The following is a 55,791-nucleotide window of genomic DNA, read 5'->3' on the forward strand; positions in this document are numbered from 1 at the left end:
AGGATGACGGTCGGCTGACCCTTGTGGTTCGTGGCCGATTGGAACGCCGCGAAGATCTTGTGCGGATCATGGCCGCCGCGGTTCAGCGCCCAGATGTCGTCGTCGGACCAGTCGGCCACCATGGCCTTGAGTTCCGGCGTGTTGAAGAAGAACTCGCGCACATAGGCGCCGCTCTTCGACTTGAAGGTCTGATACTCGCCGTCGACGCATTCCATCATGCGGCTCATCAGCAGGCCCTTGGTGTCGCGGGCGAGCAGTTGATCCCAGCGGCTACCCCAGATGACCTTGATGACGTTCCAGCCGGCGCCGCGGAATTCGCTTTCCAGCTCTTGAATGATCTTGCCGTTGCCGCGCACCGGACCGTCCAGGCGTTGCAAGTTGCAGTTGATCACGAAGACGAGGTTGTCCAGCTTTTCACGGCCGGCCATGCCGATCGCGCCCAGCGATTCCGGCTCGTCGGTTTCACCGTCGCCCAGGAAGGCCCAGACCTTGCGGTTTTCCCAGTTCTGGATCAGGCCGCGGCTGGCCAGGTACTTGGTGAAGCGCGCCTGGTAGATCGCCATGATCGGGCCCAGGCCCATCGATACCGTCGGGAATTGCCAGAAATCCGGCATCAGCCACGGGTGCGGATACGACGAGATGCCCTGGCCGTCCACCTCCTGGCGGAAGCTGTCGAGCTGGTTTTCGGTCAGGCGGCCCAGCAGGAACGCGCGCGAATACACGCCCGGCGCCGAGTGGCCCTGCACGAAGACCATATCGCCGCCGTGCTTGTCCGACGGGGCGTGCCAGAAGTGGTTGTAGCCAACGTCATACAGCGTGGCTGCGGACGCGAACGACGAGATATGGCCACCGACGTTGGTGTCCTTGTTCGCACGCAGCACCATCGCCATGGCGTTCCAGCGCGTGTACGAACGGATGCGGTGCTCGATTTCCTGGTTGCCGGGAATGCGGTCCTGGTTCTCAACCGGAATCGTGTTGATGTAGGGGGTTTCTGCGTGCAGCGGCGAGGTCACGCCGTTGATGCGCGCGTACTCGATCTGCTTATCGAGGAGGAACGCCGCGCGTTGCGGGCCTTCCGCGCCGATGACGCCTTGTAGCGCCTCCAGCCATTCCTTGGTTTCCTGGGGATCGACGTCGCTGGCGCTCGTGGCGCCCAGGACTTGTTCTGGTACGGCCGACATGGCGGTCTCCTTGGTAGCAGTAACGGTAGTTGCGTCTCGTTGGATTGGGGGTACCCCAACTTTTGCGCTGATTCTATGGGCACCCGCAAATGCAGCACAAGTGGAATTTTCAAATTGCGATATGGTTTTTTATAATGCGGAATATTGCGGCGATGCAAAACAAATCACTTTTGACGCTGCAGCGCAGCATTTCCCTGCTGGCGAAATGTGCGTCACCAAGCGGTTTCCCCAAGCGACCCGCAGGTTAATTGCCGTTACACTTGGTTTTGCGCAGTTGCACAGATGTCCACACCTTTACCTCCGCAGAATTCCGGCGTTCGTCCGCCCATCATGCTTTCCCCCCGCCACGCCCAGCAGGACCCGGCCCGGTCGTCTGACCCCTCCGAATTGTCCGAGCCGCCGATGCCTGCCGCGCCCTCGTCTATACATACAGCGGTGTCCGCACCCGAGCTGCCACCCGATGAGGGCGTGCGCGCTAACATGCCGCGCCGCTTGTGGATGATGCGCCTGGGTCGGTTGTGGACGACCAACTGGTTCATGTTCATTCCGCTGGTGGCAATCGTTTTGTTTGCCGGCGCGATGATCTTCATCCTGTATCAGCTGCACGCCACCGAGGTGCAGCAGCAGCGTGACGCTCTCTACCGCGATGCCGCCTGGGCCGAGCAGAAGGTGCGTCTGTCCTTGCAGAGCAATCAGGATCAGGTGGCTGCGCTGGCCCGCGACATTGGCGCCGCGCAGCTCGACCCGAGTGCCTATCGTGATGCCGCGCGCCAACTGCTGCGCGAGAACCCCGAGCTGGTCTTCATCAACTGGCTGGATGCCACCCGCCGCCCGCGCTGGGCCTTCCCGGCCAGCTCTGAATTTGTCACCCGCGTGCGCGAAACACGTGAGCACCCGCTCGAGGCTGAGATCCAGTCAGCCTATGACGCCGCACGTGAAACGCAGCGCGCCGTCTATTCCCGCCCGATCCAGAACGAGCGCGGCGAGAGCTTCATGCTCATGGAAGTGCCGATCGTGCGCGACAACGAGTTCCTGGGCACGGTGGGCGCCATGTACTCGGTCACCGGCATCCTCACGCAACTGCTGCCGGGCGAACTGACTGACCGCTACCGCTTCTCGCTGGTCGACAAAAACAATGTGATCCGGGCCAGCACGTCGCTGCGGCCGGTGCCCAAGGCGGCGGCGTCGTACGAGGTGCTGCTGGACCCGCCGGGGCATTCGCTATCATTGCGGGCCGAGGCGTATCCGGCGCCGTCCAATCTGCCCAACAACATGTTGATGTGGCTGGTGGCTGGCCTGTCGTGCTTCGTGATCTGGAGCTTGTGGAGCGTCTGGCGCCACACCAGCCGACGCTCTGAAGCGCAACGCGCGCTACTGGCGGAAACGTCATTCCGCCGCGCCATGGAAAACTCCATGGTGATCGGCATGCGCGCGCTCGATCTCAACGGCCGCATCACCTACGTCAATCCCGCGTTCTGCCGCATGATCGGCTGGACAGAGGCAGAACTGGTTGGCCGCATGCCGCCCTTCCCGTACTGGCCGCCCAATGAAATCGGCGAGATGCAGAAGCACATCGAGCTGACCCTGCGCGGCAAGGCCCCTGCCAACGGCATGGAGCTGCGCATGATGCGCCGTGACGGCACGAGCTTCTATGCGCGGATGTACGTCTCGCCGCTGATCGACGCGCGCGGCCGGCACACAGGCTGGATGAGTTCGATCACCGACATCACCGAACCCAAGCGCGCGCGCGAAGACCTGGCTGCGGCACATGACCGCTTCACGACGGTGCTGGAAAGCTTGGACGCAGCCGTGTCCGTGCTCTCCACCGACAAGGCCGAGCTGCTGTTCGCCAACCGCTACTACCGCCAGCTCTTCGGCTGGGAAGCGTTCGGCCACCTGCAACTGTCCGGCCAGGATGTCAACACGGAAGACGTGTCCAGCGATGCGCTCGACATGGTGGATGGCTATGCTGGCCTGCCCGCCTCCGAACTGACACCGCACGCCGCCGACGCACGCGAGATCTACGTGCCTGCGATGCAGAAATGGTTCGAAGTGCGCCGCCGCTACATCCAATGGGTGGACGGTCACCTCGCGCAGATGCAGATCGCCACGGACATCACCGTGCGCAAGGCCGCCGAAGAAATGACGCGCCAGCACGAAGAGCGCCTGCAGTTCACCAGCCGCCTGACGACCATGGGCGAGATGGCTTCGTCCCTGGCGCACGAGTTGAACCAGCCGCTGGCGGCCATCAACAACTACTGCATGGGCGCGGTCGGCCGCCTGAAGAGCGGTCGCAGCACCGCGGAAGAGCTGATTCCCGTGCTGGAGAAAACCTCCGCCCAAGCAGTACGCGCCGGCACCATCATTCAGCGCATCCGGGGCTTCGTGAAACGCAGCCAGCCGCAGCGGCGGGAATCCGACCTGCGGGACATCGTGGCAGATGCCGTCGGCCTGGCCGAGCTGGAAGCCACGCGGCGCGGCATCACCATCCTCACGCGGCTGCCGGCCGAGTTGCCGCACCTGTATGTCGACCCGGTGCTGATCGAGCAGGTGCTGGTCAACCTGCTCAAGAACGCCGCCGAAGCCATGGCTGCCCACCCGCGCCTGCGCGCCGCGAGTGTCCTGCGCCTGCACGCCAACCTGATCGACGACCCGGAAAACTCCGTGCTGATCGAGGTCATCGACCAGGGCCCGGGCGTGGACGACAGCACCAAGGAGCGCCTGTTCGAGCCCTTCTTCAGCACCAAGTCCGACGGCATGGGCATGGGCCTGAACATCTGCCGCTCCATCATAGAATCCCACCTCGGCAGGCTCTGGGTAGAAAACAATGCCGATGGCATCGGCTGTACGTTTAAAATCATCCTGCCGCTGAATCCGCTGTAAATCGTTGTTAAAACAAACGTAGAACGTAGACCGAGGACTCCTCCATGAGCACAACGCCCGCAGCAGTTGCTCCGCGCAACGAAACCGTGTTCGTCGTCGACGACGATGAAGCCATGCGTGACTCATTGACGTGGCTGCTCGAAGGCAACGGCTACACCGTGCGCACCTACCGCAGCGCTGAAGAGTTCCTCGTAGACGACAAGCGCACCGAAGGCGTCGGCTGCCTGATCCTCGACGTGCGCATGCAAGGCATGAGCGGCCCCGAGCTGCAGGACCGCCTCATGGCCGAGAACAGCCGCCTGCCGATCGTCTTCGTGACCGGCCACGGCGATGTACCGATGGCGGTGTCGACCATGAAGAAAGGCGCGGTCGACTTCATCGAGAAGCCCTTTGACGAATCCGAACTGCGTGAACTGGTCGAGCGCATGCTCAGCAAGGCCCGCTCGGAAGATTCCGTCGCCCGCGAGCAGAAGGCCGCCAAGGACCTGCTCGGCCGCCTGACCACGCGCGAGCAGCAGGTGCTCGAGCGCATCGTTGCCGGCCGCCTGAACAAGCAGATCGCCGACGACCTGGGCATTTCCATCAAGACGGTGGAAGCCCACCGCGCCAACATCATGGAAAAGCTCAACGTGAACACGGTGGCGGACCTGCTGCGACTGGCGCTGTCAAAGAACGCTTGAGGCATCGGCGCGCCTGCGCCGTGTCAACTGGGCGGTTAGGAAGGAAGGCGCCGATTTATAATTGCGGTTTGCCCTCTCCCTCCTCCGCCCAGCCATGACCGCCCAACTCATCGACGGCAACGCGCTTGCCAAGCAACTCCGCGCCGAAGCCGCACAACGCGCCGCCGCTCTCACCGCGCGCGGCCACCAGCCCGGCCTGGCCGTCATCCTCGTGGGTGAAGACCCAGCCAGCCAGGTCTACGTACGCAACAAGATCAAGGCGTGCGAAGACAACGGGTTCCTCTCCGTCTTCGACCGCTACCCCGCTGACCTGACCGAAGCCGACCTGCTCGGCCGCATCGATGCCCTGAACCGCGACCCGCGCATCCACGGCATCCTGGTTCAACTCCCGCTGCCCAAGCACATCGATAGCCACAAGGTGCTCGAGGCCATCGCGCCCGAGAAGGACGTTGACGGTTTCCACGTCGCCAACGCAGGTGCGCTGATGACCGGCGCCCCGCTGTTCCGCCCCTGCACGCCGTACGGCTGTATGAAGATGCTGGAATCGGTCAACTACCCGGTGCGTGGCGCCAATGCCGTGGTGGTGGGCGCCTCGAACATCGTCGGCAAACCGATGGCGATGCTGCTGCTGCAGGCCGGCGCCACCATCACGATCTGCAACAGCAAGACGCGCGACCTGGCTGCCCACACGCGTGAAGCGGACATCATCGTGGCCGCGGTCGGCCGCCGCAACATCATCACCGCCGACATGGTCAAACCGGGCGCCGCGGTCATCGACGTGGGCATGAACCGCGACGATGCCGGCAAGCTCTGCGGCGACGTCGACTTTGCCGGCGTCAAGGAAGTCGCCGGCTACATCACCCCGGTGCCGGGCGGCGTCGGCCCGATGACGATCACCATGCTGCTGATCAACACCTTGGAAGCCGCTGAACGCGTTGCTGATGGAGCCTCGTTGGCAGCGTAAGCTTCACTTTCCACCATTGGAAACGAGAAAAGCGTCCCAACCTGTTGGATCGGACGCTTTTTTTGTCCCCGATTTTTCCTACTGAGCCCGCCATGACCGACATTTCGCTCCAAGCCAATAATCCGCTGCTCGATTTTTCCGGTCTGCCGCGCTTTGCGGATCTCCGCCCCGAGCACATCACGCCAGCCATTGACGTGCTGCTCGAGCGCGCAGCGGCGGCCGTCGCCAAGGTCAAGGACCCGGCCACACCTGTTTCCTGGAAAACCGTCGTTACCGCGCTGGAAGACGCCACCGAGCCGCTGGGCCGCGCCTGGGGCATCGTCAGCCACCTGAGCGCCGTGGCCGATACGCCGGCCTTGCGCGAGGCGCATGCCGCCAACCTGCCGCGCGTGACCGAGTTCTGGTCGGGCCTGGGCCAAGACCTCGAACTGTTCGAGAAGTACAAGGCCATCGCGCAGAGCGCCGAATACGCCACCCTGAATTCCGCCCGCAAAAAGCTGCTCGACAACGAGCTGCGCGGCTTCCGCTTGGGCGGCGCCGAATTGCCGGAAGACCAGAAGCCGCGTTTTGCTGCCATTCAAGAACAGCAGGCGCAACTGACCAAGGCCTTCAGCGACCACGTGCTGGATGCCACCAACGCCTACGCCCTGCTGATCGAAGACGAGGGCCGCCTGGCCGGTCTGCCCGACGACGCCAAGCAAGCCGCGCAGGAAGCCGCCCGCCGAGACAACCCCAACGCCACGGGCTGGAAGTTCACGCTGCACTTCCCATCGTACTTCCCGGTGCTGCAATACGCCGATGACCGCGCGCTGCGCCGCACGCTGTACGAAGCCAACGTGACGCGCGCCTCCGAGCTGGGTGCCCAATACGGCGGCGGCAAGGCAGAGTGGGACAACACGGCCAACATGGCCGAGCAGCTCACGCTGCGCACCGAAGAAGCCCACATGCTTGGCTATCGCAACTTTGGCGAGGTCTCGCTCGTGCCGAAGATGGCGAATTCGCCGGAAGAAGTCCTGCGCTTCCTGGGTGAGTTGGCCGACCGCGCCCGCCCCTTTGCAGAACAGGATTGGGCCGAGCTACAAGCCTTTGCCAAAACCTCACTCGGCATCGACAAGCTCGAACCGTGGGACATGGCCTACGCCTCGGAAAAGCTGCGTGAGGCACGCTATGCATTCTCCGAGCAGGAGGTGAAGCAATACTTCCCGGAACCCGCCGTGCTGGATGGCTTGTTCAACGTTGTGCAAACGCTGTTCTCGGTGAAGATTCGCCCGGAAGAGGCTGCGGTCTGGCACCCGGACGTGCGCTTCTTCCGCGTCGAATCGGCCCAGGGCGAGCTTCTCGCACAGTTCTACATTGATCTGTACGCCCGCGAAGGCAAACGCGGCGGCGCCTGGATGGATGACGCGCGTGGCCGTAAGGCACTAGCCGATGCCCACGTGCAAACCCCGGTGGCCTACCTGACCTGTAACTTCTCCGGCCCGGTCGGCGACAAACCCGCGCTGTTCACGCACGACGAGGTCATCACCCTCTTCCACGAGTTCGGCCATGGCCTGCACCACATGCTCACGCGCGTGGACGAACTGGGCGTGTCCGGCATCAACGGCGTGGAATGGGATGCGGTGGAGCTGCCCTCGCAGTTCATGGAGAACTTCTGCTGGGAGTGGGAAGTGCTGTCGCGCATGACCCGTCAGGTGAACTCCGGCGAGCCGCTGCCACGCAAGCTGTACGACAGCATGCTGGCTGCGAAGAACTTCCAGAACGGCATGATGACGCTGCGCCAGATCGTGTTCTCGACGTTTGACATGCACTTGCATACGGATTTCGACCCGAAGGGTTCGGCCTCGGTGCTGGAGCTGTCGCGCCAGGTCAACAACCGCTTCCACGTGGTGCCGCAGGCCGAGCTGTCGCGCTGGCCGAATACGTTCAGCCACATCTTTGCAGGCGGCTATGCGGCGGGCTACTACAGCTACAAGTGGGCCGAGGTGCTGTCGGCGGATGCCTATGCAGCGTTTGAAGAAGCCGGCAAGCTGAGCGGCTCGGTGCTCGACGCCGAAACCGGCGCGCGCTACCGCCGCGAGGTGCTGGAAGTCGGTGGCAGCCGCCCGGCCATCGAGTCGTTCACGGCCTTCCGTGGTCGCGCGCCGAGCATCGATGCGCTGCTGCGCCACGGTGGCATGGTGGCGGAAGCTGCCTGACGCTCTGCGTTGCAAGAACAACGCCGCTTCGTGCGCAGGCCGAAGCGGCGTTTTTTATTTGGCCATCATCCGGGCAAGCGGAAATCGACGTGTGTGGGCCGGCCCGGTAACGAGAGCGCCGCGTGTGGTGCAGGCGTACGTGCAACCACTTGGCCCCGTCGGATAACCAGCGTGCGTGCGGCACGCAAGCGTATCGCTTCAATCGGGTCGCGCGCATCCAGCACCACCAAGTCCGCATGGCACCCTGGCGCAATGCCGTAGCCGTCCAACCCAAGGATGCGCGCGGGTGTTTCCGTCACGGCCGCAAAGCACTGACGCATGGCCTCCTGCCCCGTCATCTGCGCGACGTGCAAGCCCATGTGCGCCACTTCCAGCATGTCGCCCGAGCCCAGGCTGTACCACGGGTCCATCACGCAGTCGTGGCCGAAAGCGACCTCGATGCCGGCTGCCAGCAGTTCAGGCACACGCGTCATGCCGCGCCGCTTCGGATACGTATCGGACCGCCCCTGCAGCGTGATGTTGATGAGCGGATTGGCAATCGCCGCCACGCCCGCCTCGCGCATCAGCGGCAGCAGCTTGCTAACGTAGTAGTTGTCCATCGAGTGCATCGACGTGAGGTGCGAGCCGGCGACGCGGCCGTGCAAACCCAGGCGATGTGTTTGCACGGCCAGTGTTTCGATATGACGCGAGAGCGGGTCGTCCGACTCATCGCAGTGCATGTCGACACGCAGCCCGCACTCGGCAGCGAATTCGCATAGCAGGCGGATGGACTCCGCGCCATCGGCCATGGTGCGCTCGAAATGCGGAATCCCGCCAACCACGTCCACGCCCATGCTGATGGCGCGCTTGAGGTTGTCGAATGCGCCTGGACTGCGCAACAGGCCATCCTGCGGGAAGGCGACGAGCTGCAAGTCCAGGTACGGCGCGACCTGACGCTTGACATGCAGCAGCGCCTCGACGGCAAGCAAGCGCGGGTCGCACACGTCTACGTGGGAACGGATCGCCAGCAGGCCGCGTGCGACAGCCCAATCGCAGTAGTGCAAGGCGCGCTCGACCAACGCGTCTTGCGTGAGCATTGGCTTGAGCTCGCTCCACAGCGCGATGCCTTCGAGCAGCGTGCCGGACCGGTTCACACGCGGCAAACCGTACGACAACGTCGCATCCATGTGGAAATGCGCATCGACGAACGGCGGACTGACCAGTGCTCCAGCCGCGTCAAGTTCCTGCGCCCCGCGTGCGGGCAGTTGCGGCTGCAAGGCAGCAATGCGGCCGGCATCGATACCAATATCGATACCGGTGCGCCCATCGGGCAAGCTGGCGTTGCGAATCACGAAATCCATGCGGGCTCCTGTTGCAACCAAGCTGCCAATCTACCGCAAGCGGATGATGGCGCGCTGCATGAAGACTCGGGCCTCGCAATCGTTGACGCACGCGTGCCCACCGTCGGCTGACGGCAGGCACATTGTTACGGTTACCGGCGGCTGGTTACTTGACGATCACCGTTGGGTCCCACGTAACGTATCCAGCCAGTACTTGGCTTTCGCTGTCGTCCGACAAGGTAAACAACGCCGCCGTAGCCCAGAAGTTCGTCGCAGTACCCTTCTGACTCACTTTGGCATCGCAAGAACTGAAGGTCTCGGTAACGAACTTGAAGGGATAGCCGTTGGGCGGTGTCGGTTGAGCTGCCTTTTGCAGCGTGATCACATCAACGTGCGAAGGGTCCAGAACAGGCTCACCACCGCTCAGTGCGATGATGAAGGCCGCTTCCTCCGAATTGCCCGACGTGCTGGTACACGAAAAATCCAATGTATCCCCAACCTGCGCATTGAGGATGATGTTGCCCGGGTCGGCGGCACTCCACCCGCGCGGGTCATCGGAGGACATGTAGATAAACGCGTGCCCAATTTGCGTAGCTTTTTGGGGCTCCTGACTCAGCTTGCCGTATTTCGCGATAATCGCCTGCACGTCCATCACAGTCATCACATTGATCGTAATGCGCTGGTTCTGACCAACACGATCACCGGCCTTCGTTCTTTCAAGATCCCTTTCCGCCATAATGCCTCCTGATTATTCTTGCCTACTCTTTTCTCGGTTTTCGGCAACCCCGATTAAAAAGGACAAAATAATTGCAATCCGAAGGAAAATAACCCGCCTGGGATAACCGATCTAAGCTGGCATGCGATGCACAACCTTCCAGTTCGTGGCACTGGATATGCAGCTAGCGTCTCTGCAGCGCTCCCTGCACAACCCCACACCCCTGCGGAGATTTAGGACTCCGCGCTTGATTGATTTTCGCTTTTCGCCAACCTTCGTGAAACCCGATTCACTTGGCATCGACGCGCAGTGCGTTATCTCACTGTGACGTGGATGCTATGTCGGCCACTACCTTGCTGCAAATTACTCATATTCATAGCAGTCATAATCAGAACGACGAGATGAGATCGATAGCAAACAAGGATTAATCCTTATATCCCATAGATAATCAGCCGATCCGACATCAAAACCATCCGTCTGGCGAAGAGCAGTGCCTTGGTGGTAGCGCCGGTGGACTGTCCGCGCCGCCTGTTACCCATCGCAGACGAACGGCATGCAGGTCGCCCATCAGACAACCATCGGCGCCGACTGCAAGCATGCGCAGCAGTGTGTTCGACTGCATCCAGCAACCCGCACGCGGCGACGGTTTGATTTGCCGAGGCCAAGCTCGGCGTGCCGCAGTCCCCCATCTACCGCTTGGCCAAGGCAGGGGAACTCGAACGCGAGCTTGTGAGGATTGGCAAGCGATCAAGCGGCGTAGCGATCGAGGGTGTCCGGACGATGATCAAGCGAAACTAGGTTGCCCGCTGATACCATGCTGGCATTCGCGCAACACGGGTATAACGCCCACCCGAGCCCTTCCAAGGGGTAGCCACGTGGGTAGCCAAGCCAGCAGTTCAGGCCAGCACCCACTGCAAACACCTGAAATCAAAAGAATTTCCGAAACGATGAGAGTCGCCACCTGGAACGTCAACTCCCTCAAAGTCCGCCTGCCGCAGGTGCTGCAATGGCTGGCTGAGCGCGAGGCCGACGCCACGCCCATCGATCTGCTCTGCCTGCAGGAACTGAAGTTGCCCGACGACCGCTACCCGCTGGCTGAACTGGACGCCGCGGGCTATGCATCGCTGTTCACCGGCCAGAAGACGTACAACGGCGTGGCCATCCTCGCGCGTAAGGCTGCCGTACCCGAAGGCCGCGACGTGGTGAAGAACATCCCCGGTTTCGCCGACGAGCAGCAGCGCATCGTGGCTGCCACGTACGACATGGCCGGCGGCCCGGTGCGCGTGATCTCCGCCTACATCCCGAACGGGCAGGCACTCGATTCCGACAAATTCGTCTATAAGCTGCGCTGGCTGGAGGCGCTACAGGAATGGCTGAAGGCCGAGATGGCCGCCAACCCGCGCCTGATGCTGCTGGGCGATTTCAATATCGCCCCGGAAGACCGCGACGTGCACGACCCGAAGAAGTGGGAGGGCCAGAACCTGGTGTCCCCAGAAGAGCGCGCGGCCTTCCGCGCGATGGAGAGCGCCGGGCTGGTCGACGCCTTCCGCATGTTCGCGCAGGAAGACAAGCAGTTCTCGTGGTGGGACTACCGCATGTTCGGCTTCAGACGCAACGCCGGCCTGCGGATTGACCACATCATGCTGTCGCCTGAACTCGCCAAGCGGTGTGAGTCATGCCATATCGACCGCGTGCCACGCACATGGGAACAGCCGTCAGACCACACGCCGGTGGTCGCTGCGCTGCGCGACGCGTAAGGCGGATCGGCATGGCTTCCACCTTCAAGCACCGCAATCTGCCGCATCTGCTGCTGCGCGCACGTGAGACCTTCATGGCGCGCTTTCGGCCGATCCTGCGCGAGCACGGCATCACTGAGCAGCAATGGCGTGTGCTGCGCACGCTCAATGACACCGGCGACATGGAGCCCAACCAGCTCGCCGATGCGTGCCTGATCCTGAGCCCGAGCCTGACGCGCATGCTGGCGGCGATGGAGCAGTCCGAGATGATCGTACGCACGAAGTCGTCGGTAGATCAGCGCCGGCAAGTGATCTCGCTCACGCCCAAGAGCCGCAGGTTCCTGGCCGACGTGGAGCCGCAAGTGGACGCGGAGTACGCACGCATCGAAGCCCAGCTCGGACGCGCGCGCCTGGATGCGCTCTATGTCGCCATCGACGAGTCCATCCGGGTGATGGAAACGCACACGCCGATGTCGCGCTTTACCGGCGACGAATAACGCCCGTCAGTAAACGCTGCCGCCTGTCTGCGGCCTGGCACCCTCTCCCTTGAACGCCTGCGCGAGCTGTTCAGCGCTACGGGCCAGCAAGGTCACATCCGTTCCGACTGCGACAAAGGTTGCCCCGAGCGACAGGTAGTGCCTGGCCTGCGCCTGATCGGCCGACAAAATGCCCGCTGCCTTGCCCGAGGCCACAATGCGGCGGATCGTATCGTCGATCGTCTTGCGGACTTCCGGATGGCCAGGCTCGCCCAAATGGCCCATGGACGCGGCCAGATCGCCCGGACCAATGAACACGCCATCCACGCCGTCCACCGCAAGAATCGCGTCGAGATGCGCCAGGCTTTCGGTGGTTTCCACCTGCACCAGCGTGCACATCTCCGCGTTGGCGCGGCGGAGATAGTCGTCAACGCGGTTCCAGCGCGATGCGCGTGCCAGTGCACTACCCACGCCACGCATGCCCTCGGGCGGATAGCGCATCGCTTCGACGGCAGCACGGGCCTCGTTTGCGCTTTGCACCATCGGCACCAACAGCGTCTGAGCGCCGATGTCCATCAGGCGCTTGATCTCTACGGCATCGTTCCAGGCCGGCCGCACAATCGGGTGCGATGGATACGGCGCGATGGCCTGCAGTTGCGCAAGCGTCGATTGCAACTGGTTCGGCGCGTGCTCGTTGTCGATCAGCAGCCAGTCGAAGCCAGCCCCTGCGACGATCTCTGCCGGATACGGATGCGTCATCGCCATCCAGAGGCCGATCTGCGGACGGCGTTCGGCCAACGCGCGCTTGAAGTGGTTCACCGGGAGCTGCATGACAGGGACATCCTTTGAGCAGAAAACGAAACGTCAGACGAAATGGCAGGCAATGCTGCCAAGCGGGCCATAGTCGCAATGGAATGTATCACCGGGGCGGGCAGGCACGGGGCGCGTGAACGAACCGCCCAGGATGATCTGTCCTGGCTCCAGCGCCACGCCATGCGGCGCCAGCTTGTTAGCCAGCCACACCACCCCGTTGGCCGGATGGTTCAGCACACCCGCCGCCACGCCAGTCTCTTCGATGACGGCATTGCGCGAGAGGATGGCACCCACCCAGCGCAGATCCACATCACGCATGCGGATCGGCCGGCCGCCCATCACCACGCCAGCGTTGGCGGCGTTGTCGGCAATCGTGTCGAACACCTTGCGTGGGCGACCGCTGTCGGGGTCGATCGACTGCGAGCGCGCATCGATGATCTCCAGGGCCGGAATCACATGATCCACCGCGTCGTACACATCAAACAGCGTCACCTCCGGCCCTTCCAGCCGCTTGCCGAGCACGAAGGCGAGTTCCACTTCCACGCGCGGCACGATGAAACGGCCGGCGGGAATCTCGCTGCCGTCGGCAAAGAACATGTCGTCGAGCAGCGCGCCGTAGTCCGGCTCATCAATCTGTGAGGACTGCTGCATCGCACGCGAGGTCAGGCCGATTTTGTGGCCCTTCAGGCGTCGCCCTTCCGCCAGCTTCATCGCCACCCAATCGCGCTGGATGGCGTAGGCATCGTCGATGGTGATGTCGGGGTGGTCGAGTGAAACTTGGCGGATCTGCTTGCGGTCGATCTCGGCCTGGTGCAGGCGGCGGGCAATGGTCTGGATGGTGGCGGTATCGAGCATGGATCAGGCTTTGCGAAAACGCGCGTGGATATTGTTGTGCTTGTAGCTGCCGCCTTCGTCGAACTCGGTCAGCTCCATCGAGAGCGCCAGGTAGCGGCGGGCAAAGGCCTCCGCGAAGTGCGCTTTGATGGCGTCGAACAGCGCGTCGCAAGCGATCTTCTTGACCTCGGGCGTTCGGCCTGCCCCGATCTTGAGCGTGACGTGAACGAAGGCGTCGTCCTCCTTGCCATCGGCGACGCGGTAGTCCGTCAACTTGACGGCACGCGAGCGGATGCCCCCGGTCGGGAACACGCCGTTCTGCGCGATCAGCGTCGCATTGATTGTCTGCAGGAGTTGCGGGATGCGGGCGTCGTCGCCCAGGTTGTCGGTGTATTCAACAATGACGTGCGGCATGGCGGTCTCCTGCTCACGTCCCGGGTTGATCACGTTCGGGCAGCGGGAAGATCGCATTGATCTGGCCGGTGCCCGAACTGGGAAAATAATCGGTGATGACTTCAATGCCCTTGTCATAGGCATCCCAACCAAGCAGGCCAAGCAGCATGGCCGTGTCATGCATGCCGCCCTCGCCTTCGCACAGCGACGCGTATTCGGGCAGCATCGCGCAGAAGGTCTTCCAATCGCCCTGCTTCCACAAGTCCACCACACGCAGGTCGACCTGTTTGAAGAACTCGCGGCTGATCTGGTGGATGGCCTCTTCGGGGCTGCCGTTGTCGTTGAAGCGGTGCGACAGCGAACCACTGGCCAGGAACGCGACGGTGCTGTCGCTGGCCGCGATGGCTTCGAGCAGCGCAGCGCCAAAGCGGCGGCTCTCGTCCAGTTTGTGCCAAGCGCACCAACCGGCAATCGACACGACCTTGAAGTGCTGGTCGCTGTTCATGTAGCGCATCGGCACCAGCGTGCCGTATTCGAGTTCGAGGCTATCGATCTCGTGCGCGCGCGTGAAAACACCACGCGCAGTTGCCGTCTCGGCAATCAGGCGGCCGAGCGCCGGATTGCCCGGATACGCATACCGCATGTCCTTGATGAAATGCGGCAACTCGTTGCTCGTGTAGATGCCCTCGAAGCGAGCATTGCAGTTGACGTGGTAGCCGGCGTTGACCAGCCAGTGCACGTCGGACACGACGATGGTGTCCACGCCCAGATCACGGCAACGCTGCCCGATGACGCGGTGTCCCTCGATGGCCGCCGCGCGGCAGCCATGATGCTTGCCGGGTAGCTCCGACAGGTACATCGACGGTACGTGGGTAATCTTCGCGGCCAAGGCCAACTTGCCCATGGTGTCTCCTTCCGCCCTTGTCTTGGTTTGTCCGGTGGCGCGTCAAACGCCCCAGCGCGGGATGTGGTGGCTGCCCATCGAAATACAGACGTTCTTGATCTCAGCAAACACCTCCAGACTGTACTCACCGCCCTCGCGCCCGGTGCCGGATGCTTTCACACCGCCAAATGGCTGACGCAGGTCGCGCACGTTCTGGCTGTTGACGAACACCATGCCCGCTTCGATACCGCGTGCCAGTCGGTGCACCTTGCCTACATCCTGCGTCCAGATATACGAAGCCAAGCCATACTCCACGTCATTGGCGAGCTTCAGGCCATCGGCCTCGTCCTTGAACGGGATCAGGCAGGCCACGGGGCCAAAGATTTCTTCCTGGGCCACGCGCATGCGGTTGTCGACATTGGCCAGCACCGTCGGCGCGACAAAGTTGCCGTTCTTCAAATGCTCCGACAGGCCTTCAGGCTTATCCGGGCCACCGGCCAGAATCCTGGCACCTTCCTGCTCGCCCAGGCGGATGTAGCCCGTGACCTTCTCCCAGTGCGCGCGCGTGATCATCGAGCCGACGTTGGTCTTCTCATCCGCCGGATCACCCACCACAAGTCGCTTGGCACGCTCGGCAAACTTACGCACGAAATCGTCATACACACTCTCCTGCACGAAGATGCGCGAGCCGGCCGTGCAGCGCTCGCCGTTGATCGAGAAGATGGTGAAGAGCGATGCGTCCAGCGCACGGTCCAAGTCGGCATCGTCAAAGATCAGCACCGGCGATTTGCCGCCCAGTTCCATCGAGAACTTCTTCAGACCGGCACGTTCCATGATGCGCTTGCCGGTCGCCGTGCCGCCGGTGAACGACACCACGCGCACGTCGGGATGGCGCACCAGTGCATCACCAGCCGTGGCGCCGTAGCCCTGCACAACGTTCAGCACACCCGGCGGAATGCCAGCCTCCAGCGCCAGTCGACCAAGCTGGTCGGCCGTCAGCGGCGACAGCTCCGACATCTTCAGCACCGCCGTATTGCCGAGTGCCAGACACGGCGCGACCTTCCAGGTCGCCGTCATGAACGGCACGTTCCACGGCGAGATCAGCGCGCACACACCCACCGGCTGATACAGCGTGTAGTTCAGCATCTGATCGTCAACCGGATACGTGCGGCCGTTGATCTGCGTGCATACCTCGGCGAAGAAATGGAAGTTCTCCGATGCGCGCGGAATGAGTTGCTTGCTCGTCTGTGCGATCGGCAGACCGGTGTCCATCGTCTCCAGTGCAGCCAGATGCGGCACGTGCTGCTCGATCAGTTCGCCCAGACGGCGCATCAGCTTGGCGCGCTGCTTGGCCGGCGTGTTGGCCCAGGCGGGGAATGCCGCCTTGGCTGCGGCCACCGCCGCGTTGATCTCTGCCTCGCCGCCCGAGGCCACCTCTGCAATCGCCTCACCCGTCGCCGGGTTGGTGGTGATGAAACGCTCAGCGCTGTCGACCTGACGGCCGTCGATCCAGTGCTTGACGGGGTCCATGCTCACGGGATGCATGCGGGCTCCTTGCTCGGTTGTTCTGCGGCGATGGTGCTGACCAATCGCCCGATACCTTCGATTTCGGTGACGACCTCGTCGCCGGGTTGTGTGTCGGCCAAACCCTCTGGCGTGCCGGTCAGGATCATGTCGCCGGCGCTCAGCGTCATGAAACTGGAGAACCATGCGATGAGCGCCGGGATGTCGAAGATCATGTCGCGCGTGCTGCCTTCTTGCGTGACACGGCCGTTGACAGTGGTGCGTAGCGCGAGATTCATCGGGTCGGGCACGTCATCACGATCCACCAGCCACGGGCCGATGGGCGTACACGTGTCGCGGCTCTTCACGCGCAGGTTTGGGCGGTAGTAGTTCTCAAGGTAATCGCGGATGGCATAGTCATTGGCCACCGTATAACCGGCGACGACCTCGTAGGCGCGTTCACGCGGCACGTTGCGCGCGGTCTTGCCAATCACCACCACCAGCTCGCACTCGTAATGCATGAAAGCCACACCGGTCGGGCGCACTGTATGAGCACGATGGCCGATCAGCGTGTTCGGCCCCTTCAGGAAGGCAAGCGGTTCTTCGGGAGCCTTGAAGGCGAGTTCCTTGGCGTGGTCGGCATAGTTCAAACCCAACGCGAAGATCGTGCGTGGCACGACCGGTGGCAGCCAGACGACTTCCGTTTCGTGCAGCACGCGGCCATCGGCCAACTGCAGGTGAGTGTCGTCGCCGGGCACGGCGGTGGCTTGATGGATCGCGCCGTCGTAGGCAATGCGTGCGCGCTTCATTGCGAGGCCTCCTGCGTGTGGCGAGCCAAGCGGGTCGTCAGTGTGCCGATGTGGGCGATGTCGACGTCGACGCGGTCGTCGGCACGCGCCAGCGGTGGGTTCTCGGGCATGCCGACAAGCAGTACGTCACCGGCTTCAAGCGTCATGAAGGCGCTCACATCGGCCAGCAGTTGCGCAACCGGGCGCACCAGCGTTGCGGTGGAAGCGCGCTGCTTGATCTCGCCGTTGATACGCACGGTAATCTCGAGTGCGCCTGCGTCGGGCACATCGCTTCGATCCACCACCCATGGGCCGATCGGACAAAAGCCGTCGCGGCACTTGTGGCGGATCGCCGGGCGGTAGTAGCTGGCATGCGGCACCGTCAGGTCATTGACGATGGTGTAGCCGGCAATGCATTCATCGGCCTGGGCGACGCTCACGCGTGTCGCGGTGCGGCCAATCACTACACCCAGGCAAGCGCCCACCCAGACCGCATCAACGTCGGCCGGCAAAGCAACATCACGGTCATGGCCGACATGCGTGTTGGCCGGCTTGATATACAGGATGGGTGCCTTGGGTGGCGCCTGGTACGGCGGTGCGGAAAGCGCATCGCCCAGCATCTCCAGCTCGCCACGGTAATTCAGCAATGCACCGACGACCGTGCCATCAACGGGCGGCAGCCAGCGCTGCGCTTCGCCAGCTTCCGCATCCCCAGGCGCCGCCGCCCAAGCGATGTCGCACGCCTGGCCATCTGGCGATACCACTCTGCCTCGCCACATCCATGTCTCCTTGGCTTTGGAGCAGCATCCATGCTGCTCTTTTAATTAACATGTTAATCATCTAGCCAGATGACGGCTCTGTCAAGTCGGGAAACACTGGAACTTCGGCAATGAAAAAGCCGGTCACACAGACCGGCTTTTTCAGAACGGTGGACGTGTGTCCACCAGGCGGGCATATCGGACGCGCCGATGCCTGCAGAGGCAATCGACCACGCTCAAGCCACGGCGACGTGCACGCGCTTGACCACGACCGGTTGCGGCAAATCAGTCAACCCTTGAGATCGCTGCACGCCGTCGGCGATGAGCACGCGCGCGGCATCCTGGATCCGATCCTGGCCGGCCTCAAAGGCCGCTTGAAGCGACAACACCTGATCACCTTCCAGGCCTTCCCACAGGGCCTCGCGTGTTGCCACGCAAGTCACCTTTTCGCCGTCGACCAACGCGTCGAACAGCAGGCCTTCGTTGTTGATGTCGTACGCCTCTTTCTTTTCGAACTTGATTTCCATCGTCAAAGCCCTCCGATTGCAATGGACAACAACGCACACGCTGTTGCGTGGAAACCGTGCGGGGGGGCCGGCACGATTCCGTCAAACAATGTGTCTGACCGCGAGATTCATTTTAACCATAGCTTGCGCTACGCGTGCGAGTGGCATCGCCAAAGCCAGAGAACCCGAACCAAGGCTCTAGCTCGCCATCCCAGGCTGCGTCAGGGCCCGCACGCCCACCGCCATAGTTATGCTTTTTTGTCAGGACCGCGAGCGCCACCCGACTAAGCAAAGCGGGAGCCACACGCAAAGCCCGTGCCGACATGCAGGCAAGGAGACCATCATGCGCATCCAACCATACCGTTTGCGACACTTTCATGTCAGCGCGACACTGACATTGCTTGCACTGACAAGCGCTTCGTTCCGCGTGCAGGCCGCCGATTGCGCGGCGCTGCACGTTCAGAGCCCGCCGCACACCGTGGCGGTTGTTGAACTCTATACATCCGAAGGTTGTAATAGTTGCCCACCGGCAGACCGCTGGTTGAGCCGCACGCCAGTCGATACGCAACACTGGATTCCGCTTGCGCTGCATGTCGACTACTGGGACAGCCTCGGCTGGAAAGACACCTTCGGCCGCGCGGCCTTCTCAGCACGGCAGCGTGCATTGGGGGATGCCGCAAATACCTCCACGATTTACACGCCGGAAGTGTTCGTCTCCGGCCACGAGCTGCGCCGCTGGGCAGATCACGCCGATTTTTCACGGGCGATTGCAGCGCGCAACGCGTTACCTGCCACAGCGGATATCGCGCTCGACGCCACCACCGCAAACGCGCCGCGCACCACGTTACAGGCCCGCGCGCGATTCACGCTGCGGCCAAATGCCGCCGGTGCCAGCCCAGCCATCGCGTGGATCGCTTTGACACAAAACAATCTGGTAAGCCACCCGAGCGGCGGCGAGAACGGCGGTGTGGAGCTACGCCACGACCATGTCGTAAGGGAATGGATCGGCCCGATCCGGTTGACTGGCGCGAGTACGCAATGGCAGGGCGAGATTCCCCTGCCCGCCAACGCGCACCCGGCCGATGTGAGTTTGGCCGCATTCGTTGAGCGGCCGCGCGACGCGGAGATCCTGCAAGCGGTCTCCGCGCCGCTATGCCATTAGGCGACTAGGCGATCAGCGCGCCGTTTCCGAAGCCGGGATGGCACCTTGCTGCGGCGTATGCAGCAGCGAACGGCGGCGCGCATAGCCGAAGTACACCAGCAGGCCGATCACCACCCAAACCGCGAAAGCGATCCAGGTGACGGCCTGCAGATGGCTCATCAGGAACAGGCACATACCGATGGCCAGCAGCGGCACCACCGGCACGCCCGGGCAGCGGAAACCGCGATGCAGATCGGGACGCGTGCGGCGCAGGACCAGCACCGCGACCGCAATCAGCGAGAACGCTGCCAGCGTGCCGATGTTGATCAGCTCGGCCAGCACGTTCAGCGGCACGAACGCGGCGATCACGGCAAACACGATGCCGACCACCCACGTGTTCAGGAACGGCGTCGCGTAGCGCGGATGGATGTGCGACAGGCGCTTGGGCAGCAGGCCGTCACGCGACATGGCGAAGATGATGCGGGTCTGGCCATACGCCATCACCAGGATCACCGTGGTCATGCCGATGATGGCGCCCAGATCCACAAACCCAGCCACCCAGCTCTCACCCGCCATCTGCAGCGCAAGCGACACGGGGTGATCAACACCGGCGAACTTCGAGAACGGCACGATGCCGGTCATGATCGCGGCCACCACCACGTAGAGGATGGTGCAGACCGCCAGCGAGCCAATGATGCCGATCGGCAGGTCGCGCTTGGGGTTGCGTACCTCTTCCGCCGCAGAGGTGACTGCGTCGAAGCCGATGAAGGCGAAGAACACGATGGCTGCGGCACCAAACACGCCCTCCATGCCAAACGGCATGAACGGCTGCCAGTTGGCCGGCTGCACGTGGCGCACGCCCACGAAGATGAACAGCAGCACCACCGTCACCTTGATCACCACCATGATGTTGTTGGCACGCGCCGATTCCCGCACGCCAAACGACAGCACCGTGGTGATGAGCAGCATGATCACCAGTGCCGGCAGGTTGAACAGCGTCTGCACGCCCGGGATTGCACCCGGCGCAGCCGTGAGTGCCACCGGCAAGTGCAGGCCGAAGCCCGACAGGAGCGATTGGAAGTAGCCGGACCAGCCCACCGACACGGCGGAAGTCGCCAGGCCATATTCGAGCATCAAGTCCCAGCCGATGATCCAGGCGACTAGCTCACCCATCGTGGCGTAGGCATAGGTATAGATCGAGCCGGATACGGGAATGGTCGAGGCGAACTCGGCGTAGCACAGTGCGGCAAATCCGCAAGCCAGCGCGGCAACGATGAACGACAACGTGAGTGCGGGGCCGGCGGTCAGCGCGCCCGTGCCCGTGAGCACGAAGATGCCGGTGCCGATGATGGCGCCGACGCCCAGGAAGGTCAGGTCCATGGGCCCGAGGACTTTCTTCAGGCCAGTATCGCTGTGGCCCGTGCGGATCATGTGATCCACGTTTTTGGTACGAAACAAACTCATTGACTGCGTCTCCTGTCTGCGTGCCTCCGTGGGTACGGATGCACTGTCGCGCACGTGTGGCGCGCGGCGGCGGATTTTTGCAAAAAGCGGGCATTTTACCCGGTGACGATGCCCGCCCTTCCACATCGCCGTAGTGCAGACAAGAAAATAGGACAATTCGCATCCGATTGTCGTGAGTCACAACACCTCACAACAATTTCGGTTCACTCGACGGTGTCGGCGTCTTCTGTGAACAGCGTCTGTTGGCGCGCGTGCGCATCGGACTCATACAAGCGCACGCCCACGCCCAGCAAGCGCACTGGAATCCGCCGCCGCTCGAAGCCCTGCGTGAGCAACTTCGAGAACACAGGCAACGACACCTTCGGGTGGATGCACTCGACCGTCGTGCCGCGAAAATCCGCGAAGCGCAGCTTGACGTAGGTCTTGTGGATCATGTCCGCAGCGCGGGCACGCTCAACGCGCGCGGCAAGCTGCTCGACAAGGAGGATCAGCTCGCGCTGGCAATCGTCTAGCGTGCGCAGGTCTGTGGCGTAGGTCTCTTCCACGCTGACGGATTTGCGGATCTGCGAGGGTTGCACCTGCCGGTGGTCGATGCCGCGGCAGAGGTCGTGCAACCGGAAACCGAAGACGCCGAAATGCTGTTGCAACCGATCGGTGCCCCAGCTGCGCAGGTCACCGCAGGTTTCAGCGCCCAACCGGCGCAGCTTGGCAGCCGTCACCTTGCCCACGCCAAACAGGCGCTCCACGGGCAGCTCGGCCACAAACGCATCCACCTGCTCCGGCCGCACCACAAACAGGCCGTCGGGCTTCTTCCAATCGCTGGCGATCTTGGCGATGAACTTGTTGGGTGCCACCCCGGCTGACACGGTGATACCGATCTCTTCGCGCACGCGGCGGCGGATGTCCTCGGCGATGCGGGTACCGCTGCCGGCGAGCATCGGGCTATCGCTCACATCGAGGTACGCCTCGTCTAGCGAGAGCGGCTCCACCAGCGGCGTATAGCTGTGATAGATGGCGAAGATCTGGCGCGCGACCTGGCGATACTTGTCCATGGACGGCGGCACGATCAGCAGCTCCGGGCAGCGCTTGACGGCCTGCGACATAGGCATCGCCGAGTGGATGCCGAACTTGCGCGCTTCGTAGTTGCAGGTGGCCACCACGCCGCGCCGCTCGGGACGCCCGCCTACGGCCAGCGGCTTGCCGACCAGGCGCGGGTCATCGCGCATCTCGATGGCGGCGTAGAAGCAATCGCAGTCGCAGTGGATGATCTTTCGCACGGCAGAGGGCCGCAGAAACCCGCGTCAGAGTCGGGCTTGCACGTTCAGGAGGAACGCAAGCGTACCAGCTTCCGCCAAGCGCGCACGCAGCGGCGCGCAACAATGCATTTCGCCGATACCGCAGCGCAGCATCGGCGAATGGTGAGACGGGAAAAGCGGCTTAACGGTTGATGTCGCGGGCCACGGCGCCGAGTTCGTCGTTCAGCGCGTGCTGCTCGTCGCCAGACAGGCCGCCGTTGTGCTGGCTGGCCATGTCGTTGGTTTCCTGGCGGATGCGGCGCAGGCGGTCACGCAGGCCATCGCCACGGTACGGATCGATGTAGCCCTGCGACTGGCGCACGTCAACGCGGTGGAATTCCTCAGCGAGACGGCCCTGCACCTGGTCAAAGCGGGCACGCGGATCAACCGGTGCCGGCGCAGGCGCCGGAGCGGGCTCGCGCACCACTACCGTGCGAGTTTGCTGCGGCGGGGCCACCACACAGCCGGCCACGGAGGCCGCCAGCACAGCACACAGAGTCAGACGCGGAAGAATCGACATGATTGGGCTCGTATTGTCGTTGTAGAAACGCGCAAGTCGCGCGGGGACTGGCGCTATCTTACGAACCACTTTACGCAAAGCTGTGACGATTGGTAACAGCGCATTACATGCGCAACACCTCGGGCGGCTCGACCGGCGGCGGGGGTTCATCGGGCGACGGCAAGTCAGGAGGGATTCCCGGCGGCGATGGCTCGTCAGGGGGTGGAACAGTGTGTGCGGGATGCGCGCAATTGACGGACCGATCGGCGGACATGGTTTCCCTCCGGGCAAAACGCATTGACAATCTAGTACGCGAACCCGATGCCAACAAGTCACCCTCCCATGCACGACCTGCCCACCGCACGCTTCCAGGACCGCACGCTGATCCGCATTGGCGACGTTGACGACGCAAGCGCGGAAGGTTCGATGCTGCTGCTCGCACCGGAGGCCGGCGGCCGGCTCGTGCGCTGGCGGCATCTCGGTGAAGAGATTCTGTTCTGGCCTGAACCTGCAGACTGGTCCAGCCCGGCCAAGGTGCGCGGCGGCAATCCGCTGCTGTTTCCCTTCATCGGTCGGCACTTTGTAGACGACGAGATCGGCCGGTGGCGCGACGCACGCGGGCACATTCACGCCCTTCCGCAACACGGCTTTGCACGCGACCTGCCATTTGAGGTGGAAGACGCGAGCGACACGCACGTCGTCATGCTGCTGCGTGACAGCCCGCGAACGCGCGACGGCTATCCGTTCGCGTTCGAATTTCGCGTCACGTATCGGCTGTTGATTGACGGGCTGGAAGCGACTTTCTCGGTCAAGCACCTCGACGACGGCGACTCGCATGCGCCGATGCCGTTCTATGCCGGCCATCATTTCTACCTGGCACTGCCGCACGCGTTGCGCAGCACGGCTAAGCTGCTGATGCCGCCATCGCGACTCTCGCGCCAGTTGGCCGATGGCAGCCTCGATACGCCGGAACCCGGACGGCCAACCTACCGGCTCGACGACCCGGCGCTGCAGGACCGCTATCACCTGCTGGATGACGCCGGCGCGGCCACGCTCGTCATTCCGCCGTACGCAGGCGCACCGCTTGGCCGCCGCATCCGCATCGAGGTCGATGGCGCACCGGTACCCTGGCACGCCATCACCACCTGGACGGAAAACGCCACGTCCGACTTCTACTGCGTCGAGCCCTGGATGGGCCTGCCCAACGCGATCCACCACGGCGAGGGCCTGCACCTGCTCGCCCCCGGCGAAACACGCCAGGCAACCTGCCGCCTGCGAATCACGCGCTAGCTAACACGCTCAGGCCTTCTCGTACGCCTGCACCGCATCCATGACGCGTGCCGAGTACACCAGCGCAGCGCCGGCATTGAGCGAAATCGCCACGCTCAGCGCATCGGCAATCTCTTCATGCGTGGCGCCGTGCTTGAGCGCTTCAGCAGTGTGCACGGTGATACAGCCATCGCAACGCGTCGTCACCGCCACAGCCAGGGCAATCAGTTCACGCGTCTTGGCATCCAGGCTGCCGGTCTTTGCGCCCGACAGCGTCTGATAGCCGTTGACCGTATCCGGCGTGATCTTGCCGATCTCGCCAATGCGCCCCAGCAGTTCCTTCCGATACTCAACCCAGTTCAGCATGATGTGCTCCCGGTGGTGTGGCACTGGCCCGATGCCCGCGCCGTTGGAAAGAGTATTGTCTATATAGGCGATCCGTTGAATACTCGATTCAACCAATTTCTATCGAGATCGTCTCAATGGATCCACTCAGCCAATTCATCCGGTTGACCCGCCCGCAGGCCAGCCTGGATCTGCGCTGCATGTTTCAGGGCCCGTTCTCGATCCCGCACGACCTCGAGCCAGATGGTCAGGCGCTGTTCCACCTCGTGCTGTCCGGCACGTGCCTGGTGGAAACGGACGGCCGCACACTCACCTTGCGCGAAGGCGATTTCATCCTCTTCCCACGCGGTCACGCCCACACCATTCATGACCCAGCCAGCAGCGCCGACACACCCGCTCGCAAACCGCGCGCCTCACACGACGGCATGCTCCCGCTGCGCCAGACCGGCCGCGGCGCTGCCGAGGTCGACCTGCTCTGCGGCCGCTTTGTGCACGAACCTGGATCGACCACGCTGCTGGTGCGCACGCTGCCCGACCCGCTGCACGTGTCCTTGAGTGATAGTGCTTCGTTTCCAGCGCTGCAAGCCGTCATTGACATGATGCGCAGCGAGGCCGAAACGCGGGCCCCGGGTGCATTGGCGATCGTCACATCGTTGAGTCAGGCGCTGCTGACACTGGCCCTACGCGTATACGGTCAGCGCGAGAATGCCGGCCCCGGCACGCTGACACTGCTATCGGATACGCGTCTCGGCCCGTCGGTACGGGCCATGCTCAACACGCCCGAACGTGCATGGACGATCGATGCACTCGCTGATCTGGCCGCCATGTCACGTGCCACCTACGCACGTCACTTCAAAGCACGCGCCGACATGACGGTGTGGGATTTCCTCACGCGAGTGCGCATGACGCTCGCGTGCGACATGTTGATTCACACGCGACTCAACGCAGGGGAAATCGGCGCGCGCGTCGGTTACCAATCCGAAGCGGCTTTCGGCAAGGCGTTCAAGCAGCAATTGGGGATGACGCCCGCGCAATATCGGCGGGCGGTGACAGAACAACGCAAGACGGCGTCAGACTGAGGGAGATGGGTCAATCAGCGTCGCTCGGAACCTTGTCAGCAAGCGGACTCGGATTGCCCCAACCATTTTCGAACAGCAATTCATGGAGCGGTTGCCGGGCTGCCCATCGCTGCTGTTCAAGCATCGGCTGATCGTAGAACTGGTCGACCTGGCCAAGGCACAGCACCGCCACCGGCTTGGCACCGGGCGGCAGCAAGAGCAGTTGACCAAGCTGTTCAGGATCGAACAGCGAGACCCATCCCATACCGATCCCTTCTGCCCTGGCGGCCAACCACAGGTTTTGAATGGCACAGGCGACCGATGCCAGATCCATCTCCGGCAACGTGCGTCGGCCGAAGACATGTTGTTCGCGCCCATCCATCAGCGCCGCCACCAAGACCTCTCCGCACTCCAGGATGCCTTCGACCTTGAGTCGCATGAAATCATCCTGCCGCTCGCCCAGCGCAACGGCCGTCCGCTGACGCTCGGCCTCGACCAGCGCATGCACACGCTCTCGCACTGTTCGATCAGTGATATGGATGAAACGCCATGGCTGCATGAAGCCGACGCTGGGGCCGAGATGCGCAGCCTGCAGCAATCGTGTCAGGAGAGCCGCATCGAGCGGACCCGGTCGAAAGTGACGCATATCGCGTCGTTCGCGGATAACGCGATAGACGGCATCGACCTCAACATCGCTATACCGGAATTGGCTCATGGCTCGAACAGCAACTGACACGCGCGCATGGATCTGCGCGCAGAAAACAAAAAGGACTTACGGCTCATCACCGTAAGTCCTTCGATATTTCTGGTCGGGGCGAGAGGATTTGAACCTCCGACCACCTGCACCCCATGCAGGTACGCTACCAGGCTGCGCTACGCCCCGAACAAGCATGAAAGTATAACAGAGCCGCAGCGCAGATGACTAGTGGGTACCGAGTGCGCTTACGGTTTATCGCTGCGCAGAATCTCCAGCACCGACTGCAGCGCACGCCGCAAGCCCGGCACATCGACGGGGCCACTTTCAGCGGCTGGCACCGGCGCCACGGCCACTACTTGCGGAACCTCGACTTCCTCTACCGGCGCGGCACTCGCACCATGTCGCAACTCATCGAGCCGATTGCGCGCGCCGTTGATCGTGAAGCCCTGCTCGTACAGCAGTTCGCGAATACGCCGAATCAGCAGCACTTCATGATGCTGATAGTAGCGGCGATTGCCACGCCGCTTGACCGGCTTGAGTTGTGTGAACTCCTGCTCCCAATAGCGCAGCACGTGCGGTTTGACAGCGCACAAGTCGCTCACCTCACCGATGGTGAAGTAGCGCTTGGCAGGAATCGGCGGCAGGTTAACCCGCTCCGTATGCTTATCGGCGGCCATAAAGGGCTGGCGAAAGAAACAGAATGAACGGAAGAATTACGCAGCACTCACAGGCAGCGGCTCGACGCGCTCTTCAACGAGCGCCTTGAGCTTCTGGCTGGCGTGGAACGTGACGACGCGGCGCGCCGTGATAGGGATGATCTCCCCAGTCTTCGGGTTACGACCCGGACGCTGCGGCTTGTCGCGCAGCTGAAAGTTACCGAAGCCGGACAGCTTGACACTGTCACCCTGCTCGAGCGCCTCGCGAATCACGTCGAAGAATGCTTCGACCATGTCCTTCGACTCACGCTTGTTCAGGCCAACCTGCTCGAACAGCATCTCGGCAAGCTCGGCCTTCGTGAGCGTCGGCACATCTTGCCCCCGCGCATCACGCGCGTCGGCCAGTGCTGACGAAGAAGAACCGAGCGAGTCGTCCAAGGATGCTGCCAACGCGGGCGCGTGTTGATCGTTCATAGGATTCGCATGGGCGTTTCGATCCGAATGCGGAGGTTCGTTCGAGCTGTCTCTAGCGCAGTGCTGACGTCGCTTAAGACGTCAGGCGCGCAGGCGCGCGCCGAATGCATCGCCGGCCGCTCGAATCAGTTGCTGTGTGGCGGCCTCGACAATGTCGTCCTGGAGGGTGCTGTCAGTATCTTGCAACGTAATTCTGAAGGCAAGGCTTTTCTCCTGCGCCCCAATGGCAGCCGTGGCGGCCTTCGGACGGAATTCGTCGAACAGCACAACGCCTTGCAGATAGCGCTGCCACGGGGTACCGACGGCCGTTTTCTCGAACGTATCCACCAGATCCTGCACCGCCACGTCCTGGCGCACGACCAGCGCGATATCCCGCGTCACGGCCGGCACGCGCGGCACTTCACGATACTTCGGCAGACCGATGGCGGTGATGGCGTCGAGCTCGAGCTCCCACACGATCGGTGCCGTCGGCAGGTCATACTTTTGCAGCCAACGCGGATGCAGCTCACCGATCCAGCCGATTGCGCGGCCATCTAGCACCACACGTGCGGAGCGGCCCGGGTGCAGCGCCGGATGCTCGACGCGTTCGAAACGCGCCTGCAGCGGCCACAGCAGCGATTCCACATCGCCCTTCACGTCGAAGAAATCGACGGCACGCGTCTGCACGCCCCACTGTTCTTCCTTGGCCGGGCCATAGGCAATGCCACCGGCCATCATCGGTTGCGCATAGCCGGCAACGGACAGGCCGCCATCCGCCACACTCGCATCGCGATGGAACACGCGGCCCACCTCGAACATGCGCACGCGCGAAGCCTTGCGGTTCAGGTTGTAGCGCACCTTGTCGAGCAGACCACCGATGAGCGTGCTGCGCATCACCGAGTACTGGCTGGCAATCGGGTTCAGCAGCGGAATCGGGTTGGTATTGCCGGCAAAATCGGCTTCCCATTCGGTCTCGACGAAGGCGAAATTGACGACCTCGTGATAGTCACGCGCGGCCACGGCATGGCGCACGTCGTGCATCGTGCGGCGTGCCTCGTCGGTCGGGCGCATGGCGCTCTCGGCCACCGGTGGCTTGGCAGGGATCTGCTCGAAACCGTAGATGCGGGCGACTTCTTCGATCAGATCTTCCTCGATCTCGAGATCGAATCGATACGACGGCGGCTCGACGGTGAACACATCGCCTTCCACGTTGAACGTGAGGCCGAGTCGCTTGAACACATCCGCCACGACTTCGTGCGACAGCGGAATGCCGAGCACGCGCGCGGCGCGTGCCACACGCATGCGCACCGGCTCGCGCTTGGGCAGATTCACGATCTGATCATCGATCGGGCCAGCCTGGCCGCCGCAGATGTCGAGGATCAGCGCGCTGATGCGCTCGATGTGTTCAACGGTGGTCGCGTAATCAACGCCGCGCTCGAAGCGGTGGCCTGCGTCGGTCGAGAAGTTGTAGCGACGCGCGCGGCCCTGAATGGAGGCCGGCCACCAGAATGCGGCTTCGAGATAGATGTTCTGCGTGTCGAGCGTGACGGCGGTCTTGTCGCCGCCCATGATGCCGGCCAGGCTTTCGATGGCCTGCTCGTCCGAGATCACGCCGACCTTTTCGTCGACGGTGATGGTGTCGCCGTTCAGCAGCTTGAGTTCTTCGCCGGCCTTGCCCCAGCGGACCGTCAGGCCGCCGTGGATCTTTTCCAGATCGAACACGTGCGACGGACGACCCAGCTCCAGCATCACGTAATTGGAGATATCGACCAGTGCCGACACGCTGCGCATGCCCGCACGCTCGATGCGCGACACCATCCAGGCCGGCGTCTTCGCATGCGCGTTCACGCCGCGGATGATGCGGCCCGAGAAGCGGCCGCACAGGTCCGGCGCTTCCACCTTGACCGGCAACTTGTCAGCCAGCGTCACCGCCACCGGCGCCATCGACGGCAACGTGATCGGCGCGCCTGTCAGCGCGGACACTTCGCGTGCCACGCCATGGATCGACAGGCAGTCCGCCTTGTTGGGGGTGAGCTTGATCACGAAAATCTGGTCATCCAGATCGAGCACCTTGCGGATATCCGCACCCACCGGCGTGTCTTCCGGCAGGATCAGCAGGCCGCCGTGGTCTTCCGACAGCTTCAGCTCGCGCGCCGAGCACAGCATGCCGTAGCTCTCCACGCCGCGCAGCTTGCCGATCTTGATCTTGAACGGCTTGCCGTCTTCGCCCGGCGGCAGTTCGGCGCCCACCATCGCGCACGGCACTTTGATGCCCACCGACACGTTCGGCGCGCCGCAGACGATCTGCAGCAACTCGCCCGTACCCGCGTCGACCTTGCAAACGTTGAGGCGATCGGCGTCCGGGTGCTTGTTCACCTCGACCACATGGCCGACAACGATCTGCGAGAACGGCGGTGCGACGGGATCGACCTCTTCCACTTCGAGGCCAGCCATCGTCAAGCGATGGGACAACTCATCCGTGGTGATCGGCGGATTGACGAAACTGCGAAGCCAGGATTCCGGAAATTGCATGGCGCGACAGAAAAGAGAATTCGATTAACGGAGCGACGGGTGACCAGTGCGAGTGCAGCGCTTACGCGAACTGGCGCAGAAAACGCACATCGCCCTCGAAGAACAGGCGCAGATCGTTGATGCCATAGCGCAGCATCGTGAGGCGCTCCAGACCGGAGCCGAACGCAAAGCCGATGTAACGCTCCGGGTCCAGACCCATGTTGCGCACCACGGTCGGGTGCACTTGGCCGGAACCGGAAATCTCCAGCCATTTGCCGTTGCCGAAGGCCATGTCGATCTCGGCCGACGGCTCGGTGAACGGGAAGTACGACGGGCGGAAGCGCACCTGGATGTCATCGCGCTCAAAGAAGTTGCGCAGGAAGTCGGTGTAGACGCCCTTCAAGTCGGCAAAGCTGATGTTGTCGGCAATCCAGAGACCTTCGACCTGGTGGAACATCGGCGAGTGCGTGGCGTCGCTATCCACACGATACGTGCGGCCCGGGGCGATGACCTTGATCGGGGGAATACGGTCGAGGTGCTTGTACTTCTCGACGTGCATACGGGCGTAGCGCACCTGCATCGGGCTGGTGTGCGTGCGCAGCAGCAGGAGCTTGTCGTCGCTGTCGCGGCCGTCGATGTAGAAGGTGTCCTGCATCGAGCGCGCCGGATGGTTGTCCGGGTTGTTCAGCGCCGTGAAGTTCATCCAGTCGGATTCGATTTCGGGGCCGTCAGCCACATCGAAACCGATCGAACCGAAGATCTTGGCGACGCGCTCCCAGGTGTTCATCACCGGGTGCAGGCTGCCTTCGGCCACATCGCGGCCGGGCAGCGTCACGTCGATCGCCTCGGCCGCCAGGCGCGCGTTCATGAGCGCATCGGCCAGTGCCTGGCGGCGGGCGGTCAGGGCCTCTTCAACGCGGCTCTTAGCCTGGTTGATGCGCGCGCCTTCGGACTTGCGTGTCTCCGGGTCCAGCTTGCCCAGGCCTTTGAGCAAGTCGGTCAGCACGCCGGACTTGCCGAGAAAGCGCGCCTTCTCGTTTTCCAGCGAGGCGTTGTCCTCCACAGAGGCAAACGCGTTTTGGGCATCGACGACGACTTGATCCAGATCCAGTGACATGGGAAGGCGAGCGAAAAAAATTCGGGTGATTCGGAACTGCGGAATAAAAAACGGGGCTCGGTGAGAGCCCCGTCAGGGTGACTAGCCGGCAAGCGATTGGGCAATTCCAGTGGCCTGCCCGGCTAATCCAATCAGGCGACGTTGGCTTTCACCTGGTTCACGATGGCGGCAAATGCCACCTTGTCGTGAATGGCCATGTCCGACAGCACCTTGCGGTCCAGCTCGATGGACGCCTTCTTCAGGCCGTTCATGAACTTGCTGTAGGTCAGGCCGTGCTCGCGTGCGCCAGCGTTGATACGTGCAATCCAGAGTGCGCGGAACACGCGCTTCTTGTTGCGACGATCGCGGTAAGCGTACTGACCAGCACGCATGACCGCCTGCTTGGCGATGCGATAGACGTTATTGCGGCGGCCGCGGTAACCCTTGGCAGCGTTGATAACCTTCTTATGACGGGCCCGCGCTGTGACCCCACGTTTTACTCGAGGCATGAAATGCTCCTTTCGTAGTTAGTTAGGGTTAGGCGTACGGCATCATTGCGCGAACGGACTTCAGGTTCGTCTCATGGACGCCCTGGGTACCGCGCAGGTGACGCTTGTTCTTGGTGGTCTTCTTGGTCAGGATGTGACGCTTGAAGGCTTGGCCACGTTTGATCGTGCCACCAGGACGGGCAGTAAAGCGCTTGGAGGCGCTTTTCTTCGTCTTCATCTTCGGCATGGAACAACTCCGTTTTTGACATGAAGCCAGGTGGACGGCTGACGCCGACACTTGCAAGACCCGGACTCACTTGTTGTATCGCGGCAGACTTTGACGCCTGCCGCGTTTTCCGACGTTTCCGTCTGGAACCTACTCAGCGCAGCCGGAATCGTCCGGCCGCCGCTGCATTACTTCTTCTTCTTTGGTGCCAACATCATCACTGCCTGGCGACCTTCCATCTTCGGCATCTGCTCAACCTGACCGAACTCTTCCAAGTCAGTCTTGAGACGCTCCAGCATGCGCATGCCGAGTTCCTGGTGAGCCATTTCGCGGCCACGGAAACGCAGCGTGATCTTGGTACGATCCCCTTCTTCCAGGAAGCGCTTCAGATTGCGCAGCTTGACGTCATAGTCGCCATCGTCAGTACCAGGACGGAATTTGACTTCCTTCACCTGGATGACCTTCTGCTTCAGCTTGGCTTCGTGAGCCTTCTTCTGCTCCGAATACTTGAACTTGCCATAGTCCATCAGGCGGCAGACGGGCGGCTGCGCAGTCGGCGCGATCTCGACCAGGTCGACGTCTTTTTCTTCTGCCAGACGCAGTGCGTCGAACAGCTTGACGATGCCGAGCGCTTCTCCCTCAACCCCGGTCAGCCGGACTTCCGGTGCGCTGATCTCGCGGTTGATGCGGTGAGATTTCTCAGTAGCGATGTTGATGTCCTCAAAGATTCAAAAAAACAGGCCGTGCCCAGCTCATGACTTGTTGGCGAGATCGTTCTGCAGTCGCTCAACGAACGCCGACAGCGGCATGGAGCCTAGATCGACGTTGCCACGGGCACGCACGGCCACCTGATTTTCATCCCGTTCTTTGTCGCCCACCACAACCTGATAGGGGACCTTCTGGACGGAATGCTCGCGGATTTTATACCCAATCTTCTCATTCCGCAAATCGACGACCGCCCTAAATCCTTGTTTTTGCAGGGATTGCGCAACGGATTGTGCGTATTCGGCGTGCGAATCGGTGATGCTGAGCACCGCAATCTGCACCGGCGAAAGCCACGTCGGCAGCGCACCGGCGTATTGCTCGATCAAGATACCGATAAAGCGCTCCAGGCTGCCGACGATGGCTCGATGCAGCATGATCGGGCGGTGGCGCGCGCCGTCTTCGCCAACAAACTCGGCATCCAGGCGCTCCGGCAGGTTCGGGTCAACCTGAATCGTGCCGCACTGCCATTGGCGACCGAGTGCGTCTTTCAACACATATTCGATCTTCGGGCCGTAGAACGCACCCTCGCCCGGCAGGTACTCGAATTCGCAACCCGATGCACGCAGACCTTCGGCCAGCGCGGCTTCAGCCCGGTCCCAACTTTCTTCGGTGCCGATGCGCTTTTCCGGGCGCGTGGACAGCTTGTAGAGAATCTCGGTAAAGCCGAAATCCTTGTAGACCTTCTGTAGCAGCGTCGTGAACGCCGTCACCTCGGCCTGGATCATGCCTTCGGTACAGAAGATATGGCCGTCATCCTGCGTGAAACCGCGCACGCGCATGATGCCGTGCAGGCCACCCGAAGGCTCGTTGCGATGGCACGCGCCAAACTCGCCGAAGCGCAGCGGCAGATCACGGTAGCTCTTGATGCCTTGCTTGTAGATGAGAATGTGACCGGGGCAGTTCATCGGCTTGAGCGCGTATTCGCGCTTCTCCGATTCCGTGATGAACATGTTCTCGCGGTACTTGTCCCAGTGACCAGTCTTTTCCCACAGCGACTTGTCGAGAATCTGCGGCCCCTTCACTTCCTGGTAACCGTTCTCGCGGTAGACGCGGCGCATGTACTGCTCGATCTCCTGCCACAGCGTCCAGCCCTTGGGGTGCCAGAACACCATGCCAGGCGCAGTCTCATCGATGTGGAACAGGTCGAGCTCGCGGCCGAGCTTGCGGTGGTCGCGCTTCTCGGCCTCTTCCAGCATGTGCAGATAGGCTTCCTGGTCTTCTTTCTTGGCCCAGGCCGTGCCGTAGATGCGCTGGAGCATCTCGTTGTTGTGGTCGCCACGCCAGTAGGCGCCGGCCACCTTCATCAGCTTGAAGACCTTCAGCTTGCCCGTGGACGGCACGTGCGGGCCACGGCAGAGGTCAACGAAATTGCCTTCGCGGTAGAGCCCAATCTCTTGGTCTTCCGGAATGGAGGCGATGATCTCGGCCTTGTATTTCTCACCCATGCCCTGGAACAGCTTGACGGCGTCATCACGGTTCCAAACTTCGCGCGTGACCTTCTCATCTTTCTTGGCGAGCTCGGCCATCTTCTTTTCGATGGCGACGAGGTCTTCCGGCGTGAAGGGGCGCTTGTAGGCGAAGTCGTAGTAGAAGCCGTTGTCGATGACCGGGCCGATCGTGACCTGCGCCTCGGGATACAACTCCTTGACGGCGTAGGCCAGCAAGTGGGCCGTGGAGTGGCGGATCACGTCGACGCCGTCGGCGTCCTTGTCGGTGATGATGGCGAGCTTGGCGTCGCGGTCGATCGAGTGGCTCGTGTCGACCATCTGGCCGTCCACGCGGCCCGCCAGCGCAGCCTTGGCCAGACCTGCGCCGATGCTTTGCGCCACTTCAGCCACCGTCACCGGGCCGGGAAACTCACGCCGGGAACCGTCCGGCAACGTGATTGCGATCATGCTTGCTCCTGTGGAGTCGCCGTCGTGCGCTTCAGATGCGCCCGACGGCTGTCATTCTGTCGTGCGCCGCGCCGATCTGGCGTGGCAGGTTGTCGAATCCGATGCTTCGAAGCGTTTTCAGCTTGATCGCCACGCGTGACACGAAACTGCGGACGAAAAAAAACGCGGCCAAGGCCGCGTTTTCATTTGCGCCATCTACCGCTGGGGCAGACCGCAAAGGGCGAAAAACGCACCTTGACTACTGTCGCTCCGAAGCGGTTGTAGTTCGCGGTGCTCGAATCATATTCGCCTTGTTTTCAGTTGTACGGGACAAACCCGAGGGATGACGGCTTGGACATCCTACCCGACGCGTCCTGCAATATGCGTTGGTAGGCTCGATTGGACTCGAACCAACGACCCCCACCATGTCAAGGTGGTGCTCTAACCAGCTGAGCTACGAGCCTGCCGAAGAACAAGACTATACCGTCACTTCCTTCGGGCTGTCAATACCCCTTGCACTTCTTCTATCAAAGTCAGTGCACGTTGCAGTTGCGTCGCCTCCGCCACCTCGGCGGTGAACTGCATTTTGGCGACGCCCTTGCTCGACAGCGTGCGCACCCCGGTCACATTGATCTTCTCGCGCGAGAGGATTTCCGAGATGTCGCGCAGCAAGCCCTGGCGGTCCAGCGCCTCGACCTGAATGTCGATCGGATAGACCGAATCGCTGCGCTGGCCCCACTCCGTCTGGATCACCCGGCCCGGTGCGCGGGCGGCCAGTTGCTGGAACGTCGCACAGTTTTGCCGATGAATCGACACACCACGCCCACGCGTGACGAAACCGACGATCGGGTCTGGCGGCGCCGGCTTGCAGCAGCGCGACATCTGCGTGAGCAGCGAATCGACACCCACCACCAGCACGCCACTCTTCGCACCGCGCGCGACGCTGGTGGCTTTGCTCTTCTTGGTGATCGCTGCTTCATCGTCAACAGGTGCGGGCGGCGGTGCACCATCCGAGCGCAGCACGGCCTCGATGCGGCGCAGGCTCAATTCGTCCTTGGCGACCACCGCATAAAGATCATCCGGCGTCTTGTAGCCAAGCTTGGCCGCCAACTCTTCCAGGTTGACGGCGGTCTTGCCCTCGCGCTGCAACGTCTTGTCGATGAGCGCCCGGCCCTGCGCAAGCGTCTCCTCCAACTCCATCGCATTGAACCACGCGCGCACCTTGGTCCGCGCGCGGGGGCTGACCAGATAGTGCAGCTCGGTGTTCAGCCAGTCACGCGACGGACCGCCGTGCTTGACGGTCACGATCTCGACCGTCTGCCCGTTCTTCAGCGGCGTATTCAACGGCACCATCGTGCCATCGACGCGCGCGCCGCGGCAGCGGTGGCCGAGATCACTGTGCAGGTAGTAAGCGAAGTCGACCGGCGTTGCACCTTGCGGCAGCGCGATCACGCGTGCCTGCGGCGTCAGCACGTAGATGTGATCATCCAGCTCTGTGTGTTTGAGCTGCTCCCACGGAGAATCTTCATGCGCGACGGTGTGTTCGGCGTCGTCCTTCCAGGCGAGCAGCTGACGCAGCCAGGCAATCTTCTCGTCGTAGCGCTCGCTGGCGGAGAACTGGCCGGCGTAGCCCTTGCTGCCAGCTTCCTTGTAGCGCCAGTGGGCGGCCACCCCGTACTCGGCAAAGTGGTGCATCTCGCGCGTGCGGATCTGCACTTCCAGCGCACGCCCGTCGTCGCCGATCACCACCGTGTGCAGCGACATGTAGCCGTTGGCCTTCGGGCGCGAGATGTAGTCGTCGAACTCCTTCGGGATCGGCTGCCACATGTGGTGCACGAAACCGAGCACGGTGTAGCAATCCTTGATGTCGTCGACGATCACGCGGAAGGCCCGCACGTCGTACAGATCGGCAAAGTCGAGTTCCTTGCCGCGCATCTTCTTCCAGATGCTGTAGATGTGCTTGGGCCGGCCGCTCACCTCGGCCTGGATGCCGGCGTCATGCAGCGTCTTCTGCAGTTGCGCGATGGCCTCGCCGATGAACTTTTCGCGCTCGATGCGCTTTTCGTCGAGCAGGCGGGCGATGCGCTTGTAGGTGTCTGGGTCTTCAAAGCGGAAGCCGAGGTCTTCAAGCTCCCACTTGAGTTGCCAGATGCCCAGGCGGTTGGCCAGCGGCGCGTAGATATCGAGCGTCTCACGCGCCATGCCTTCGGGCGCGGGGCGCTTGCTTTGCGCCAGCCAGCGCAGCGATTGCAACCGCGACGCCAGCCGGATCAGCACCACGCGAATGTCCTGCGCAAATGCCAGCAGCATCTTGCGCAAAGCCTCGACCTGCGCGCGGCGCGCCTCAGCTTCGTTCTTGCGCGTGATGCTGGCATCCGTCGGGCTGACTAGGCCAGCAATCGCACCGATGCGCAGCAATTGCCGCACGTCGTGCACGAGCTTGACCACCTCGGCACCGAATGCGGGCTCGAGCGCCTTTTCGTTGTCCATCGCCAGCGTCGGCAGCAGGAACAACGCCGCCGCCTGCAACGATGGCGTATCGACACGCAGCCCTTCGAGGATGGCAATGGTGCCGCGTGCGTGCGACTCCAGCGACTCGCCAGTCAGCGTGACGTTGTCGCCGGCATTGGCCGCGAGGTATTCGATCGCCCTAGCGACCTGCTCTGCCGCGAGTGTTGCCAACTTGCCGGCCCCCTCGGCCGGCCGGTCGGTCTTGTTCTCCATGATGCGTCCTGCTGTGACGCGACGGGTTCAGCTCTTCAGCGCTGCCGTCACGACGATTTCGATGCGGTACTTCGGGTTGGCCAGCGCGGCCTCTACCGTGGCGCGCGGCGGCGAGTTCTTGGACTCAGCGGCGACCCACTGGTCCCACACCTTGTTCATCTCGCCAATGTCGGTGATGTCTTTCAGGAAGATCTGGCACATCAGGATGCGCGTCTTGTCACTGCCGTTGGCGGCCAGCACTCGATCGATAATGGCGAGCACTTCTGCCGTCTGCTCGGCAATGCCTGCGTCCAGCGTGGTCTCTGGCACCTGGCCAGCCACGTACACGACACCGTTGTAGACGGCCGCGTCGGAGTAACGATGTTCGACGTTGTAACGCTTCAGTTCAGTGCTCATGTTGCGAATCAGATTGGGGTCGGCAAACGGTCATTGACCGAGGAAGAACTTGCGGGCGATCGCCACCTGATCCGGCTGGATGAAGGTCGGCGCGTGGCCCACGTCAGGAATCTCCACCGTGTTCACATGCTGGCCGCGCTGCATCATGGCCTCGACGGTCTCGCGCGTGAGCAAGTCGGACTGCGCGCCGCGCACGATCAGCACCTCGCCGGGAATCGCCTCGAACAGCTTCCACAGCGCGGCTTCACCGGCGGCAATCAGTTCGGGCGTGGCGCTCTTGAAAGGCTCGGCCAGGCGCGGATCATAGTGCAGGATCCACTCGCCGCCCTGCGGCTTGAGGATGGCGGTGTTCAGCTCGCGCCATTGCTCCGGCGTATGCGGCCCGAACGATGCGCTGATCGTCTTGAGATAGGCAAGGCCTTCGTCGAAGGTCTTGAAGCGGACGTTCAGGCCCAGGTAGGCCCCGATACGCGTCAAGGACGACTCCGTCACGCGCGGGCCCACATCGTTGAGCAGCAGCTTGCGGACTGGCGATTTCGGTAGACCCGCCAAGCTCATACCAATCAGCCCGCCCATCGACGTACCAAACCAGTCCACCGACTCCACGTTCAGGCGCGCCAGCAGCGTGACCATATCGGACACGTACTGCGGCAACACATAGCCCTTCGGATCGGCCAGCCAGTCAGAGCGGCCGCGCCCAACCACGTCGGGACAGATCACGCGATAGTCGTTGCACAGCGCTTGCGCCAGCACGTCGAAGTCGCGCCCCGTGCGCGAGAGGCCATGCACGCAGACCAGCACGCGCGCGTTCTGCGGATCGCCCCACTCGTGATAAGCCATCCGATGCAGGCCGGATGGGCTCAGGCACTGCACGAAAGCGAGGCGCGGCGAAACGGGCATGAACGACTCCTACACGTATAAACAGAAACAGCGGGAGAAAGCGAAGCCTGATTGTACGCTGGCCCAGCAACCATGCGGCGGCGCAGCAGACATGCTGCATCTTCGCAAAAACAAAAAAGCCTCGCCGCAGCGAGGCTTTTCCTGAACGTCGACCGCGTTACTGCGCCACCCAGCCACCATCCATGTTCCAGGCCACGCCGCGCACCTGTTCGGCCGCGTCGCTGCATAGGAACACCGCCAGCGCACCGAGCTGATCGGGCGTGACGAATTCGCCAGAAGGCTGCTTTTCCATCAGCAGGTCCTTCTTGGCTTCCAGTGCGGACAGCCCATCCTTCTCGGCACGCGCATCGATCTGCTTCTGCACCAGCGGCGTCAGCACCCAGCCTGGGCAGATTGCGTTGGACGTCACGCCCGTCTGCGCCGTCTCCAGCGCCACAGACTTGGTAAAGCCGACAATGCCGTGCTTGGCCGCCACATACGCCGACTTCTGCGCCGATGCCACCAGACCATGCGCCGAGGCGATGTTGATGATGCGGCCCCAGTTCTTGCGCTTCATGCCCGGCACAGCCAGCCGCGTGGTGTGGAAGGCCGAGGTCAGGTTGATGGCGATGATGGCGTCCCAACGTTCGGTTGGGAAATCCTCCACGTTGGCCACGTACTGGATGCCGGCGTTGTTGACGAGGATGTCCACGCCACCGAACTCGGCGTCGGCGTAGGCGAACATCGCTTCGATCTCAGCGGGCTTGCTCATATCGGCACCGTGGTAACCGATACGGATGGCGTTCTTGCCTGCCGCAGCGATTTGGGCCTTGGGCCCTTCTACATCGCCAAAGCCGTTCATGATGATGTTGGCACCCTGCGCGGCCAGCGAGCAGGCAATGCCCAGACCGATCCCGCTGGTCGAGCCCGTGACGAGGGCGGTTTTTCCTTGCAGCATGCGTGTCTCCGGATATCAGCAGCGATTACAGCAGGGTGACGCCAGTCTTGGCCTGGACCTCTTCGCGCGACACACCCGGCGCAGTTTCGACCAGCTTCAGGCCCTGCTCCGTCACGTCCATCACGCCCAGGTCCGTAATGATGCGATCGACCACGCCCACGCCCGTCAGCGGCAGCGTGCACTTCGGCAGCAGCTTCAAGTCTTCGGTGCCGTCCTTCTTCTTGGCGGTGTGCTCCATCAGCACGATCACGCGCTTGACGCCGGCCACGAGGTCCATCGCGCCGCCCATGCCCTTGACCATCTTGCCGGGGATCATCCAGTTGGCCAGATCGCCCTTCTCGCTCACCTGCATCGCGCCGAGAATCGACAGGTTGATCTTGCCGCCGCGGATCATCGCAAAGCTCTGATCGCTGCCGAAGATGGCGCTGCCCGGCAGCGTGGTCACGGTCTGCTTGCCGGCGTTGATGAGGTCAGCATCCACTTCGTCTTCCGTAGGGAATGGGCCGATGCCGAGCATGCCGTTTTCGCTCTGCAGCCAGACTTCCTTGTCACCGGTGTGGTTGGCGACCAGCGTCGGGATGCCGATACCGAGGTTCACGTAGAAACCGTCTTGCAATTCCTGGGCAGCACGCGCCGCCATTTGGTCTTGAGTCCAGGCCATGTCGGTCTCCTTAGTTGGCTGCTCGGATGGTGCGCTTTTCGATGCGCTTCTCGGGCGTGGCATTGAGCACGATGCGCTGCACGTAGATGCCGGGCAGGTGGATATCGTCCGGTGCAAGCTCGCCCACTTCGACGATCTCTTCGACCTCGACGATGCAGATCTTGCCGGCCGTTGCAGCCGCCGGGTTGAAGTTGCGCGCGGTCAGGTTGAAGCGCAGGTTGCCGGACTTGTCCGCCACTTGCGCCTTGACCAGCGACACATCGGGCACCAGCGAGCGTTCCATGACGTACGTTTCGCCATCGAACTCACGCAGCTCCTTGCCCTCAGCCACCAGGGTGCCGACACCGGTCTTGGTGAAGAACGCGGGGATGCCGGCGCCACCGGCGCGCAGCTTCTCGGCAAGCGTGCCTTGCGGGGTGAATTCCAGCTCAAGTTCGCCGGCCAGGTACTGGCGCTCGAACTCCTTGTTTTCGCCCACGTAGGACGAAATCATTTTCTTGATCTGGCGGGTTTCCAGCAGCAGGCCCAGGCCGAAACCGTCGACGCCCGCGTTGTTGGAGATGCAGGTGAGGTTCTTGACGCCCGAATCGCGCAGCGCGGCAATCAGGGCTTCCGGAATGCCGCACAGGCCGAAGCCGCCCACGGCGATGGTCTGGCCGTCTTTGACGACGCCCGCGAGCGCCTCGCTGGCGCTAGCGAAGATTTTGTTCATGCGTGCTCCTTCCTTGGTAGTCCAACGAATCCGGCAGGGTTTTGACCGCACACACGATTAAGCTTTGTGCAATGCGGCGCCGGAAAATTGTAACGGTACAATTTGCCGAGAATACGCAAGCGTCACGCAACGCAGCAATACGTACGACTACATAAGGCCTCAACCTAACCCGAACCCGCCATGCCCGCACTCGACTATCAGACCGCGTTCCAGCTCGCCCCGGTCGGCATGGTGATGTCACGCGAGCGCGTGATGCTCGACGTCAACGACGAAGCCGCGCGCATCTTCGGCCACGCACGCACGACGATGATCGGGCAATCGTTTGAGTTGCTCTATCCGACGCATGACGAATACGAGCGCACTGGCGCCCGCATCATTCCCGTCATGAACGCACGCGGCAGTTACTCGGACGAGCGCATCATGAAGCGCGCAAACGGTGAGCTTTTCTGGTGCCACGTCACGGGCCGCGCGCTGGATCGCACCAAACCGCTGGGCGAAGGCATCTGGACGTTCGAGGATCTTTCTGCGCACCGGCCGGTCACGGCGGCACTCACGCCGCGCGAACGCGACATCGCCGCGCAACTGGTCGAGGGCAAGACCAGCAAGCAGATTGGCAAGCAGTTGGAGATCAGCCCGCGCACGGTGGAGATCTATCGTGCGCGGCTGATGAAGAAGTACGCCGCCAACACCTCGTTGGAACTCGTGCAGCGGCTGATGGGGCACTGAGCCCCAGCGGATTACACCATCCCGTCGTCGGCATTAATGACCGCGCCGTTGATGAAGTCCGACTGATCCGACGCCAGCAGCAGAATCAGCCCATCCAGGTCTTCCGGCTTGCCCACGCGCTTGCGCGGCAGCATCTGCACAAGCTTTTGCCCGGCCTCGGTTTCCCAGTGGTGGTGGTTGATCTCGGTGTCGATGTAGCCTGGGCAAATGGCATTCGTGTTGATGCCCAGGCGTCCCCACTCCAGCGCCATGGCCTTGGTCATATGCACCACGGCGGCCTTGCTCATGCAATAGACGCCAATCTGAGACAGCACCTTCAGCCCTGCCACAGAAGCGATATTGATGATGCGGGACTGCGGCAGCGGCGAGCCGTTCTTCTCCGCCCCCTTGGCCCGCGCGATCATGCGCTTGGCGGTTTCCTGCGCCACGAAAAAGGCGCCGCGCGTGTTGGTATCGAAGACGAAATCGAAGTCGTCCGGCGTCACGTCCACCATGCGCTGTGTGGTCGAAACGCCCGAATTGTTGACCAGGATGTCGATGGTGCCAGCCTCGGTTTCGGCGTGGGCGATGGCGGCACGGATGCTATCCGGGTCCGTCACGTCCAGGCGCACGACGTGGGCGCTGCCGCCCTTCGACTCGATGTCGGCGCGAAGCTCTTTCAGACGCTCGACGCGGCGCGAGGCCAGCACGACCTTGGCGCCAGCTGCGGCCAGCGTATGCGCGAAACGCGCGCCCAGGCCACTCGATGCGCCGGTGATCAGCGCGACCTTGCCTTCCAGATTGATCGACAGACCCATGATGCGTGATCCCCGTATGTTGGTTTCGCGTGTGGTTTGGTATGCGCGAGGCCCGCTGCAGGTGGCCTCGGCATGTGAAGTCGGCGCAGCTTAGCAAAAAATCGAACGATCGTTCAGAAAATTCACTTGCCGCTTGCGGGCGTGTCCCCGACAATGCGGGAAATTCTAATGCAGCAATCCGCCATACCAATAAGCAAACGCCCTACAAGCGACGAGACATCTATGAACCAGCAGCAGCTCCTCGAACAGTACGGTCCCCGAGAGTCCATGGAGTACGACGTCGTGGTCGTCGGCGGTGGCCCCGCTGGCCTGGCGACAGCGATCCGGATCAAGCAACTGGCCGCCGAAACGGGCAAAGACGTATCGGTCGTCGTGCTGGAAAAGGGCTCGGAACCCGGCGCGCACATTCTCTCCGGTGCGGTGATGGACCCGCGCGCGATCACCGAGCTGCTGCCCAACTGGAAGGCCGACGGTGCCCCGCTCAACCAAGCGGTCACCGGCGACGACGTGCTCTTCCTGAGCGAAACCGGCACCAAGCGCACGCCCGACTGGCTCGTGCCGCGCAACTTCCACAACCACGGCTGCTACGTCATCTCGCTGTCGAACGTGGTCAAGTGGATGGCCACGCAGGCCGAAGCGCTGGGCGTGGAAATCTTCCCTGGCTTTGCCGCCGCTGAAGTGCTGTACGACGACAAGGGCGCAGTGCGCGGCGTTGCCACCGGCAACATGGGCATCGGCAAGGACGGCGAGCCGACCGAGAACTTCCAGCTCGGCATGGAGCTGCTCGGCAAGTACACCATCTTTGCTGAAGGCGCGCGCGGCCACCTGGGCCGCCAACTGCTCGACAAGTTCAAGCTGAACGCCGGCAAAGACCCACAGACCTTCGCCATCGGCATCAAGGAACTGTGGGAAATCGACCCGGCCAAGGCCAAGCCCGGCCTAGTGGTACACACTGCCGGCTGGCCGATGGAGGACGACACCTTCGGCGGCGGCTTCCTTTACCACCTGGAAGACAACAAGGTCACACTCGGCTTTGTGATTGGGCTCGACTACAAGAACCCGTGGATGAGCCCGTTCGAAGAAATGCAGCGCTGGAAGGCTCACCCGGCCATCCGCGCCCATATCGAAGGCGGCAAACGCATCGGCTATGGCGCCCGCGCCATCAACAACGGTACACCGCAAGCCCTGCCCAAGACGGTGTTCCCAGGCGGCGCGCTGGTCGGCTGCGACGCTGGCTACCTGAACGCCGCGCGCATCAAGGGCAGCCACGCGGCTATCAAGAGCGGCATGATGTGCGGCGAAGCCGTGTTCGAAGCGGTCACTGCTGGCCGCTCGGCAGATGAGTTGTCTGCCTACCCGGCCGCTTTCGAACAAAGCTGGTTGAAGGAAGAGCTGGACCAGTCGCGCAACTTCAAGCTGTGGTTCAAGAAGAGCCCGACGCTGGGCAAGATCATGACCGGCATCGAGCAATGGCTGCTGCCAAAGATTGGCGTGGCCAACCCGCCCTGGACGCTGCACGGCACGAAGTCGGACAACCAGTCGCTCAAGCCCGCGGCCGAGTGCGTGAAGATCGAGTATCCGAAGCCGGACGGCAAGATTACGTTCGATCGTCTCTCGTCGGTTTTCATCTCGAACACCAACCACGAAGAGAACCAGCCCGCCCACTTGACGCTGAAGGACCCGACGGTTCCGACGCGCATCAATCTGACGCAGTTTGCGGGCCCCGAGCAACGCTACTGCCCGGCTGGCGTGTACGAATTCGTCAAGAACGACGAAGGCAACGAGCGCCTACAGATCAACGCCCAGAACTGCGTGCACTGCAAGACCTGCGACATCAAGGACCCGACGCAGAACATCGTGTGGGTCACGCCGGAAGGTGGTGGTGGCCCGAACTACGTGGGCATGTAATCGGGCGAATGCCCAACAAAAAAGCGCGTCATCGAACGCGCTTTTTTGTTGCCTGTGTGAATTGGCTTACGACGCCTTAGCCGCGATGGCTGGCGTCTCCACCGACACATCGCCGCATTGCGCGCGATGACGCAGCGCGTGGTCGATCAGCACCAGCGCCAACAGCGCCTCGGCGATCGGCGTGGCGCGAATGCCCACGCACGGGTCATGGCGGCCGAACGTTTCCACCACTGCCGGCTCGCCCGCCTTGTCGATTGAGCGACGCGGCGTGCGGATGCTCGACGTCGGCTTAATCGCCAGCGACACAGAGATATCCTGCCCCGTCGAGATGCCACCCAGGATGCCACCCGCGTTGTTGCCGACGAAGCCATCCGGCGTCAACTCATCGCCATGCTCAGAGCCGCGCTGGGCCACGGCATGGAAACCAGCGCCAATCTCGACACCCTTCACTGCGTTCAGGCCCATCATCGCGTGTGCGATGTCGGCGTCCAGGCGATCGAACAACGGTTCGCCCCAGCCGACCGGCACGCCGGTGGCCACCACTTCGATGCGTGCGCCGACGGAATCACCGTCCTTGCGCAATGCATCCATGTACGTTTCGAGCTCGGGAACGATCTCGGCATTCGGTGCGAAGAACGGGTTGTTCGGCACCTCGTTCCAGTCGACGAACGGAATCTGGATATCGCCCAGCTGCGACATGAAGCCGTGGATTTCCACGCCGAACTTCTCGCGCAGCCATTTCTTGGCGACAGCACCTGCGGCCACCGTCGGTGCAGTCAGTCGAGCCGACGAACGGCCACCACCACGCGGGTCACGGACGCCGTATTTGTGCCAGTAGGTGTAGTCAGCGTGGCCGGGGCGAAAGGTCTCGGCGATGTTGCTGTAGTCCTTGCTGCGCTGGTCGGTGTTGCGGATCAGCAGGCAGATCGGCGTGCCGGTGGTCTTGCCTTCGTACACGCCGGACAGAATCTCAACGAGGTCTTCTTCCTTGCGCTGCGTGACGTGGCGCGAGGTGCCAGGCTTGCGGCGGTCCAGGTCAGGCTGAATGTCTTCTGCGCAGAGCGTCATGCCCGGCGGGCAGCCGTCGATGACAGCGCCAATGGCCGGGCCATGCGACTCGCCGAAGGTGGTGACGGAAAACAGCAGGCCCAGGGTATTGCCAGACATGATCGTGCTCAAGAAAGCGCCGCGACGGCCGCGGCGCAAAACATCAGGAAAACGCTATTGTAAGGCCGATCAATCGGCCACCCAATCAACCACCAATACCCAGCAGCTCGACCTCGAAGTTCAGCGTGGCATTGGGCGGAATCGTGCCGGGCACGCCTTGCGCGCCGTAGGCAGTGGCTGCCGGGCACGTCAGCTTGGCCTTGCCGCCCACCTGCATCTTCTGCACGCCTTCGGTCCAGCACGGAATCACGCGGTTCAGCGGGAACGAGATCGGCTGGCCACGCTTGTAGGAGCTGTCGAACTCTTTGCCGTCGGTCAGCGTGCCGCGGTAGTGCACCTTGACCGTATCGCTGGCCTTGGGCGACGGGCCGGTGCCCTTGGTCAGGGTCTGGACGATCACGCCGGAGGGCAGCGTTTCGCTCGCTGTGGACGATGCGGCTTGAGCGGTGACGGCAGCCAGGGCAAGCGACGAAGCGCACAACAGCAGGGAGATCTGTTTCATAGTCGGATAACGGGAGTGATTGGGGATCAACGGCTCAAACAGCGGGCCAACTGGCAGTGTAGCGAATTCCGGTTGACTGTCCTTTAGCGCCACTCGCCGCGCAGGGCCAGCACGGCTGCCTGCAGCCCTTCCGGCGATACCGCCTGCGGCGACACTGGCGTTCCAATGCACAGCTCCAGCTTGTTGAGGAAGCCGCGACGGAACGGGCGCGACATCGCCGCACCGCCGTGACGAGAGAAGAAGCTGCCCCATAAACCGCGCAGTGCCATCGGCACCACCGGCACCGGAGTGCGCTCGACGATACGACGCATGCCTTCCTTGAACGGGTTCATGTCGCCCGTGGCTGTGATTTTGCCTTCGGGGAAAATGCAGACGACCTCCCCTTCGGCCAGCGCCACGGCAATGGTGTCGTAGGCGCGTTTGAGCATCTCCGGGTCTTCGTGCATCGGCGCGATGGGAATCGCCTTGACCGTGCGGAAGAACCACGACAGCACCGGCACCTTGAAGATACGGTGGTCCATCACGAAACGCACCGGCCGACGCACAAAGGCGCCCACCACCACGGCATCGACAAAACTCACGTGGTTGCAGACCAGCAGGCACGGCCCCTCATCGGGAATGCGCTCCGAGCCCTCCACCTTCACGCGGTAGACGGTATGGATCAGCAGCCACATCACGAAGCGGATCAGGAACTCCGGCACCAACGTGTAGATGTAGATCGCCACCACGGCGTTGAGGATGCCGGTGACCAGGAACAACTGCGGGATCGTGAAGCCAGCATGCGTGAGCACCATCGCCAGCACCGCCGAGGCAATCATGAACAACGCGTTGAGGATGTTGTTGGCGGCAATGATGCGTGCGCGGTGCGTGGGCTCGCAGCGGCTCTGAATCAGGGCATACAGCGGCACGCTGTAGAAGCCGCCGAACATGGCTAGCAGGAACAAATCCGCCAGCACGCGCCAGTGGCGGTGGTTCTGCAGGAAGCCGGAAATGCCCGTCAGCACATCGTGCGCGACCAGCGCTTCGGCATGCGAGGCGAAATACAGGTCCACCGCAAATACCGTCATGCCGATTGAGCCGAACGGCACCAGGCCGATCTCCACGGTGCGTCCCGACAGCTTCTCGCACAGCACCGACCCCAGCCCGATACCGACCGAAAACACCGCCAGCAGCAGCGTCACCACGTTCTGATCGCCGCCGAGCACGTTGCGTGCAAAGGCAAAGAACGACGTCAGGAACGTCGCCCCGACAAACCACAGCCACGAGATCCCCATCAGGCTCAGGAACACCGCGCGCTGGTTGCTCGCCAACTTGAGGTTGCGCCAGGTCTCGGAGATCGGGTTCCAGTTGATGCGCAGATCCGGCTGCGACGCCGGCGACACCGGCACGCCGCGCGCCGTCAGCCAGCCGGCCACGGCAATGACCAGGCAGGCAATGCCCGTGAGCGTTGGGCCGATGAGGTCACCGTTGCGCGTGTAGTTGGCCAGCTCCCCGCCGCCGATGGTGCCGATCAGGATGGCGACGAAAGTGCCCATCTCCACCAGCCCGTTGCCGCCCACCAGTTCGGACGACTGCAGGTGCTGCGGCAGATAGGCGTACTTGACGGGCCCGAACAAGGTCGAATGCACGCCCATCAGGAAGGTGCACAGGTACAGCAGCTCAATGTGGCGCAGCGCGAAGCCCGCGCAGCCGATCGCCATGATGGCGATTTCCAGTGTCTTGACCAGGCGGATCAGCCGGGCCTTATCCATGCGATCGGCAATCTGCCCGCTGGTGGCCGACAGCAATACGAAAGGCGCGATGAAGATCGCCGAGATCAGGAACGCCGCCGAGGCCGGGTCCGTATTGCCGAACAGCGCCGCGTGGTACGTGACCAGCGAGGAAAACGCCACCTTGAATACGTTGTCGTTCATGGCGCCCAGGAATTGGGTCCAGAAGAACGGCGCAAAACGGCGCTGCTTCAGCAGCGAAAACTGGCTCGATTGGCTCATCGGCAGGGGCGATCGTGGTTCAAATCGGGTTCAACAAAAAAACCCGCTCGCAGCGGCGGGCGGGTTTCGGGTGTGCAGCAAAGACGATGTGCAGATCAGTCTTCGTTGGCTTTTTCTTCGGGCCAATCGCGAATGTACGCCTTGAGCATCTTGTTCTCGAAGTTCTGTTCTTCAAACACGGCCTTGGCGACGTCGTAGAACGAAATCACGCCCATCAGCGTGCGGCTGTTGAGCACCGGCAGGTAGCGCACATGGTGCTCCAGCATGATGCGGCGCACTTCATTGACTTCGGTTTCTGGGGTGCAGGTGACCGGATGATCGTCCATCACCTTGCGGATGGTCGTACCCTCGCCCACCGTGCCGTGGCCCTTGGCCAGGACCTTGATGATCTCGCGGAAGGTCAGCATGCCGACCAGCTCGCCGTACTCCATCACCACGAGCGAGCCGATGTCGTACTCAGCCATCGTCTGCACCGCCACCTGGAGCTTGGTTTCCGGGGCCACGGTGTAGAGCGTGTTGCCCTTCACTTCAAGAATGTCGCTGACTTTCATGCTGCGTCTCCCAGGTTTCGGGGTGCCGGTCTGCCGGGGGGCGACCGCGCGCGGGTTGTGGTTATGGTTGTGTTTCGATCCTAGCCCAAACCGGAGGGCGTCGACAAGCACATGCACAAAAAATGCGGCAGAAAAAACCAGTCAAAAACCGCGCCCGCTCGGCGTTTGCCCGAGATGCACCGCAACAGGGAGCAGTGCTAGCATGCCCGGTCTCGACCCTCATTCGGTGCTTGAATCCATGTCCAAAGCCCGCTTCGACACGCTGGCCCTGCATGCCGGTGCCGCGCCCGACCCGGCCACGGGTGCGCGCGCTACGCCCATCCACCTCACCACGTCATTCGTGTTTCGCGACAGCGAACACGCCGCCTCCTTGTTCAACATGGAGCGCGCGGGTCACGTCTACTCGCGCATCTCCAACCCAACCGTCGCCGTGTTCGAAGAGCGCATGGCGGCCCTTGAGAACGGTGTCGGCGCCATCGCCACGGCCTCCGGCCAGGCGGCGCTGCACCTGGCCATCGTCACGCTGATGGGCGCCGGCTCGCATATTGTCGCCTCGTCGGCGCTGTATGGCGGCTCGCACAATCTGCTGCATTACACGCTGCGCCGTTTCGGCATCGAGACAACCTTCGTCAAGCCCGGCGACATCGACGGCTGGCGCGCAGCCATCCGCCCGAACACGCGGCTGCTGTTTGGCGAGACGCTCGGCAACCCAGGGCTGGATGTGCTCGATATTCCGACCGTGGCGTCGATCGCGCATGACGCGGGCGTGCCGCTACTGGTCGACTCGACTTTCACCACGCCGTGGCTGCTGCAGCCGTTCGCGCACGGTGCGGACCTGGTCTACCACTCGGCCACCAAGTTCCTGGGCGGGCATGGCACCACCATTGGTGGTGTGCTAGTCGACGGAGGTACCTTCGACTACGTGGCAGCGGGCAAGCACCCCGAGCTGACCGAGCCTTACGCTGGCTTCCACGACATGGTCTTTGCCGAGGAAAGCACCGTCGCCCCCTTCCTGCTACGCGCCCGCCGCGAGGGTCTGCGCGACTTTGGCGCCTGCATGAACCCGATGGCGGCGTGGCAACTGCTGCAAGGCATCGAAACGCTGCCGCTGCGCATGGCCCGCCATGTGGAAAACACCCGCCGCATCACCGCCTTCCTGGCGAGCCACCCAATGGTGGCATCGGTGGCCTACCCCGAACTGGAATCGCACCCCGACTACGCTTTGGCTAAGCGTTTGCTGCCGCGCGGCTGCGGTGCCGTGTTCAGCTTCGACCTGCGGGGCGATCGGCGTGCCGGCCAGCAATTCATTGAATCGCTGGGGCTGTTCTCACACCTGGCCAATGTGGGCGACGCGCGCTCGCTGGTCATCCACCCGGCGTCGACCACGCACTTCCGCATGGACGCCGCCGCGCTGTCCGCCGCCGGCATTGGCGAGGGCACGATCCGCCTGTCGATCGGCCTGGAAGACGCCGACGACCTGATCGACGATCTGAAGCGCGGCCTGAAAGCCGCCGAGCGCTCGATGTCTGCCTCATCTGGCACGTCCGCTGGCAAGACCGCGCCCAACGCAACCGGAGCCCGCTGATGGAATGGACCCTACAAGGCGAGCGTGCCTACGCCTATACCGGTGGCAAGCCGTTCGATCCAACGCTGCCGTGCGTTGTCTTTGTGCATGGCGCGCAGAACGATCATTCGGTCTGGGGGCTGCAGACCCGCTGGTTTGCGCACCACGGCTTCAGCGTGCTGGCGGTGGATCTGCCCGCGCATGGCCGCAGTGGCGGCGCCCCTCTGCAAACCGTGGAAGCGATGGCCGACTGGGTGATGACATTGGTGCAGACCGCCGGCGTCACACAGCCCGTCATGGTGGTCGGACACAGCATGGGTTCACTGATTGCGCTGGAGTGCGCCTCGCGATACGCAAGCCGCGTGCGCCGCATTGCGCTGGTGGCTACCGCCTGGCCCATGAAGGTCTCGGATGCACTGCTCGACGCCGCGCTCAACAATACAGCGGGCGCGATCGACATGGTGAACATCTGGTCGCACTCCAGCCTCGCCAACAAGCCGTCTGCGCCAGGGCCCGGGTTCTGGATGCATGGAGGCAGCCAACGCCTGATGGAACGCGTGGCGCGCGGCACGGAGGCCCCCGTCTTCCACACGGATTTCTCCGCCTGCAACGGCTATGCACGTGGCGCCGAGGCCATGGCGACTGTGAAGTGCCCGTCACTCGTGATCGTTGGCGAGAAAGATCAGATGACGCCGGCAAAGGCGGGCCGTCACGTGGCCGCCGGACTGGCGGGTAGCCGCGTGGTGGGCCTGCCTGCCGGACATGCGGTCATGGGAGAATGCCCAGACGGCACGCTCGATGCGCTGATTGCCTTTGCGCGCGAACGAGAGCCGGGCGCAGCCGCCGTGTAACTGCGCCCCGGTCAGGATTCAGGAGACGCATCATGGCCACCACCGAGACCCCCACCTTCAGCAGCTTCGCCGAGTTCTATCCGTTCTATCTGGGCGAACACCAGGACCGCACCTGCCGGCGCCTGCACTTCGCGGGTTCGAGTGTTGCCCTGGTGTGCCTGATCCTGCTGATCTTCACGGGCAACCTGTGGTGGCTGCTCGGTGCGGCTGTCAGCGGTTATGCGTTTGCGTGGGTCGGGCACTTCGGCTTTGAGAAGAACCGGCCCGCCACTTTCCGCCACCCCTTCTACAGCCTGATGGGCGACTGGGTAATGTATCGCGACATCTGGACGGGGAAAATCCCGTTCTGAGCGATCAGGCGCGGACGGCGGCGGGCGCTGGTGCAGCGGCAGCTTGCGTCGCGGCCACCACGCCGCGCTCACCGCTGGCAAACACGCTCTCCAGCGTGTTGTCGAGCGCTGGATTGTGCAATTGGGCAGCCAGCGCGTGGGTATCACCCAGATACCGCGCCAGTGCCGTGCGCGGTAGGCGCGGCAGGTTCAACACCAGCCTTTCATAGAGCGGGCGCAGCGTGGTCGTATGTGCATCGCACAGCAGCGCCCAGTGCGCTTCGCCGCGATCCTGCTGCAGCTTGCCGACCAGGTGCAATGCTTTGAGTTTGGTCAGCAGGTCAGCAAGGTACTCCGCCTCCAGTTGCAGACGCCGGCTGATTTCCAGTTCGGCCACCGTACGCGGTGCCTGTTCCCGTGCGCGGTACAGCAACAGCAAAACACCCAGCGCATCAAAGAACTCGCTGCCCGGAAACGTGCGCCGCTGCCAGTAGCCCTGGCGGATGATCGGCAGCGTCGATGCAATGGTCGCACCCAGCAGCGTGACCAGCCAGCTCACGTAAATCCACGTCAGGAAAATCGGCAGCGTGGCAAATGCGCCGTACACGGCGGTGTACGTGGGAATGTGCGCCACATAAGAACCAAAGATGCGCTTGGCAATTTCAAACGCCACGGCGGCAACCAGGCCGGCCAGAAACGCATCGCGCCGCGCCACGTTGGTGTTGGGCACGAACACGTAGAGCATGGAAAACGCAATCGCCGACAGCAGGATCGGCACCGCGCCCACGATCACGCCAAGGCCAAACGGCAGCTTGTGCACATAACCGGCCGAGATCGACACCATGTACGAGCTGACCGAGAGGCTCGCACCAATCAGCACCGGGCCAAACGTCACCAGTGCCCAGAACACGAGCACGCGTTGCGCCAGCGGCCGGCGTTGGCGCACACGCCAGATGGCATTCAGCGCGTTCTCGACCGTCAGCATGGTCATGACCGACGTCACCACCAAGCCGATCAGGCCAGCGGCCGTCAGCCCTTTGGCGTTGCTCGAAAACTGGTTCAGATACGTGATGATCGGCCGACTGATGTTGCTCGGCACGAGGTTGCTGAACATGTAGCCTTCGATGTCTGCACGAAAGCTCTTGAACATCGGGAACGCCGTGAACAGCGCAAACGCCACCGTCAGGATCGGCACCACCGAGAGCACCGTCGTGAACGTCAGACTGCCGGCCACCTGGGGCAGGCGGTCTTCGCCCGCGCGGCGCAGCGCATAACGCGACAGCGCACGCAGCTTGGCGGCATTCCATTGACGAAGCGCACGGGTATCAAAAAGCATGAAGAATGAGGCGGCGCAAGGCCAATGAGGGAGATTGGGGGGCGCAACTATAATACCGCGACGCTCTCAACGCTTTGTTATGAAAGATATCCTGGTCCTGTACTACAGCCGTCATGGCAGCACCCGTGCGCTGGCCGAAGCCATCGCGCAAGGCATTGAAAGCGTGGATGGCGCCCAGGCGCGCGTACGCACCGTGCCCGCCGTTTCCACCGTGTGTGAGGCCACGCAGCCTGACGTGCCCGATGGCGGCCCGCCCTATGTGGAAGTGCGCGACCTGGAAGAATGCGCTGGCTTGGCGCTGGGCTCGCCCACACGTTTCGGCAACATGGCCGCGCCGCTCAAGTACTTCCTGGACGGCACCACGCCACAATGGCTGTCGGGCGCACTGGCCGGCAAGCCCGCCTGTGTGTTCACCTCCACGGGCAGCATGCACGGCGGACAGGAAACCACCCTGCTCTCGATGATGCTGCCGCTGCTGCACCATGGCATGGTCGTCCTTGGCCTGCCGTATCAGCAGAGCGAACTGCTCTCCACCGATGCCGGCGGCACGCCCTATGGGCCGTCGCATGTCGCGCATCGCGGTGACACCGCCCCCCTGACCACCCACGAACGCACGCTGGCCACGGCCATGGGCCGCCGGCTTGCACAGACAGCCCTGAAGCTCGCGGCATGACGCTCGCCAATCCCCCCGTCGTCGAATCCCGGGCACTGTACGTGCTGAGCGCCTGCAGCCTGATCGCGCTGATCGTGCTGTGTGCCGCGTGGGAACTGTGGCTCGCCCCAGTACGCCCCGGCGGTTCGTGGCTCGCGCTCAAGGCGCTGTTGCTGGCGTGGCCGCTGCCCGGTGTGCTGCGCAGGAACCGCTACACGATGCAGTGGGCATCGATGTTCATCCTGTTGTTTTTTACCGAGGGCATCGTGCGCGCGACGTCCGATGCCGGCCTGTCGCGATCATTGGCGTGGGTGGAGGTTGTGCTCAGCGTGACGTTCTTCTTTGCGACGATTTTCTACCTGCGTCCGTTCAAGCGTGCGGCCAAAGCACACGCCAAACAGAACACCTGATCCGCCATGACCCACGACGCGTTCCTGCAAGCCTGCGCTGACACCATCGGCGCCGCGTATGTCCTGACAACGCCGGAAGACCAGGCGCCCTATCTGACGGATTGGCGCAAGCGTTTCACTGGCCGCGCCCGCGCGGTGCTGCGCCCGGCGGATGCTGCGCAGGTGGCGGCTCTGGTGCGGCTGTGTGGTGAGCATGCGGTGCCCATGGTCCCGCAGGGCGGCAACACCGGCCTGTGCGGTGGCGCCACGCCCGATATGGAAGGCAACGCGGTCGTCATCTCGGTGCAGCGCATGCAAACCGTGCGTGCGGTCGACCCGATCAACAACACCATCACCGTGGATGCCGGCTGCATCCTGGCCAATGTGCAGCAAGCCGCAGCGGCAGCCGATCGCCTGTTCCCGCTGAGCCTGGCAGCGGAAGGCAGTTGCACCATCGGCGGCAACCTGGCGACCAACGCCGGCGGCACGGCTGTCCTGCGCTATGGCAATGCCCGCGAACTGTGCCTCGGTATTGAAGCCGTGCTGCCCAACGGCGAGCTGTGGAACGGCCTGCGCGGCCTGCGCAAGGACAACACCGGTTACGACCTGCGCGACCTGCTGATCGGCGCGGAAGGCACGCTCGGCATCATTACCGGGGCAACGTTGAAGCTGTTTCCGCAGCCACGCGCCAAGGTGACGGCGCTGGCGGCGCTGCAATCTCCACGTCAGGCGCTGGCGTTCCTGTCGCTGGCACAAAGCCATGCGGGCACGCTGCTGACGGGCTTTGAGTTGATGTCGGCGTTCTGCCTGGAGTTGGTGCGCAAGCACTATCCGCAACTGCGCGTGCCATTTGCACAGGCGTATCCGCAGTACGTGCTGCTGGAACTGTCCGATCTGGAAAGCGAGGAACACGCACGTGCACTGTTCGAAGCGCTGATGGAAGATGCACTGGCGCGCGGCGTGATCGACGACGCTGCCGTGGCGGAATCGGTGGCGCAGTCGCGCGATTTCTGGAACCTGCGCGAGCACATCCCGCTGGCCCAGGCCGATGAAGGCAAGAACATCAAGCACGACATTGGTGTGCCCATCTCGCGCATCGCCGATTTCATCGACGTGACCGACCGCGCGCTGGCCGCCGCTTACCCGGACATCCGCATGGTGACCTTCGGCCACCTTGGCGACGGCAACCTGCACTACAACGTGTCACCGCCCGAGGGGCATGAACACGAGGCCTTCCTGGCGCATCAGGACGGCATCAACCGCATCGTGCACGACAGCGTGCATGCGCACGGCGGCTCGATCTCGGCCGAGCACGGCATCGGCCAGCTCAAGCGAGAAGACAACGCGCGCTACAAGAGCGCGGTCGAGCTGGCGGCCATGCGCGCGATCAAGCAGGCGCTGGACCCGCGCGGCCTGATGAATCCGGGAAAGGTGTTGTAAGACGCCTCGGTTTTAGCCGAGCAGCTTGAACGCGTAGTTCGCCGCAGCAAACAGGATCGTCGCGGCCAGCAGCCACAGCAGCAAGCGCGGCACACCACTAGGCGGCAGGCGATGGCCTGCGGCGTTGGAACGGTCGCCAATGCGCCCACTCTGGGCGTTGCGGACATACATACCTCGGGACGCCCCTGCCGGGCGTCGTGCGTGACGCGTACTCATTCTTCGTTTCCTCCCTGCCCCATGGCTGACGCCCCGCCAGCGCCCTGTCGCTGGCGAAACACAGCAGCTTCTTAAGGCTGCCCAAACAAGACTCCCGTACTTCCCGTCTGGTCGGAACCGAAAAAGGCATCCGTCACGCCCTTTGGCGTGCGTAGGCACAGCGTTCCGCGTCGTTGCGCGGAATTTCGAGTTGAATCGTTATTTGTTATGGCACTACCCGACGCCACGAAATGTATCAAAGAATCCCCCTAATGGGGGGTACGAATTTGAGGTATCACCGTTTGGATGATGCGCAGGAACGACGCTTGCGGACTGATTGAGGCCAAACCGACGTCATTGAACTGTCACGGAGTCATCATGCCTTCCGTCCCGCCCCAACTGAGCTTGCGCGCGCACATTACGCCGCCGATGCCGCACGAGCCGCCGCCACACCCACCACCTGAAATGCCGCCCCCGGACGAGCCGTCTCACGACCCCGTCGGTGACCCGGAACCCTTAACACCGCCGATCGAACTGCCACCCGGCGAATTGCCCCCGGAAATCCCGCCCCAGCGCTAGTGCGCCGCGGTTTTCCGCAT

General features: G+C 62.8%; 55 protein-coding genes and 2 tRNA genes (1 of these 57 running past the window's edge). 18 read left to right on the forward strand and 39 right to left on the reverse strand.

Annotated features, from left to right (window positions below):
- On the reverse strand, positions 1-1,181 hold the 5' end (the start) of the coding sequence (gene aceE, locus PI87_RS09550; protein ID WP_039597474.1) for a pyruvate dehydrogenase (acetyl-transferring), homodimeric type. 1,510 nt of this gene lie to the left of the window's left edge; the window shows 1,181 of its 2,691 coding nt (coding positions 1-1,181); the start codon lies at positions 1,179-1,181; its stop codon lies off the left edge, out of view.
- A gap of 282 nt (positions 1,182-1,463) precedes the next feature.
- On the opposite strand from aceE, the gene PI87_RS09555 reads away from it, so the two are divergent.
- From PI87_RS09555 to PI87_RS09570, 4 genes are all read left to right on the forward strand, one after another.
- The gene (locus PI87_RS09555) at positions 1,464-4,064 is read left to right on the forward strand and encodes a PAS domain S-box protein (protein ID WP_039597475.1); all 2,601 of its coding nucleotides are present in this window, start codon (positions 1,464-1,466) and stop codon (positions 4,062-4,064) included.
- Between the two features lie 44 nt (positions 4,065-4,108).
- Positions 4,109-4,744, forward strand: coding sequence for a response regulator transcription factor (locus PI87_RS09560; protein ID WP_039597476.1), 636 nt, complete (start codon positions 4,109-4,111; stop codon positions 4,742-4,744).
- Between the two features lie 94 nt (positions 4,745-4,838).
- Positions 4,839-5,708, forward strand: coding sequence for a bifunctional methylenetetrahydrofolate dehydrogenase/methenyltetrahydrofolate cyclohydrolase FolD (gene folD, locus PI87_RS09565; RefSeq protein ID WP_039597477.1), 870 nt, complete (start codon positions 4,839-4,841; stop codon positions 5,706-5,708).
- 92 nt (positions 5,709-5,800) lie between these two features.
- Positions 5,801-7,903 (forward strand): M3 family metallopeptidase, encoded by a 2,103-nt coding sequence (locus tag PI87_RS09570; RefSeq protein WP_039597478.1) that lies wholly within the window; start codon positions 5,801-5,803, stop codon positions 7,901-7,903.
- A gap of 65 nt (positions 7,904-7,968) precedes the next feature.
- Here PI87_RS09570 and PI87_RS09575 read toward each other — a convergent pair whose 3' ends face one another.
- Together PI87_RS09575 and PI87_RS09580 are read right to left on the reverse strand one after the other, a co-directional pair.
- Positions 7,969-9,243 (reverse strand): amidohydrolase family protein, encoded by a 1,275-nt coding sequence (locus PI87_RS09575; RefSeq protein WP_039597479.1) that lies wholly within the window; start codon positions 9,241-9,243, stop codon positions 7,969-7,971.
- Between the two features lie 145 nt (positions 9,244-9,388).
- Positions 9,389-9,958: an inclusion body family protein gene (locus PI87_RS09580; protein ID WP_039597480.1), complete on the reverse strand. Its 570-nt coding sequence runs from the start codon at positions 9,956-9,958 to the stop codon at positions 9,389-9,391.
- Positions 9,959-10,884: 926 nt separating this feature from the next.
- Here PI87_RS09580 and xth point away from each other — a divergent pair.
- Both xth and hpaR read left to right on the forward strand, forming a co-directional pair.
- A complete protein-coding gene (gene xth, locus PI87_RS09590; protein ID WP_039597481.1) occupies positions 10,885-11,694 on the forward strand; it encodes an exodeoxyribonuclease III in 810 nt (269 codons plus the stop codon).
- A gap of 11 nt (positions 11,695-11,705) precedes the next feature.
- Entirely contained in the window at positions 11,706-12,170 is a 465-nt protein-coding gene (hpaR, locus tag PI87_RS09595; RefSeq protein WP_039597482.1) for a homoprotocatechuate degradation operon regulator HpaR, read from the forward strand.
- A 6-nt stretch (positions 12,171-12,176) separates the two neighbouring features.
- Here hpaR and hpaI read toward each other — a convergent pair whose 3' ends face one another.
- The 8 genes from hpaI to PI87_RS09635 form a co-directional block, all read right to left on the reverse strand.
- The gene (hpaI, locus tag PI87_RS09600) at positions 12,177-12,980 is read right to left on the reverse strand and encodes a 4-hydroxy-2-oxoheptanedioate aldolase (RefSeq protein ID WP_039597483.1); all 804 of its coding nucleotides are present in this window, start codon (positions 12,978-12,980) and stop codon (positions 12,177-12,179) included.
- A gap of 33 nt (positions 12,981-13,013) precedes the next feature.
- A complete protein-coding gene (gene hpaH / locus PI87_RS09605; RefSeq protein ID WP_039597484.1) occupies positions 13,014-13,817 on the reverse strand; it encodes a 2-oxo-hept-4-ene-1,7-dioate hydratase in 804 nt (267 codons plus the stop codon).
- Between the two features lie 3 nt (positions 13,818-13,820).
- Complete coding sequence (locus PI87_RS09610; RefSeq protein ID WP_039597485.1) at positions 13,821-14,210, reverse strand: 5-carboxymethyl-2-hydroxymuconate Delta-isomerase; 390 nt, start codon at positions 14,208-14,210, stop codon at positions 13,821-13,823.
- Positions 14,211-14,223: 13 nt separating this feature from the next.
- Positions 14,224-15,093: a 3,4-dihydroxyphenylacetate 2,3-dioxygenase gene (gene hpaD, locus PI87_RS09615; RefSeq protein WP_039597486.1), complete on the reverse strand. Its 870-nt coding sequence runs from the start codon at positions 15,091-15,093 to the stop codon at positions 14,224-14,226.
- A gap of 42 nt (positions 15,094-15,135) precedes the next feature.
- Positions 15,136-16,617 (reverse strand): 5-carboxymethyl-2-hydroxymuconate semialdehyde dehydrogenase, encoded by a 1,482-nt coding sequence (gene hpaE, locus PI87_RS09620; RefSeq protein WP_039597487.1) that lies wholly within the window; start codon positions 16,615-16,617, stop codon positions 15,136-15,138.
- Entirely contained in the window at positions 16,605-17,384 is a 780-nt protein-coding gene (locus tag PI87_RS09625) for a fumarylacetoacetate hydrolase family protein (protein WP_039597488.1), read from the reverse strand. The genes hpaE and PI87_RS09625 overlap by 13 nt, the downstream gene beginning before the upstream one ends.
- Positions 17,381-18,142 (reverse strand): fumarylacetoacetate hydrolase family protein, encoded by a 762-nt coding sequence (locus PI87_RS09630; RefSeq protein ID WP_039597489.1) that lies wholly within the window; start codon positions 18,140-18,142, stop codon positions 17,381-17,383. The genes PI87_RS09625 and PI87_RS09630 overlap by 4 nt, the downstream gene beginning before the upstream one ends.
- Positions 18,143-18,357: 215 nt before the next feature.
- Positions 18,358-18,648, reverse strand: coding sequence for a DUF1488 domain-containing protein (locus PI87_RS09635; RefSeq protein ID WP_021194665.1), 291 nt, complete (start codon positions 18,646-18,648; stop codon positions 18,358-18,360).
- Positions 18,649-18,970: 322 nt separating this feature from the next.
- On the opposite strand from PI87_RS09635, the gene PI87_RS09640 reads away from it, so the two are divergent.
- Entirely contained in the window at positions 18,971-19,789 is an 819-nt protein-coding gene (locus tag PI87_RS09640; protein WP_052321466.1) for a DUF1223 domain-containing protein, read from the forward strand.
- Between the two features lie 12 nt (positions 19,790-19,801).
- Here PI87_RS09640 and PI87_RS09645 read toward each other — a convergent pair whose 3' ends face one another.
- The 3 genes from PI87_RS09645 to PI87_RS09655 all read right to left on the reverse strand — a co-directional run bounded on the left by PI87_RS09645 (position 19,802) and on the right by PI87_RS09655 (position 23,047).
- Positions 19,802-21,232 (reverse strand): amino acid permease, encoded by a 1,431-nt coding sequence (locus PI87_RS09645; RefSeq protein WP_039597490.1) that lies wholly within the window; start codon positions 21,230-21,232, stop codon positions 19,802-19,804.
- A gap of 203 nt (positions 21,233-21,435) precedes the next feature.
- A complete protein-coding gene (gene dinB, locus PI87_RS09650) occupies positions 21,436-22,524 on the reverse strand; it encodes a DNA polymerase IV (RefSeq protein WP_039597491.1) in 1,089 nt (362 codons plus the stop codon).
- 145 nt (positions 22,525-22,669) lie between these two features.
- A complete protein-coding gene (locus PI87_RS09655) occupies positions 22,670-23,047 on the reverse strand; it encodes a hypothetical protein (RefSeq protein ID WP_039597492.1) in 378 nt (125 codons plus the stop codon).
- 321 nt (positions 23,048-23,368) lie between these two features.
- On the opposite strand from PI87_RS09655, the gene PI87_RS09660 reads away from it, so the two are divergent.
- Positions 23,369-24,316, forward strand: a complete 948-nt coding sequence (locus PI87_RS09660; protein WP_039597493.1) for an aldose epimerase family protein — start codon at positions 23,369-23,371, stop codon at positions 24,314-24,316.
- A gap of 9 nt (positions 24,317-24,325) precedes the next feature.
- Here PI87_RS09660 and PI87_RS09665 read toward each other — a convergent pair whose 3' ends face one another.
- Entirely contained in the window at positions 24,326-24,661 is a 336-nt protein-coding gene (locus PI87_RS09665; protein ID WP_039597494.1) for a carboxymuconolactone decarboxylase family protein, read from the reverse strand.
- A 116-nt stretch (positions 24,662-24,777) separates the two neighbouring features.
- Between PI87_RS09665 and PI87_RS09670 the strand changes: the two genes are divergently transcribed.
- Positions 24,778-25,719 (forward strand): cupin domain-containing protein, encoded by a 942-nt coding sequence (locus PI87_RS09670; protein WP_039597495.1) that lies wholly within the window; start codon positions 24,778-24,780, stop codon positions 25,717-25,719.
- Between the two features lie 10 nt (positions 25,720-25,729).
- On the opposite strand, the gene bluB is transcribed toward PI87_RS09670, so the two are convergent.
- From bluB to PI87_RS09740, 14 genes are all read right to left on the reverse strand, one after another.
- A complete protein-coding gene (gene bluB / locus PI87_RS09675; RefSeq protein WP_039597496.1) occupies positions 25,730-26,413 on the reverse strand; it encodes a 5,6-dimethylbenzimidazole synthase in 684 nt (227 codons plus the stop codon).
- A gap of 91 nt (positions 26,414-26,504) precedes the next feature.
- A tRNA-Pro gene (locus PI87_RS09680) sits at positions 26,505-26,581 on the reverse strand.
- Positions 26,582-26,640: 59 nt separating this feature from the next.
- Positions 26,641-27,072 carry a MerR family transcriptional regulator gene (locus PI87_RS09685; RefSeq protein WP_039597497.1) on the reverse strand — a complete coding sequence of 144 codons (432 nt, stop codon included), beginning with the start codon at positions 27,070-27,072 and terminating at the stop codon, positions 26,641-26,643.
- A 36-nt stretch (positions 27,073-27,108) separates the two neighbouring features.
- On the reverse strand, positions 27,109-27,525 hold the full coding sequence (locus PI87_RS09690; RefSeq protein ID WP_039597498.1) for an integration host factor subunit alpha: 417 nt from the start codon (positions 27,523-27,525) through the stop codon (positions 27,109-27,111).
- Positions 27,526-27,606: 81 nt separating this feature from the next.
- The gene (gene pheT / locus PI87_RS09695) at positions 27,607-30,036 is read right to left on the reverse strand and encodes a phenylalanine--tRNA ligase subunit beta (RefSeq protein ID WP_039597499.1); all 2,430 of its coding nucleotides are present in this window, start codon (positions 30,034-30,036) and stop codon (positions 27,607-27,609) included.
- Between the two features lie 61 nt (positions 30,037-30,097).
- Positions 30,098-31,126 (reverse strand): phenylalanine--tRNA ligase subunit alpha, encoded by a 1,029-nt coding sequence (gene pheS, locus PI87_RS09700; RefSeq protein WP_192840335.1) that lies wholly within the window; start codon positions 31,124-31,126, stop codon positions 30,098-30,100.
- Between the two features lie 137 nt (positions 31,127-31,263).
- Positions 31,264-31,620 carry a 50S ribosomal protein L20 gene (gene rplT / locus PI87_RS09705; RefSeq protein ID WP_039597500.1) on the reverse strand — a complete coding sequence of 119 codons (357 nt, stop codon included), beginning with the start codon at positions 31,618-31,620 and terminating at the stop codon, positions 31,264-31,266.
- 28 nt (positions 31,621-31,648) lie between these two features.
- The gene (rpmI, locus tag PI87_RS09710; protein WP_039597501.1) at positions 31,649-31,846 is read right to left on the reverse strand and encodes a 50S ribosomal protein L35; all 198 of its coding nucleotides are present in this window, start codon (positions 31,844-31,846) and stop codon (positions 31,649-31,651) included.
- 167 nt (positions 31,847-32,013) lie between these two features.
- Complete coding sequence (gene infC, locus PI87_RS09715) at positions 32,014-32,535, reverse strand: translation initiation factor IF-3 (RefSeq protein WP_442965463.1); 522 nt, start codon at positions 32,533-32,535, stop codon at positions 32,014-32,016.
- Between the two features lie 42 nt (positions 32,536-32,577).
- Complete coding sequence (gene thrS, locus PI87_RS09720; RefSeq protein WP_039597503.1) at positions 32,578-34,485, reverse strand: threonine--tRNA ligase; 1,908 nt, start codon at positions 34,483-34,485, stop codon at positions 32,578-32,580.
- 366 nt (positions 34,486-34,851) lie between these two features.
- Positions 34,852-34,928 (reverse strand) — tRNA-Val (locus PI87_RS09725).
- 22 nt (positions 34,929-34,950) lie between these two features.
- On the reverse strand, positions 34,951-37,188 hold the full coding sequence (locus PI87_RS09730; RefSeq protein WP_039597504.1) for a RelA/SpoT family protein: 2,238 nt from the start codon (positions 37,186-37,188) through the stop codon (positions 34,951-34,953).
- A 27-nt stretch (positions 37,189-37,215) separates the two neighbouring features.
- Positions 37,216-37,584 (reverse strand): RidA family protein, encoded by a 369-nt coding sequence (locus tag PI87_RS09735; RefSeq protein WP_039597505.1) that lies wholly within the window; start codon positions 37,582-37,584, stop codon positions 37,216-37,218.
- Positions 37,585-37,614: 30 nt separating this feature from the next.
- On the reverse strand, positions 37,615-38,484 hold the full coding sequence (locus PI87_RS09740; protein WP_039597506.1) for an alpha/beta fold hydrolase: 870 nt from the start codon (positions 38,482-38,484) through the stop codon (positions 37,615-37,617).
- On the opposite strand from PI87_RS09740, the gene PI87_RS29045 reads away from it, so the two are divergent.
- Positions 38,483-38,629: a hypothetical protein gene (locus PI87_RS29045; protein WP_157003106.1), complete on the forward strand. Its 147-nt coding sequence runs from the start codon at positions 38,483-38,485 to the stop codon at positions 38,627-38,629. The genes PI87_RS09740 and PI87_RS29045 overlap by 2 nt on opposite strands.
- Before the next feature lie 12 nt (positions 38,630-38,641).
- Here the strand turns inward: PI87_RS29045 and PI87_RS09745 are convergent, their stop codons facing one another.
- Genes PI87_RS09745 through PI87_RS09755 form a run of 3 tightly spaced genes read right to left on the reverse strand, consistent with a single transcriptional unit; the run spans position 38,642 to position 40,794 of the window.
- Positions 38,642-39,421 carry a 3-hydroxybutyrate dehydrogenase gene (locus PI87_RS09745; RefSeq protein WP_039597507.1) on the reverse strand — a complete coding sequence of 260 codons (780 nt, stop codon included), beginning with the start codon at positions 39,419-39,421 and terminating at the stop codon, positions 38,642-38,644.
- A 25-nt stretch (positions 39,422-39,446) separates the two neighbouring features.
- A complete protein-coding gene (locus PI87_RS09750; protein WP_039597508.1) occupies positions 39,447-40,082 on the reverse strand; it encodes a 3-oxoacid CoA-transferase subunit B in 636 nt (211 codons plus the stop codon).
- 10 nt (positions 40,083-40,092) lie between these two features.
- Positions 40,093-40,794, reverse strand: coding sequence for a CoA transferase subunit A (locus PI87_RS09755; protein WP_021194687.1), 702 nt, complete (start codon positions 40,792-40,794; stop codon positions 40,093-40,095).
- 180 nt (positions 40,795-40,974) lie between these two features.
- Here PI87_RS09755 and PI87_RS09760 point away from each other — a divergent pair, with 180 nt between their 5' ends.
- Positions 40,975-41,520, forward strand: coding sequence for a LuxR C-terminal-related transcriptional regulator (locus PI87_RS09760; protein WP_039597509.1), 546 nt, complete (start codon positions 40,975-40,977; stop codon positions 41,518-41,520).
- An 11-nt stretch (positions 41,521-41,531) separates the two neighbouring features.
- Here the strand turns inward: PI87_RS09760 and PI87_RS09765 are convergent, their stop codons facing one another.
- On the reverse strand, positions 41,532-42,317 hold the full coding sequence (locus tag PI87_RS09765) for an SDR family oxidoreductase (RefSeq protein ID WP_039597510.1): 786 nt from the start codon (positions 42,315-42,317) through the stop codon (positions 41,532-41,534).
- Between the two features lie 222 nt (positions 42,318-42,539).
- On the opposite strand from PI87_RS09765, the gene PI87_RS09770 reads away from it, so the two are divergent.
- Positions 42,540-44,225, forward strand: coding sequence for an electron transfer flavoprotein-ubiquinone oxidoreductase (locus tag PI87_RS09770; protein WP_039597511.1), 1,686 nt, complete (start codon positions 42,540-42,542; stop codon positions 44,223-44,225).
- A gap of 66 nt (positions 44,226-44,291) precedes the next feature.
- Here PI87_RS09770 and aroC read toward each other — a convergent pair whose 3' ends face one another.
- The 4 genes from aroC to PI87_RS09790 all read right to left on the reverse strand — a co-directional run bounded on the left by aroC (position 44,292) and on the right by PI87_RS09790 (position 48,436).
- Positions 44,292-45,392 carry a chorismate synthase gene (gene aroC / locus PI87_RS09775; protein ID WP_039597512.1) on the reverse strand — a complete coding sequence of 367 codons (1,101 nt, stop codon included), beginning with the start codon at positions 45,390-45,392 and terminating at the stop codon, positions 44,292-44,294.
- 85 nt (positions 45,393-45,477) lie between these two features.
- Complete coding sequence (locus tag PI87_RS09780) at positions 45,478-45,894, reverse strand: FKBP-type peptidyl-prolyl cis-trans isomerase (protein WP_039597513.1); 417 nt, start codon at positions 45,892-45,894, stop codon at positions 45,478-45,480.
- An 83-nt stretch (positions 45,895-45,977) separates the two neighbouring features.
- Positions 45,978-47,885 carry an MFS transporter gene (locus PI87_RS09785; RefSeq protein ID WP_039597514.1) on the reverse strand — a complete coding sequence of 636 codons (1,908 nt, stop codon included), beginning with the start codon at positions 47,883-47,885 and terminating at the stop codon, positions 45,978-45,980.
- 95 nt (positions 47,886-47,980) lie between these two features.
- Complete coding sequence (locus PI87_RS09790; protein ID WP_039597515.1) at positions 47,981-48,436, reverse strand: CBS domain-containing protein; 456 nt, start codon at positions 48,434-48,436, stop codon at positions 47,981-47,983.
- Positions 48,437-48,674: 238 nt separating this feature from the next.
- Between PI87_RS09790 and PI87_RS09795 the strand changes: the two genes are divergently transcribed.
- From PI87_RS09795 to PI87_RS09805, 3 genes are read left to right on the forward strand one after another with little or no spacing between them, the layout of a single operon-like run.
- Positions 48,675-50,021: an O-acetylhomoserine aminocarboxypropyltransferase gene (locus PI87_RS09795; protein WP_039597581.1), complete on the forward strand. Its 1,347-nt coding sequence runs from the start codon at positions 48,675-48,677 to the stop codon at positions 50,019-50,021.
- The gene (locus PI87_RS09800; protein ID WP_039597516.1) at positions 50,021-50,851 is read left to right on the forward strand and encodes an alpha/beta fold hydrolase; all 831 of its coding nucleotides are present in this window, start codon (positions 50,021-50,023) and stop codon (positions 50,849-50,851) included. The genes PI87_RS09795 and PI87_RS09800 overlap by 1 nt, the downstream gene beginning before the upstream one ends.
- Positions 50,852-50,883: 32 nt before the next feature.
- On the forward strand, positions 50,884-51,201 hold the full coding sequence (locus tag PI87_RS09805) for an Mpo1-like protein (protein WP_039597517.1): 318 nt from the start codon (positions 50,884-50,886) through the stop codon (positions 51,199-51,201).
- Between the two features lie 4 nt (positions 51,202-51,205).
- Here PI87_RS09805 and PI87_RS09810 read toward each other — a convergent pair whose 3' ends face one another.
- The gene (locus tag PI87_RS09810) at positions 51,206-52,516 is read right to left on the reverse strand and encodes a YihY family inner membrane protein (protein WP_039597518.1); all 1,311 of its coding nucleotides are present in this window, start codon (positions 52,514-52,516) and stop codon (positions 51,206-51,208) included.
- 79 nt (positions 52,517-52,595) lie between these two features.
- On the opposite strand from PI87_RS09810, the gene wrbA reads away from it, so the two are divergent.
- From wrbA to PI87_RS09825, 3 genes are read left to right on the forward strand one after another with little or no spacing between them, the layout of a single operon-like run.
- Positions 52,596-53,189 carry an NAD(P)H:quinone oxidoreductase gene (gene wrbA / locus PI87_RS09815; protein ID WP_039597519.1) on the forward strand — a complete coding sequence of 198 codons (594 nt, stop codon included), beginning with the start codon at positions 52,596-52,598 and terminating at the stop codon, positions 53,187-53,189.
- Positions 53,186-53,578: a DUF2069 domain-containing protein gene (locus PI87_RS09820; protein ID WP_039597520.1), complete on the forward strand. Its 393-nt coding sequence runs from the start codon at positions 53,186-53,188 to the stop codon at positions 53,576-53,578. The genes wrbA and PI87_RS09820 overlap by 4 nt, the downstream gene beginning before the upstream one ends.
- A gap of 6 nt (positions 53,579-53,584) precedes the next feature.
- Complete coding sequence (locus PI87_RS09825; protein ID WP_039597521.1) at positions 53,585-54,997, forward strand: FAD-binding oxidoreductase; 1,413 nt, start codon at positions 53,585-53,587, stop codon at positions 54,995-54,997.
- 12 nt (positions 54,998-55,009) lie between these two features.
- Here the strand turns inward: PI87_RS09825 and PI87_RS09830 are convergent, their stop codons facing one another.
- Positions 55,010-55,213 carry a hypothetical protein gene (locus PI87_RS09830; RefSeq protein WP_039597522.1) on the reverse strand — a complete coding sequence of 68 codons (204 nt, stop codon included), beginning with the start codon at positions 55,211-55,213 and terminating at the stop codon, positions 55,010-55,012.
- Positions 55,214-55,791 lie beyond the last annotated feature (578 nt).

It is taken from the genome of Ralstonia sp. A12, assembly GCF_000801955.1.
Lineage (GTDB): Bacteria > Pseudomonadota > Gammaproteobacteria > Burkholderiales > Burkholderiaceae > Ralstonia.

What these genes read in the sequence shown, in the direction of transcription:
- PI87_RS09555 (WP_039597475.1), top strand. Translation starts at nt 1,464, where the DNA reads ATGTCCACACCTTTACCTCCGCAGAATTCCGGCGTTCGTCCGCCCATC.
- PI87_RS09560 (WP_039597476.1), top strand. Translation starts at nt 4,109, where the DNA reads ATGAGCACAACGCCCGCAGCAGTTGCTCCGCGCAACGAAACCGTGTTC.
- folD (WP_039597477.1), top strand. Translation starts at nt 4,839, where the DNA reads ATGACCGCCCAACTCATCGACGGCAACGCGCTTGCCAAGCAACTCCGC.
- PI87_RS09570 (WP_039597478.1), top strand. Translation starts at nt 5,801, where the DNA reads ATGACCGACATTTCGCTCCAAGCCAATAATCCGCTGCTCGATTTTTCC.
- PI87_RS09575 (WP_039597479.1), bottom strand. Translation starts at nt 9,243, where the DNA reads ATGGATTTCGTGATTCGCAACGCCAGCTTGCCCGATGGGCGCACCGGT.
- PI87_RS09580 (WP_039597480.1), bottom strand. Translation starts at nt 9,958, where the DNA reads ATGGCGGAAAGGGATCTTGAAAGAACGAAGGCCGGTGATCGTGTTGGT.
- xth (WP_039597481.1), top strand. Translation starts at nt 10,885, where the DNA reads ATGAGAGTCGCCACCTGGAACGTCAACTCCCTCAAAGTCCGCCTGCCG.
- hpaR (WP_039597482.1), top strand. Translation starts at nt 11,706, where the DNA reads ATGGCTTCCACCTTCAAGCACCGCAATCTGCCGCATCTGCTGCTGCGC.
- hpaI (WP_039597483.1), bottom strand. Translation starts at nt 12,980, where the DNA reads ATGCAGCTCCCGGTGAACCACTTCAAGCGCGCGTTGGCCGAACGCCGT.
- hpaH (WP_039597484.1), bottom strand. Translation starts at nt 13,817, where the DNA reads ATGCTCGATACCGCCACCATCCAGACCATTGCCCGCCGCCTGCACCAG.
- PI87_RS09610 (WP_039597485.1), bottom strand. Translation starts at nt 14,210, where the DNA reads ATGCCGCACGTCATTGTTGAATACACCGACAACCTGGGCGACGACGCC.
- hpaD (WP_039597486.1), bottom strand. Translation starts at nt 15,093, where the DNA reads ATGGGCAAGTTGGCCTTGGCCGCGAAGATTACCCACGTACCGTCGATG.
- hpaE (WP_039597487.1), bottom strand. Translation starts at nt 16,617, where the DNA reads ATGCATCCCGTGAGCATGGACCCCGTCAAGCACTGGATCGACGGCCGT.
- PI87_RS09625 (WP_039597488.1), bottom strand. Translation starts at nt 17,384, where the DNA reads ATGAAGCGCGCACGCATTGCCTACGACGGCGCGATCCATCAAGCCACC.
- PI87_RS09630 (WP_039597489.1), bottom strand. Translation starts at nt 18,142, where the DNA reads ATGTGGCGAGGCAGAGTGGTATCGCCAGATGGCCAGGCGTGCGACATC.
- PI87_RS09635 (WP_021194665.1), bottom strand. Translation starts at nt 18,648, where the DNA reads ATGGAAATCAAGTTCGAAAAGAAAGAGGCGTACGACATCAACAACGAA.
- PI87_RS09640 (WP_052321466.1), top strand. Translation starts at nt 18,971, where the DNA reads ATGCGCATCCAACCATACCGTTTGCGACACTTTCATGTCAGCGCGACA.
- PI87_RS09645 (WP_039597490.1), bottom strand. Translation starts at nt 21,232, where the DNA reads ATGAGTTTGTTTCGTACCAAAAACGTGGATCACATGATCCGCACGGGC.
- PI87_RS09655 (WP_039597492.1), bottom strand. Translation starts at nt 23,047, where the DNA reads ATGTCGATTCTTCCGCGTCTGACTCTGTGTGCTGTGCTGGCGGCCTCC.
- PI87_RS09660 (WP_039597493.1), top strand. Translation starts at nt 23,369, where the DNA reads ATGCACGACCTGCCCACCGCACGCTTCCAGGACCGCACGCTGATCCGC.
- PI87_RS09665 (WP_039597494.1), bottom strand. Translation starts at nt 24,661, where the DNA reads ATGCTGAACTGGGTTGAGTATCGGAAGGAACTGCTGGGGCGCATTGGC.
- PI87_RS09670 (WP_039597495.1), top strand. Translation starts at nt 24,778, where the DNA reads ATGGATCCACTCAGCCAATTCATCCGGTTGACCCGCCCGCAGGCCAGC.
- bluB (WP_039597496.1), bottom strand. Translation starts at nt 26,413, where the DNA reads ATGAGCCAATTCCGGTATAGCGATGTTGAGGTCGATGCCGTCTATCGC.
- PI87_RS09685 (WP_039597497.1), bottom strand. Translation starts at nt 27,072, where the DNA reads ATGGCCGCCGATAAGCATACGGAGCGGGTTAACCTGCCGCCGATTCCT.
- PI87_RS09690 (WP_039597498.1), bottom strand. Translation starts at nt 27,525, where the DNA reads ATGAACGATCAACACGCGCCCGCGTTGGCAGCATCCTTGGACGACTCG.
- pheT (WP_039597499.1), bottom strand. Translation starts at nt 30,036, where the DNA reads ATGCAATTTCCGGAATCCTGGCTTCGCAGTTTCGTCAATCCGCCGATC.
- rplT (WP_039597500.1), bottom strand. Translation starts at nt 31,620, where the DNA reads ATGCCTCGAGTAAAACGTGGGGTCACAGCGCGGGCCCGTCATAAGAAG.
- rpmI (WP_039597501.1), bottom strand. Translation starts at nt 31,846, where the DNA reads ATGCCGAAGATGAAGACGAAGAAAAGCGCCTCCAAGCGCTTTACTGCC.
- thrS (WP_039597503.1), bottom strand. Translation starts at nt 34,485, where the DNA reads ATGATCGCAATCACGTTGCCGGACGGTTCCCGGCGTGAGTTTCCCGGC.
- PI87_RS09730 (WP_039597504.1), bottom strand. Translation starts at nt 37,188, where the DNA reads ATGGAGAACAAGACCGACCGGCCGGCCGAGGGGGCCGGCAAGTTGGCA.
- PI87_RS09735 (WP_039597505.1), bottom strand. Translation starts at nt 37,584, where the DNA reads ATGAGCACTGAACTGAAGCGTTACAACGTCGAACATCGTTACTCCGAC.
- PI87_RS29045 (WP_157003106.1), top strand. Translation starts at nt 38,483, where the DNA reads ATGAACGACTCCTACACGTATAAACAGAAACAGCGGGAGAAAGCGAAG.
- PI87_RS09740 (WP_039597506.1), bottom strand. Translation starts at nt 38,484, where the DNA reads ATGCCCGTTTCGCCGCGCCTCGCTTTCGTGCAGTGCCTGAGCCCATCC.
- PI87_RS09745 (WP_039597507.1), bottom strand. Translation starts at nt 39,421, where the DNA reads ATGCTGCAAGGAAAAACCGCCCTCGTCACGGGCTCGACCAGCGGGATC.
- PI87_RS09750 (WP_039597508.1), bottom strand. Translation starts at nt 40,082, where the DNA reads ATGGCCTGGACTCAAGACCAAATGGCGGCGCGTGCTGCCCAGGAATTG.
- PI87_RS09755 (WP_021194687.1), bottom strand. Translation starts at nt 40,794, where the DNA reads ATGAACAAAATCTTCGCTAGCGCCAGCGAGGCGCTCGCGGGCGTCGTC.
- PI87_RS09760 (WP_039597509.1), top strand. Translation starts at nt 40,975, where the DNA reads ATGCCCGCACTCGACTATCAGACCGCGTTCCAGCTCGCCCCGGTCGGC.
- PI87_RS09765 (WP_039597510.1), bottom strand. Translation starts at nt 42,317, where the DNA reads ATGGGTCTGTCGATCAATCTGGAAGGCAAGGTCGCGCTGATCACCGGC.
- PI87_RS09770 (WP_039597511.1), top strand. Translation starts at nt 42,540, where the DNA reads ATGAACCAGCAGCAGCTCCTCGAACAGTACGGTCCCCGAGAGTCCATG.
- aroC (WP_039597512.1), bottom strand. Translation starts at nt 45,392, where the DNA reads ATGTCTGGCAATACCCTGGGCCTGCTGTTTTCCGTCACCACCTTCGGC.
- PI87_RS09780 (WP_039597513.1), bottom strand. Translation starts at nt 45,894, where the DNA reads ATGAAACAGATCTCCCTGCTGTTGTGCGCTTCGTCGCTTGCCCTGGCT.
- PI87_RS09785 (WP_039597514.1), bottom strand. Translation starts at nt 47,885, where the DNA reads ATGAGCCAATCGAGCCAGTTTTCGCTGCTGAAGCAGCGCCGTTTTGCG.
- PI87_RS09790 (WP_039597515.1), bottom strand. Translation starts at nt 48,436, where the DNA reads ATGAAAGTCAGCGACATTCTTGAAGTGAAGGGCAACACGCTCTACACC.
- PI87_RS09795 (WP_039597581.1), top strand. Translation starts at nt 48,675, where the DNA reads ATGTCCAAAGCCCGCTTCGACACGCTGGCCCTGCATGCCGGTGCCGCG.
- PI87_RS09800 (WP_039597516.1), top strand. Translation starts at nt 50,021, where the DNA reads ATGGAATGGACCCTACAAGGCGAGCGTGCCTACGCCTATACCGGTGGC.
- PI87_RS09805 (WP_039597517.1), top strand. Translation starts at nt 50,884, where the DNA reads ATGGCCACCACCGAGACCCCCACCTTCAGCAGCTTCGCCGAGTTCTAT.
- PI87_RS09810 (WP_039597518.1), bottom strand. Translation starts at nt 52,516, where the DNA reads ATGCTTTTTGATACCCGTGCGCTTCGTCAATGGAATGCCGCCAAGCTG.
- wrbA (WP_039597519.1), top strand. Translation starts at nt 52,596, where the DNA reads ATGAAAGATATCCTGGTCCTGTACTACAGCCGTCATGGCAGCACCCGT.
- PI87_RS09820 (WP_039597520.1), top strand. Translation starts at nt 53,186, where the DNA reads ATGACGCTCGCCAATCCCCCCGTCGTCGAATCCCGGGCACTGTACGTG.
- PI87_RS09825 (WP_039597521.1), top strand. Translation starts at nt 53,585, where the DNA reads ATGACCCACGACGCGTTCCTGCAAGCCTGCGCTGACACCATCGGCGCC.
- PI87_RS09830 (WP_039597522.1), bottom strand. Translation starts at nt 55,213, where the DNA reads ATGAGTACGCGTCACGCACGACGCCCGGCAGGGGCGTCCCGAGGTATG.